The sequence below is a fragment of the Acinetobacter sp. YH12233 genome, from assembly GCF_013417725.1.
Lineage (GTDB): Bacteria > Pseudomonadota > Gammaproteobacteria > Pseudomonadales > Moraxellaceae > Acinetobacter.
Window position 1 is genome coordinate 1 of the sequence record NZ_VPDK01000006.1, and the last position, 57671, is coordinate 57671.

General features: G+C 43.4%; 49 protein-coding genes, 1 other RNA gene and 2 pseudogenes (1 of these 52 running past the window's edge). 17 read left to right on the plus strand and 35 right to left on the minus strand.

Going from position 1 to position 57671, the window contains the following annotated elements; genetic code table 11:
- A pseudogene (locus tag FTV12_RS04250) lies at window positions 1-436 on the minus strand (IS30-like element ISAba125 family transposase); the annotation flags it as partial.
- Window positions 437-513: 77 nt separating this feature from the next.
- On the opposite strand from FTV12_RS04250, the gene FTV12_RS04255 reads away from it, so the two are divergent.
- Both FTV12_RS04255 and FTV12_RS04260 read left to right on the plus strand, forming a co-directional pair.
- The gene (locus tag FTV12_RS04255) at window positions 514-690 is read left to right on the plus strand and encodes a diguanylate cyclase domain-containing protein (protein ID WP_373687220.1); all 177 of its coding nucleotides are present in this window, start codon (window positions 514-516) and stop codon (window positions 688-690) included.
- Window positions 691-834: 144 nt separating this feature from the next.
- Entirely contained in the window at window positions 835-3387 is a 2553-nt protein-coding gene (locus FTV12_RS04260; RefSeq protein ID WP_180033559.1) for an EAL domain-containing protein, read from the plus strand.
- Here the strand turns inward: FTV12_RS04260 and FTV12_RS04265 are convergent.
- The 18 genes and pseudogenes from FTV12_RS04265 to ssrA all read right to left on the minus strand — a co-directional run bounded on the left by FTV12_RS04265 (window position 3377) and on the right by ssrA (window position 23801).
- Complete coding sequence (locus FTV12_RS04265; protein WP_180033560.1) at window positions 3377-4018, minus strand: ATP-binding cassette domain-containing protein; 642 nt, start codon at window positions 4016-4018, stop codon at window positions 3377-3379. The genes FTV12_RS04260 and FTV12_RS04265 overlap by 11 nt on opposite strands.
- Window position 4019: 1 nt before the next feature.
- The gene (gene modB, locus FTV12_RS04270; RefSeq protein WP_180002452.1) at window positions 4020-4703 is read right to left on the minus strand and encodes a molybdate ABC transporter permease subunit; all 684 of its coding nucleotides are present in this window, start codon (window positions 4701-4703) and stop codon (window positions 4020-4022) included.
- 26 nt (window positions 4704-4729) lie between these two features.
- Window positions 4730-5491 (minus strand): molybdate ABC transporter substrate-binding protein, encoded by a 762-nt coding sequence (modA, locus tag FTV12_RS04275; protein ID WP_180033561.1) that lies wholly within the window; start codon window positions 5489-5491, stop codon window positions 4730-4732.
- A gap of 15 nt (window positions 5492-5506) precedes the next feature.
- Complete coding sequence (locus FTV12_RS04280; protein WP_180033562.1) at window positions 5507-6736, minus strand: molybdopterin molybdotransferase MoeA; 1230 nt, start codon at window positions 6734-6736, stop codon at window positions 5507-5509.
- Window positions 6736-7659 (minus strand): bifunctional molybdenum cofactor biosynthesis protein MoaC/MoaB, encoded by a 924-nt coding sequence (gene moaCB / locus FTV12_RS04285; RefSeq protein WP_180033563.1) that lies wholly within the window; start codon window positions 7657-7659, stop codon window positions 6736-6738. The genes FTV12_RS04280 and moaCB overlap by 1 nt, the downstream gene beginning before the upstream one ends.
- 49 nt (window positions 7660-7708) lie before the next feature.
- Entirely contained in the window at window positions 7709-8257 is a 549-nt protein-coding gene (locus FTV12_RS04290; RefSeq protein WP_180033564.1) for a molybdenum cofactor biosynthesis protein MoaE, read from the minus strand.
- Window position 8258: 1 nt separating this feature from the next.
- On the minus strand, window positions 8259-8510 hold the full coding sequence (locus FTV12_RS04295) for a MoaD/ThiS family protein (RefSeq protein ID WP_005234437.1): 252 nt from the start codon (window positions 8508-8510) through the stop codon (window positions 8259-8261).
- Window position 8511: 1 nt separating this feature from the next.
- Window positions 8512-9564, minus strand: coding sequence for a GTP 3',8-cyclase MoaA (gene moaA / locus FTV12_RS04300; RefSeq protein WP_179993154.1), 1053 nt, complete (start codon window positions 9562-9564; stop codon window positions 8512-8514).
- A gap of 135 nt (window positions 9565-9699) precedes the next feature.
- The gene (locus tag FTV12_RS04305; RefSeq protein ID WP_180031745.1) at window positions 9700-10338 is read right to left on the minus strand and encodes a molybdenum cofactor guanylyltransferase; all 639 of its coding nucleotides are present in this window, start codon (window positions 10336-10338) and stop codon (window positions 9700-9702) included.
- Complete coding sequence (locus FTV12_RS04310) at window positions 10335-13115, minus strand: nitrate reductase (protein ID WP_180033565.1); 2781 nt, start codon at window positions 13113-13115, stop codon at window positions 10335-10337. The genes FTV12_RS04305 and FTV12_RS04310 overlap by 4 nt, the downstream gene beginning before the upstream one ends.
- A gap of 280 nt (window positions 13116-13395) precedes the next feature.
- Entirely contained in the window at window positions 13396-15006 is a 1611-nt protein-coding gene (gene nirD / locus FTV12_RS04315; protein WP_180033566.1) for a nitrite reductase small subunit NirD, read from the minus strand.
- Window positions 15007-15030: 24 nt separating this feature from the next.
- Window positions 15031-17577: a nitrite reductase large subunit NirB gene (gene nirB / locus FTV12_RS04320; protein ID WP_218947814.1), complete on the minus strand. Its 2547-nt coding sequence runs from the start codon at window positions 17575-17577 to the stop codon at window positions 15031-15033.
- 40 nt (window positions 17578-17617) lie between these two features.
- Window positions 17618-18958 carry an MFS transporter gene (locus FTV12_RS04325; RefSeq protein ID WP_180033567.1) on the minus strand — a complete coding sequence of 447 codons (1341 nt, stop codon included), beginning with the start codon at window positions 18956-18958 and terminating at the stop codon, window positions 17618-17620.
- Window positions 18959-19489: 531 nt separating this feature from the next.
- A complete protein-coding gene (locus tag FTV12_RS04330) occupies window positions 19490-20191 on the minus strand; it encodes a VIT family protein (RefSeq protein ID WP_180002442.1) in 702 nt (233 codons plus the stop codon).
- Between the two features lie 329 nt (window positions 20192-20520).
- Complete coding sequence (locus FTV12_RS04335; protein WP_180033568.1) at window positions 20521-21003, minus strand: VOC family protein; 483 nt, start codon at window positions 21001-21003, stop codon at window positions 20521-20523.
- Window positions 21004-21208: 205 nt separating this feature from the next.
- Window positions 21209-22126 (minus strand): LysR family transcriptional regulator, encoded by a 918-nt coding sequence (locus FTV12_RS04340; RefSeq protein ID WP_180033569.1) that lies wholly within the window; start codon window positions 22124-22126, stop codon window positions 21209-21211.
- Window positions 22127-22400: 274 nt separating this feature from the next.
- Window positions 22401-23323, minus strand: a pseudogene (ampC, locus tag FTV12_RS04345) (class C beta-lactamase); the annotation flags it as partial.
- A 118-nt stretch (window positions 23324-23441) separates the two neighbouring features.
- Window positions 23442-23801, minus strand: a transfer-messenger RNA (tmRNA) gene (gene ssrA, locus FTV12_RS04350).
- Between the two features lie 130 nt (window positions 23802-23931).
- On the opposite strand from ssrA, the gene glpK reads away from it, so the two are divergent.
- Complete coding sequence (glpK, locus tag FTV12_RS04355) at window positions 23932-25416, plus strand: glycerol kinase GlpK (RefSeq protein WP_180033570.1); 1485 nt, start codon at window positions 23932-23934, stop codon at window positions 25414-25416.
- A gap of 49 nt (window positions 25417-25465) precedes the next feature.
- On the opposite strand, the gene FTV12_RS04360 is transcribed toward glpK, so the two are convergent.
- The 3 genes from FTV12_RS04360 to FTV12_RS04370 all read right to left on the minus strand — a co-directional run bounded on the left by FTV12_RS04360 (window position 25466) and on the right by FTV12_RS04370 (window position 28906).
- Window positions 25466-26992, minus strand: coding sequence for a DHA2 family efflux MFS transporter permease subunit (locus FTV12_RS04360; RefSeq protein WP_180033571.1), 1527 nt, complete (start codon window positions 26990-26992; stop codon window positions 25466-25468).
- Window positions 26993-26998: 6 nt separating this feature from the next.
- Window positions 26999-28144: an HlyD family efflux transporter periplasmic adaptor subunit gene (locus FTV12_RS04365; protein ID WP_180033572.1), complete on the minus strand. Its 1146-nt coding sequence runs from the start codon at window positions 28142-28144 to the stop codon at window positions 26999-27001.
- Window positions 28145-28408: 264 nt separating this feature from the next.
- Entirely contained in the window at window positions 28409-28906 is a 498-nt protein-coding gene (locus FTV12_RS04370; protein ID WP_034703122.1) for a thioesterase family protein, read from the minus strand.
- A 105-nt stretch (window positions 28907-29011) separates the two neighbouring features.
- Here FTV12_RS04370 and hemB point away from each other — a divergent pair, with 105 nt between their 5' ends.
- Window positions 29012-30025 (plus strand): porphobilinogen synthase, encoded by a 1014-nt coding sequence (gene hemB / locus FTV12_RS04375; protein WP_175966866.1) that lies wholly within the window; start codon window positions 29012-29014, stop codon window positions 30023-30025.
- Between the two features lie 20 nt (window positions 30026-30045).
- Complete coding sequence (gene thiO / locus FTV12_RS04380) at window positions 30046-31167, plus strand: glycine oxidase ThiO (protein WP_180033573.1); 1122 nt, start codon at window positions 30046-30048, stop codon at window positions 31165-31167.
- On the opposite strand, the gene FTV12_RS04385 is transcribed toward thiO, so the two are convergent.
- Together FTV12_RS04385 and FTV12_RS04390 are read right to left on the minus strand one after the other, a co-directional pair.
- Window positions 31156-32061 carry a TIGR01777 family oxidoreductase gene (locus FTV12_RS04385; protein ID WP_180033574.1) on the minus strand — a complete coding sequence of 302 codons (906 nt, stop codon included), beginning with the start codon at window positions 32059-32061 and terminating at the stop codon, window positions 31156-31158. The genes thiO and FTV12_RS04385 overlap by 12 nt on opposite strands.
- Before the next feature lie 195 nt (window positions 32062-32256).
- Window positions 32257-32703, minus strand: coding sequence for an ABZJ_00895 family protein (locus FTV12_RS04390; RefSeq protein WP_180033575.1), 447 nt, complete (start codon window positions 32701-32703; stop codon window positions 32257-32259).
- A 629-nt stretch (window positions 32704-33332) separates the two neighbouring features.
- Here FTV12_RS04390 and FTV12_RS04395 point away from each other — a divergent pair.
- From FTV12_RS04395 to FTV12_RS04405, 3 genes are read left to right on the plus strand one after another with little or no spacing between them, the layout of a single operon-like run.
- Complete coding sequence (locus FTV12_RS04395) at window positions 33333-34586, plus strand: exonuclease SbcCD subunit D C-terminal domain-containing protein (RefSeq protein WP_180033576.1); 1254 nt, start codon at window positions 33333-33335, stop codon at window positions 34584-34586.
- An 8-nt stretch (window positions 34587-34594) separates the two neighbouring features.
- Window positions 34595-38206, plus strand: coding sequence for an AAA family ATPase (locus FTV12_RS04400; protein ID WP_180033577.1), 3612 nt, complete (start codon window positions 34595-34597; stop codon window positions 38204-38206).
- Window positions 38207-38209: 3 nt separating this feature from the next.
- Window positions 38210-39316, plus strand: a complete 1107-nt coding sequence (locus FTV12_RS04405; RefSeq protein ID WP_180025670.1) for an acyltransferase family protein — start codon at window positions 38210-38212, stop codon at window positions 39314-39316.
- A gap of 31 nt (window positions 39317-39347) precedes the next feature.
- Here the strand turns inward: FTV12_RS04405 and FTV12_RS04410 are convergent, their stop codons facing one another.
- Window positions 39348-40037 carry a YggS family pyridoxal phosphate-dependent enzyme gene (locus FTV12_RS04410; RefSeq protein ID WP_180033578.1) on the minus strand — a complete coding sequence of 230 codons (690 nt, stop codon included), beginning with the start codon at window positions 40035-40037 and terminating at the stop codon, window positions 39348-39350.
- Between the two features lie 123 nt (window positions 40038-40160).
- On the opposite strand from FTV12_RS04410, the gene FTV12_RS04415 reads away from it, so the two are divergent.
- Entirely contained in the window at window positions 40161-41198 is a 1038-nt protein-coding gene (locus FTV12_RS04415; RefSeq protein WP_004783232.1) for a type IV pilus twitching motility protein PilT, read from the plus strand.
- A 27-nt stretch (window positions 41199-41225) separates the two neighbouring features.
- Window positions 41226-42347, plus strand: a complete 1122-nt coding sequence (locus FTV12_RS04420) for a PilT/PilU family type 4a pilus ATPase (RefSeq protein ID WP_004783234.1) — start codon at window positions 41226-41228, stop codon at window positions 42345-42347.
- 65 nt (window positions 42348-42412) lie between these two features.
- On the opposite strand, the gene fur is transcribed toward FTV12_RS04420, so the two are convergent.
- A complete protein-coding gene (fur, locus tag FTV12_RS04425) occupies window positions 42413-42850 on the minus strand; it encodes a ferric iron uptake transcriptional regulator (RefSeq protein WP_004783237.1) in 438 nt (145 codons plus the stop codon).
- 112 nt (window positions 42851-42962) lie between these two features.
- Here fur and FTV12_RS04430 point away from each other — a divergent pair, with 112 nt between their 5' ends.
- Window positions 42963-43361, plus strand: coding sequence for an outer membrane protein assembly factor BamE (locus tag FTV12_RS04430; RefSeq protein ID WP_004783238.1), 399 nt, complete (start codon window positions 42963-42965; stop codon window positions 43359-43361).
- A gap of 103 nt (window positions 43362-43464) precedes the next feature.
- Here FTV12_RS04430 and FTV12_RS04435 read toward each other — a convergent pair whose 3' ends face one another.
- The 9 genes from FTV12_RS04435 to FTV12_RS04475 all read right to left on the minus strand — a co-directional run bounded on the left by FTV12_RS04435 (window position 43465) and on the right by FTV12_RS04475 (window position 53003).
- Window positions 43465-43794, minus strand: coding sequence for an RnfH family protein (locus FTV12_RS04435; RefSeq protein WP_005221123.1), 330 nt, complete (start codon window positions 43792-43794; stop codon window positions 43465-43467).
- Complete coding sequence (locus FTV12_RS04440; RefSeq protein WP_180033579.1) at window positions 43794-44873, minus strand: hypothetical protein; 1080 nt, start codon at window positions 44871-44873, stop codon at window positions 43794-43796. The genes FTV12_RS04435 and FTV12_RS04440 overlap by 1 nt, the downstream gene beginning before the upstream one ends.
- A 159-nt stretch (window positions 44874-45032) precedes the next feature.
- Window positions 45033-45488: a bacteriohemerythrin gene (locus FTV12_RS04445; protein WP_004783243.1), complete on the minus strand. Its 456-nt coding sequence runs from the start codon at window positions 45486-45488 to the stop codon at window positions 45033-45035.
- 294 nt (window positions 45489-45782) lie between these two features.
- Window positions 45783-46631, minus strand: coding sequence for a class II glutamine amidotransferase (locus tag FTV12_RS04450; RefSeq protein WP_179992931.1), 849 nt, complete (start codon window positions 46629-46631; stop codon window positions 45783-45785).
- Window positions 46632-46899: 268 nt separating this feature from the next.
- A complete protein-coding gene (argB, locus tag FTV12_RS04455; protein ID WP_159123314.1) occupies window positions 46900-47808 on the minus strand; it encodes an acetylglutamate kinase in 909 nt (302 codons plus the stop codon).
- Between the two features lie 10 nt (window positions 47809-47818).
- The gene (locus FTV12_RS04460; RefSeq protein WP_180033580.1) at window positions 47819-49237 is read right to left on the minus strand and encodes a phosphomannomutase/phosphoglucomutase; all 1419 of its coding nucleotides are present in this window, start codon (window positions 49235-49237) and stop codon (window positions 47819-47821) included.
- 418 nt (window positions 49238-49655) lie between these two features.
- Window positions 49656-50108, minus strand: a complete 453-nt coding sequence (gene dut, locus FTV12_RS04465; protein ID WP_004783254.1) for a dUTP diphosphatase — start codon at window positions 50106-50108, stop codon at window positions 49656-49658.
- 65 nt (window positions 50109-50173) lie between these two features.
- Window positions 50174-52213 (minus strand): UvrD-helicase domain-containing protein, encoded by a 2040-nt coding sequence (locus FTV12_RS04470; RefSeq protein WP_180031899.1) that lies wholly within the window; start codon window positions 52211-52213, stop codon window positions 50174-50176.
- Window positions 52214-52349: 136 nt separating this feature from the next.
- Window positions 52350-53003, minus strand: a complete 654-nt coding sequence (locus FTV12_RS04475) for an OmpA family protein (RefSeq protein WP_034704448.1) — start codon at window positions 53001-53003, stop codon at window positions 52350-52352.
- Window positions 53004-53256: 253 nt separating this feature from the next.
- Between FTV12_RS04475 and FTV12_RS04480 the strand changes: the two genes are divergently transcribed.
- From FTV12_RS04480 to FTV12_RS04505, 6 genes are all read left to right on the plus strand, one after another.
- Window positions 53257-54183 (plus strand): acyltransferase, encoded by a 927-nt coding sequence (locus FTV12_RS04480; protein ID WP_180031897.1) that lies wholly within the window; start codon window positions 53257-53259, stop codon window positions 54181-54183.
- Between the two features lie 17 nt (window positions 54184-54200).
- Window positions 54201-55265, plus strand: a complete 1065-nt coding sequence (locus tag FTV12_RS04485; RefSeq protein ID WP_180031895.1) for a preprotein translocase subunit SecA — start codon at window positions 54201-54203, stop codon at window positions 55263-55265.
- Between the two features lie 157 nt (window positions 55266-55422).
- Window positions 55423-56133, plus strand: a complete 711-nt coding sequence (minC, locus tag FTV12_RS04490; protein ID WP_180002419.1) for a septum site-determining protein MinC — start codon at window positions 55423-55425, stop codon at window positions 56131-56133.
- A gap of 64 nt (window positions 56134-56197) precedes the next feature.
- The gene (minD, locus tag FTV12_RS04495; RefSeq protein ID WP_166137968.1) at window positions 56198-57010 is read left to right on the plus strand and encodes a septum site-determining protein MinD; all 813 of its coding nucleotides are present in this window, start codon (window positions 56198-56200) and stop codon (window positions 57008-57010) included.
- A 2-nt stretch (window positions 57011-57012) separates the two neighbouring features.
- On the plus strand, window positions 57013-57285 hold the full coding sequence (gene minE, locus FTV12_RS04500) for a cell division topological specificity factor MinE (RefSeq protein ID WP_004783265.1): 273 nt from the start codon (window positions 57013-57015) through the stop codon (window positions 57283-57285).
- Window positions 57286-57533: 248 nt separating this feature from the next.
- Window positions 57534-57671, plus strand: partial view of a PA4642 family protein gene (locus FTV12_RS04505; RefSeq protein WP_004783267.1) — the 5' portion only. It continues 150 nt past the right edge of the window; the window shows 138 of its 288 coding nt (coding positions 1-138); the start codon lies at window positions 57534-57536; its stop codon lies beyond the right edge, outside the window.

Consider the following 57671-nt stretch of genomic DNA (forward strand, 5'->3'; position numbering starts at 1 on the left):
TTTTAATATCCTGTAATATAGAATCTTTTTTAGGTTCACCGTTAGCTTTTCGCTTTTTATTTTCATGACGCAGACAGGATAATAAGTCTTTTTTCAACTCACCCTTTGGTAATGCTCGTATAGTTGAATAAATCGTTGTATGGCTTACATTCATTGTTTGATCCAAATCAGGAAATGTCTTTAAACGCTTTGCTATTTGCTGAGGAGACCATAAACAACGGATCGCTTCAACAATAAATCTCCAGAGAATTGAGTCGATTTTGAGTTTTCTGTGACCGCGTCTACGTCTAGCGAAGGTGTTATCAGAAGCATATTGAGCTTGATAAACGTCATTGATGCTATTTCTTTTAAGCTCACGATAGATCGTACTAGGATGTCTTTTAATGAGTTCAGCAAATTTTCTGGCTGAAAAGCCTTCTTTTCTTGACTCAAGCATTAATGCAGTACGATCTTCAAAGTTAAGATGATGGTATGACAATTTTATATACTCCATAAACCCTTTAAATTAATTAGGTGGTTTATGTCGCACTTCAAGTTTTACTCTGCCCTGTTTCACTCGGTATTGCACACTGGCCTTTAACTTCGTCTGATATCAAAGAAGTTTTAAAACAAGCAGATACGAATTTATATCAAGCCAAACATTTAGGGAGAAATCGTGTGGTAACAGGTGAAAAAAGTGCTCAGTTATAATATTTTTATACAGTTATTAAGTAGATAATTTAAATATATTATTTTGTTATTGTGTTATAGGGTTTAGATCTTTTATTCAAAAAAACAGTATAATTTCTCTAATACTTCTAGGTTTATATAGAGGTTTATACTTAAGGATACAATATGACTTCTTTTTATAATGGAGGCACCAGCCAAGAGATTTTTAATCTGATTGGTCAAGCTGCTGCCTTAGAGGATATCATAGATGCGATTACCGTATGGTTAGGGGATAAAATCCCGGATGCACTGGTATCTGTCATGTTGTATTCGGAACAGGAACAAACGCTTAATTTAATAAAAGAACCAGCCTATTTTTCCAGAGAATATGTAGAAGCTTCAAAAGATCTAAAAATCGGCCCGAATGTTGGCGCTTGTGGTGCAGCTGCATATCATCGTCGTTTAGTGGTCTGTGAGGATTTATTCAATGATCCGAACTGGGTCGCATATAAAGATCTGGTTAAACAAAATGGTTTAAGAGCCTGCTGGTCGGTACCAATTGCCAATGGGAGTGGCAAACTTTTTGGCTCTTTTGGTACTTATTATCGTTCGATTAAGTCCCCTACTCCAAATGAAATTGACCTTCTGCAATATGCGGCTTCGCTGATCGCCTTAACCTTTGAGTTGTATGAAGAACGCAAAAAACGAAATCATCTCAAAGATAAATATCAGTCATTTTTCTCTTTTCATCCCGATGCAATTTTTGAGCATAATCTGGACGGCAATATTGTAGATGCCAACCTGGCCACCAAATTTTTTAACGAAGTTGGTGTTAAATCGCATATCGGAACTAAAATTGACCATTTTATTGAACCTGAACATCGCCCTCTTGCCTTAGAAGCCTTTGAGCAGGCCAAGCATGGCTTGACTGGACATCTTGAAGTTCAGGCACATAACTCGGCAGGACAGAAATACTGGCTCGATTTAACTTTTTTGCCAATTAAAGTGAATGAGGAAATTGTCGGTATTTTTAGCGTGGCACGCGACATTACTGAACGTTATCAAAACAATGAAATGCTGCGCTTAATGAAACGTAGTGTCGATGCAAATCCGCATGGCATTATTTTAACCTCGGCAGAAAATGACCAGCCTATTGAATATGTTAATCCGGCCTTTGAGCAGATTACCGGTTATAGCCTGGAAGAACTCAAAGGAAAAAATTGCCGCATCTTGCAGGGACCTGATACTTCCGCGGAAAGCGTCCAGCAAATCAGCGAAGCCATTCAGAATAAATCTGAAATCAAGATTGTCCTGAAAAATTATCGTAAGGATGGACACTGGTTCTGGAACAAGCTAAACCTAGGTCCAGTCTTTGATGAAAATCATAAGTGCACTCATTTCATTGCCATTCAACAGGATGTGAGTCAGCATGTTGCCCAGCAAGAACTAATCGCTTATCAGGAATCACATGACCATTTAACCGGCTTTATCAACAATAAGCTGTTTGAAGAAGTGGTTCAGGAAAAACTGCATCTAGCGCAGAGTGGTTCTGCAAATCTAGTGCTTTTATATCTGGATCTGGATGATTTTGAACCTTTGAATCAAAGCCTCGGTCATGATATTGGCGATAAAATTTTAAAACTAGTGGGCAATCGTCTGAGTCAAAATCTGCAGCCTGAAGATGTGATTTCCAGATTTTCAGGGGATGAGTTTGCAATTTTATTAACTCAAATGAATGATCTCAAGCAAGTTGCTGTACGTGCCGAAGAAATCATCGCCGGATTATCTCAGCCTTTCCATGTGGATGGCTATGATATTCACCTGAGTGCAAGTATCGGTGTCGCTGATGCTGATCCCGACATCAAATGCGTTAAGCAGTTTATCAATGCAGCCAAGGATGCCATGCGTGATGCTAATGCCGAAGGGGGTAATACTTGGCACTGGTATAATTTCACGAAAGAGCCTTTACCGAAGGTAGATTATGTACAGCTTCGTCATGAACTGATGGTCGCTCTGCATGAACAGCAGTTTAAACTGTTTTATCAGCCGATTCTGGACAGTGAAACGGGCAAGGTCAAATGTCTGGAAGCTTTGATCCGCTGGCAACATCCAGAAAAAGGCTTTATTTCTCCTGCCGATTTCATTCCTTTTGCAGAAAGGACCGGGCAAATCGTCTCAATTGGCGAATGGGTACTTAGACAGGCTTGTGAGGAAGTCAAAGCCTGGAATATGCAGCATGAGACTCAAATTTCGGTTGCCGTCAATCTATCTCCTTTACAGTTTAAAAGAAGTGGATTCCTGAGCGATCTACAGCAATTATTAGCAGAAATTGAATTCCCGCATGAGCTGCTTAAACTGGAAGTGACTGAAAGTATGCTAATCGCCAGCGGTGATAAGTCCATTGAGATCTTAAAAAATGTCCGGGCTTTGGGGATTAAAGTGTCGGTGGATGACTTTGGCACTGGTTATTCGAGTTTAAGTTATTTACGTAGTCTTCCGATCGATGAGATCAAACTGGATCGTAGCTTTGTACAGCATTTACCCGGCAATCCACGAGATGAGGCCATTATTGAAGCCATGATTACCCTAGCGCATAAGCTGGATCTGGAAGTTGTTGCGGAAGGAATTGAAAACCCTGAACAGGCTGAGTGCTTAAAGTCGCATCATTGTGATTATCTGCAAGGTTTTTACTATGCAAAACCTGCCCGGCTCAATCAGCTAGAGTTAATCAGTTCCTGATTAATGTTCCCTGTTTGAGCAGTACAGTTTCAGCTTCTAAGTAAGCTAACTCTTCTAAATGATGGGTCACATAAATCATCGGTAAATTCAGCTCATCTTTCATCCGTTTTAGAAAAGGTAAAATCTGCTGTTTTAACTGTTGATCCAGTCCCGTTAAAGGTTCATCTAGTAGCAACAAATTTGGTGAAGACAATAATGCCCGACCAATAGAAACGCGCTGCGCTTCTCCACCTGATAGCTGATGGGCTTTGCGATAAATTAGAGGCTTTAATTCTAATAATTCCACGATGTCTTCAAACTGGAATTTTCGATCTGCTCTAGATACCAGTTTTTCTGCATAACATAGGTTCTGCTGCACATTCATATGTGGAAACAGCAAAGCATTCTGGAAAACTAATGCAATCTTGCGCTGATGCATTGGAATATTAATTTTCTTTTCTGTATTGATTAAATCCTGCTGATTAAACTGAATATATCCTTGGTCAGGTTTTAATAGTCCAACAATATTTTTGAGTAAAGTACTTTTTCCACTTCCAGATGTACCCACGATCCCTAACAGTTGCTGCGACATTTCCAGTTTAATATTCAACCCGAAATCGGCTTGTTGATAATGAAAATTACATTTCAACATTTCAGCCTCCTAATTTCCGTTGATAGTTTTGCAAAATAAAATAATTGGCAATTAAAGCAGTAAATGCCAAGAAAATAGACAATGTCACCAGACGCATCGCCATTTCTTCACCATTTGGTTGTTGCAGTAAGGAATAAATTGCGATGGGAATAGTGCGGGTTTCATCCGGAATATTGCCCACAAAAGTAATGGTGGCACCAAACTCACCCAGACTGCGGCTAAAACATAAGATGCTGCCAATCAGCATACCGGGAATCGCCAGAGGTAAATTGATACTCCAAAACACTTTCCACGGTGCTGCTCCCAATGAACCTGCGATATGTTCGAGTTGCTGGTTCATAAGCTGAAATGACAAACGTATCGGTTGCACCATCAGCGGAAATGCCACAATCATCGAGGCCAATACCGCCCCTTTCCAGTTAAATGCCAGTTGCAACCCGAGTGTATTGAGATATTGGCCAATCATGCCTTGATTACCAAACAGTATCAGAAGCAGATAACCCAAAACCACAGGTGGCAGCACCATCGGCAATTGCAAACATGCTTCGACCAGAAACTTAAGCCGAAATTCATATCTGGCCAAAACCCAAGCCAATGCTACTGCAAAAGGTAAACAGAATAAGGTCGCAAAGCTGGCCACCTTGGCAGACAGGTAGAGCGCACTGAGTTCTTCTGGACTTAACATCTTGCAGTTATTTCTCCAGCCATTGTCTAGGGGTTCAGCCTAAATCCATATTTTTGAAAGATGGCTTTAGCCTGCGCACTTTTTTGTATAAATTGTTCAAATTGCACTGCTTCTTTATTCTGTGCGCCTTGCCATGTCAAAGCTAAAGGATAAATAATCGGACTATGTAAATTTGCTGGGAAAGTACCGATGATTTTTACTTTTCGGCTGATCAAGGCATCAGTTTTATAGACAATCCCCACTTCACATTCACCGCGTTCGACGAAAGCCAAAGCCGAGCGTATATCATCCGTTCCAACAATTCGTCCTTTCAAGCCATTTAACCAGTTCAGTTTGGTCAGACTTTGCTTGGCATATTTTCCGGCAGGCACTGATTCCATTTGCCCGGTACATACATAACCTTTAAAGGACTGGGCAAAATTAAAACTGGACTGGGGTTTAAAATGAATATTCAGATGTTTCGGGCTGATCGCCACTAACTGATTTAACAGGATGGGATGAACTGAACTGGAATTTATAAGTTTCTTGTGTACCAGATAATTCATCCAATCCTGATCAGCTGAAAAGTATAGATCACTACTAGCTCCTGCTTCGATCTGTTTGGCTAAAGCAGAAGATGCACCAAATACGGAAATAATCTTAGTTTGTGGATGTTGGGCTTGGTAAATCCTGGAAATTTCGGTCACAGCATTATTTAGACTCGCTGCGGCGTAAACCTTCACTGTTCCTGCATGGACTGAGGAAAACATCATGGCAATGCACATGGATAAAAACAGAGATTTTTTCATGTGCATCTACCCTTATCAGTGAATAAATAAGCCTTGAACAAGATCCCCTTCTTTCAGGCTTTTTCCTGCCGGAATGCGAACCAGACAATTGGCCTGCATGAGATTGCTCAGCATATGTGATTGCTGCTTAGACAGACTTTTAACTCGTAAAACCGACTGCTCAAAGCTGGCAGACATTCTTAAAAAGCGCTCTCTGGCATTCATTTTCAGATCATGGGTGAGTACAGCATTAAACCAGTTCGGCTGAGATTTGTGTCCTTGTAAGGCATTTAATAAAGTTGCGGTGTAGATCTGCATGCCGACATACACTGCTGCGGGATTTCCCGGCAAACCCAGCAGATAACAATGTGAACTATCATTTCGCTGTAGCTGGGCAAAGAACATCGGCTTGCCCGGCTTCTGTTTTACTTTCCAGAATATCTGTTCAAAGCCTAAATCTAGTGCTACAGGCCGAATGAAATCATAATCTCCGACAGATACACCGCCTGTGGTTAAAATCAGGTCATAGCTTGCTGATAATTCTTGAATGAGATTCCGTACTGCCGCCTCAGTATCTGCAACATGAAAAATTTCAACCTGCTGCCCGGCTTGCTGAAACCAGGCTTCAATCAAGGGACCGTTGGCATCAAAGATTTTACCCGCTACAAAGTCTTCTATACTTTCAGCAACTTCATCACCTGTAATGACCACAGCCACTTTAGGATATTGAAAAACCTCAACAGTATTGATCCCCGCCATGCTTAAAGAGGCAATTGCACCGACTGACAGTTGCTGACCTTTATTGGCCAATAATTGCTCGACTGAAATTTCTTCGCCCACATCGCGAATATCGGCATGAGCGCTGAGCTGTTCCATAATTTTGATTTTGGATGAATCAATCACTTGAACAATTTCCTGACGTGCGACCGTAGTAGTCCCAAGCGGAATTTTAGCGCCAGTAAAAATCCTGACTGCCTGACCATCCTGAAGTTTCAGTTCACCCTGTTGTCCCGCCCGAATTTCACCAATCAGTTGGAATTCGCGTTCTGGTTCAATTGCAGATTGGGTACACAATGCATAACCATCTACGGCACTTTGCGAAAATAACGGTAGATTAATCCCAGAATAAATATCCTCTGCCAGATAACGATTTAAGGCCTGATTCAACTTCAATCGTTCAGTTGCTAACACTTGAGTATGCTGCAAAATTAATTCTAAAGCCTGATCTACTGTAATCAGACCATGTTCTGCTCCGCATCCAGACATTATTGATAACCACCTTGATGTGGAATATTTTTCTGCACATCAAATAAATGTACCAACGCTGGTAGTATAGCAATTAAAGACTCTTTTGCCCCTTGTCGGCTGCCCGGTAAAGTCATTATCAAACTGTTATCAATATAGCCAGCAACGCCACGACTTAAAGCCGCATACGGCGTTCGTTTCTGGCCGAAACTGCGTGAAGCTTCCATGAGTCCATGAATTTCCCGTTTCAGTAAAGGCTGTAAAGTTTCAACGGTTAAATCTTTAGGACCTAAGCCTGTTCCACCTACAGTCAGGATCAATGGATAGTCATTTTTCTGTTGATGAACCAATGCCAATAACTGTTCAGGATCATCTGGAATTACCTGATAGGCAATATTTTCAAAATTGGCTTCTTGTAATATTTCCAGGACATTTTGCCCTGCTGTATCCGGTTTTTTACCGGCAGCGACTGTATCTGAAAGCACAATGATGGATGCTGGCAAGGCTTCTTTTAAGACACGGGTAAAATGCGATTTACCGCCTTTTTTCTTTTGCAATTTACATTGATCCAGACATAAGTCTTCCGGTTCACAATGTGGTTTGAGCATGTCATAGAGGGTTAATCCAGCCAGACTAACGGCAGTCAAGGCTTCCATTTCCACACCAGTTGGACCAATAGTCTCTACTGTGGCAATAATTTCGACATGTGCATCAAACAGTTCATATTCCACATCTGCACGATAAATTGGTAAGGGATGACAAAGTGGAATCAGTTCATCGGTTCGTTTAGCCCCTAAAATCCCGGCGATGCGAGCTGTCTTTAGTGCATCACCCTTTTCCGTATTGCCATTCCGTAATAATTCAATGCAATGTGGCGGTGCATGCAGAATCCCTGTAGCTACTGCAGTCCGATAACTTTCTGCTTTCATCCCGACATTTTTCATTGCATGTTCCTATAGTTCATTTCTTCTTAAAACGTGTGTCTGTTCTGACTTATATCGGCCATTGATAGATGAATGGTGTATTCTCTTTGGCATGATGACAATGTTGATGCGTCTCATCTGAATGTTCTGAATGACGATGCGTATGAGTAATTTCTACATCTTTACGGATACAACACCCCTCAACATATTGACTGCTGCCATCCATATAAAACTCTTCTTTCCAGACTGGCACCTCATGTTTGACCCGCTCTACTGCTTCCTCACAAGCAGCAAAAGCCTCATGTCGATGTGCAGCATAAGCAATTGCAATAATGGCTTTTTCACCAATATCTAATGCCCCAATTCGATGAATCACCCGCACATAGGACACGCCGTATTTGGCCTGGATTTCCTGTTCAATCTGGCGAATCATTTTTTCTGCAACAGGTGCATAGGCCGTATATTTCAGTGCCTTGACTGCTTTACCTTCATGGTGATTGCGTACCGTTCCAATAAATACTCCAACTCCACCACATTCAGGAAAAGACTGGATCGGATCAAAACTTTCCAGATCTAAAGTAGTATCTTGAATCCTAGAAAATTGCTTGAATTCGCTCATTTCAGCCTCCTGCGACAGGTGACAACAGCACCAAAGTACTGTCAGCATTAAGAGGTGTCTGACGTGAAATGATGTCTTCACCAATGGCACAGGCACAGCGTTCAATCATGCCAAATGCATCAGGATAATCTTGTCCCACCTGATTCAAAACTTCAGATACGGTACTTTGAGATTTGCAGATAATTTCGAGATCTTGCGGTAACTGTCGCTCTACCGCACCGAAGGCTTCAATTCTGATTCTGATCTGTGACATCTTAGCCTCCTATCATGTGCATACTAATTTTGCGGCTGTTTTGATTCATACTTTGATTTTTTAAACGCTGCTCTATGGCATGAAAGCCCTGTTCTTTGTTCCAGATATATCGGGATAAAGCACCATACAAATTCAACTCACTTAGAGCGACAGATGAATTTAGTGATTTGATTTCCTTTTTAAGATTCAAGCCTTGAGGTGCAAACAGGCAGTTATAAAATTCACCTTGTGCAGTCAATCGCAAGCGGTCACAGCTGCCACAAAATGAATTGGTAATGGTTGAAATAATTCCAATCGGATGGCCATCAATCAGATACTGGCGTGCGGGTTCCGAAGCTGATTGGGCAGAATTATTAGTTTTTTGAGTGAGCGTAAATTCAGTCGCCAAAGTTTCTAAAATGTATTGTTCACTGACTACATGCTCAGTAGACCAATTGTGATCACCATCAAGTGGCATAAATTCGATAAAGCGCAAGACAATGTTTTGCTGAACTGACCAGCGCGCCAATGGCAGGATCTGATCGTCATTTATACCCTGCATCAATACGGTATTGATCTTAATCGGTAATCCAGCAACTTGTGCTGCCTGAATTCCTTCCAGCACAGGTGCTAAATCTTTTTGGGTCAGCTGTTTAAACTGATCAGCATCCAGACTGTCCAGGCTGATATTCAGGTCATCCAGTCCTGCCTGCTTTAAGGCTTGTGCATATTGTTTTAAATAATGTGCATTGGTGGTCATGGAAATGCGTTGTAGTCCCAGCTTTTTCAGCGCTTGCAGTTGTTCAACAAAATGCACTACGCCCTGACGCATTAAAGGCTCACCACCGGTAATGCGGATATACTGAATGCCATGACGCACCATAAAATCGCAAAATTGATACAGCTCTTCAAAACTGAGCAGATCGTGTTTTTTCATCCATTCCGGATGTTCAGGCATACAATAAACACATTTAAAATTACAGCGATCAGTCACTGAAATCCTTAGCTTGCGCTTGCCACGACCGAACTGATCGACAAACAAGGCATCATTTTTAAGCTGTGTCATCATATTCATGTTGAACATCCATCTTCAGGCATTGGGCGGGTTGTTGCACATATGCAGTGCGCGAAACTCAAATCGCCCAATCTTGTAATAATTAGATTTGCAATAAGTGTTCCAACTTTGTGCCAAAGGCAAAATATTCAGTTTTTAGTGCAGAAATTTGAGCTGTTGATACTGTTGCAGTTCATCCAGCGAGTTAATACTGTGAAAAAATAGCGCACGATTTTTAAAACGTGCCACTTGTGCGTGCAAATCAGCAAAACAGTGTTTAAGACTGCGCTGTTCCTGTTCAAGATGTAAGTTCAGGGTTGCCAGACTGCTGCGTTTGACCAGACAAAATGGATAAAGTGGCTTGCCGTTAATTTCCACATAGGCCACTTGAGCCAGACTATTTTTGGCTAGAGCCTGGTGTAACTTGAGCAATACTTTGGAAGGAATATAAGTTAGGTCACAAGGGACAAACAGTACATAATCCGACTGCACATGCGACCAGGCACTTTTCATGCCCATTAACGGCCCCTGAAAGCCCGGCTCATCATCTTGATAATAATGAACACTGGGAATAAGTTTCTGGTAAATGGAATAGTCGCGATGGCTGTTAATCCAGACCTGTGCAACATTCGATTTCAGCTGTTGGTGAATCTTGATCAGCTGAATCTGGTCATCGAATTTCTGCAACAGTTTGTTAATGCCATTCATGCGTCTTGCCTGTCCACCCGCCAGGATCACCAGATCAGTACGCGGATAGGCTGTTTTATTATTTTCTCTCTCGGCTCCTTTTTTCATTCTACCGTCTCCAATTGACATGTTTTAATCAGGCCACGGATTTCAGGTAAACACGAACCACAATTCCCTCCGGCTTTTAAACATGCGGTCACCTGTTTTTCATCCGTAATATTTTTAGTTTTAATGGTTTCAATGATGCGGTTTTTACCGACTTTAAAACAGCTACAGACCAGTGGACCTTCATTATTTGCCATCGACATTGGTTGTCCGGCAAGTAAGGCTTTACGGTGCATAGCACTTAAACGTTCACGTTTAAACAGACTTGCCACCCAGTCACGGTCCGGCAATAAGGCCTTCGGTGCAATATATAGGCTGGCAATCACATGACCATCCTGAAGTATCACGCTATGACTGATATGGGCGGTCTGATCTTCAAGATTCAGCCATTCAAAACTTTCATCCTGAAATGGCAATAATTCTTTTAAATGCTCAGTGGTGTAGCTAAATTTCTTCCGGTCTGCCAGTTCATAACGTACTGCCTTGCTGGTAGTGATTTTAGTCCACCACACGGTGGCTTCAATCGACGGCTGTACGATTTTTTCAAAGCCTTGACGCACATAAAATACGCCTTGCCACTGGCTATAAAATGGATGGATGATAACCGGAGTATGCTTGAATTCTGGCTCACCCGAAATAGCATCCACTACCGGATTCACCAGTTTGCCAATACGCGCATCGGATGCGACCTGATCATTCCAGTGAATGGGTGCAAAGACCTGTCCACGGCGGATATTGTCACTAATAGTCGCACGCAAGACACAATTGCCCCACTGCGATTTCACCTCAACCAATTCACCATCCTGAATCCCGTATTTTAGTGCATCATTCGGGTGAATTTCACAGTAAGGTTCGGCACGGTGCGTACTCAAATTCGCCGATAAACCGGTACGGCTCATGGTATGCCATTGGTCACGGATTCGGCCGGTATTTAAAATTAAAGGATATTCACTGGAAACCAGATTTACCGGATCAATCGCTGTGGTAGCAATAAACTTGGCTTTGCCATCCGCATGACTGAACTGACCTTGAGCAAATAACCGGGTGACAGATTTCGCATCTTGATGCTTATCCCAAACTGGCCACTGCACTGGATCCAGTTCGTCATATTCTTGTGCAGTTAAATTACTTAAGCCTTGCAAGTTGAAATAACGGAAATATGGCGTTTCAGATCGCTGACTTAAATCAGAGTTTTGCTCGGCAGATAATCGGACATGCTCCAGAAAAATGTCATGGCTATTATTAAAATCAAAACCTGTGAAACCCATCTTCTGACCCACCTGACTGATCGCCCACCAGTCCGCTTTGGCTTCACCCGGTGCATCCAAAAATGCATGCTGACGTGAAATACGACGTTCCGAATTGGTCACGGTGCCATCTTTTTCACCCCAACCTAAAGCGGGTAACAAGACATCAGCATATTGTGTGGTATCCGTGTCCTGACAGATATCAGACACCACCACGAATTTACATTTGTCCAGGGCACGTTTAACCTGATCGGCATCTGGTAAGCTGACTACCGGATTAGTTGCCATAATCCAGATCGCTTTAATCTTGCCACTTTCAACGGCTTGGAATAAATCGACTGCTTTGAGGCCAACCTGAGTCGCGATGGTTGGACTTTGCCAGAAGCTTTGTACCAACTGCTGATGTCCCGAATTTTCTAAATCCAGATGTGCAGCCAGCATATTGGCCAGACCACCGACTTCACGCCCTCCCATCGCATTTGGCTGACCGGTCATGGAAAATGGCGCTGCACCGAGTTTACCGATTTTACCGGTGAGCAAATGACAGTTAATAATACTGTTGGCTTTATTCACCCCTTGCGAAGACTGATTGACCCCCATTGAAAATAGAGTCATGACTTTTTCAGTTTGAGCGAATTTCTGATAAAAAGTTTGCAGTTTCTCGACTGCAATACCGGTACGTTGAGCAACTTCTTGAATCGGAGACTCAGCTTCACTTTGTACTAAGGCTTGCTCCAAGCCTTGTGTATGTTGAGCAATAAATTCTTGGTCTGCGTGACTATTTTTCCAGAGGTACTGCAATAAGCCATTAAACAGCGCCACATCCTGACCTGGCAGAATTGGTAGGTGTAGATCTGCTGCTTCACAGGTACTGGTAAAACGCGGATCAACCACGACCACAAACAGGTCGCGCTGTTCCTTGGCTTTCATAATGCGCTGATACAGCACTGGATGACACCAAGCGGTATTGGAACCGACCAGTACCACCATGTCAGTATGTTCGAAATCTTCGTAGCTGGCTGGAACCAAATCTTCGCCAAAAGCTCGTTTATGTGCAGCAACAGCTGAAGACATACACAGACGTGAATTGGTATCGATGTTTGCAGTACCGAGATAGCCTTTGACGAATTTGTTCACTACATAATAGTCTTCAGTCAGCAGCTGACCCGAGACATAAAAGGCAATGCTGTCACGACCATACTGGTCGATACATTGCTGAAATTTATTGGCAATGGACGAAACTGCAGTATCCCAACTCGTGTCTTCACGCTGATCTTTCCGACCCAGCATTGGCTGTAGTAGACGGGTTTCCAATCCTAAAGTATCTGCTAGATTACTGCCTTTGATGCATAACTTGCCGAAATTAGAAGGATGGTTGGCATCACCTTCAACAGTCACTTTCGGAGCTGATGTGGTCGACGTTACATGTGCAGTCACACCACAACCCACGCCACAATATGGGCACGTGGTCTGTGTGGTTTTAGTTTTTAATTCTGTGGAGCTTTCAATTTCCACAACGGGAATACTGTTCATGGATGCTCCTTAGGAGTTGAAACACAATTTAATTCTTTTCAAAAAAGGTTCATTACAACGGTGTCTTTTCAATGCAACTCATTTATTTGGATCAACCTTCGGTTCGACCTACTTTTCTTTCGGGAAAAGTAGGCAAAACCATTGTCATCCGCAAAACTCGCCCTCATCCGGCATGTATCAAAAAGGTCGCAGAAACATTCATTTTCATATTTTGTCTTGGCTCAAACAGTTGCGGATGACGTTTCCGCGGATCTTGGTTTCACCATGACAAATTGATTTTTTACCCTGCTTTCTTTAATGCAAAATCCCGACCAAACAGCAGTTTATTTCGAATCGAAGTGATCGGTGTCTGATCTGCAATCAGTTCGGCATACCAGGTACCGTCTTCCGTATCACCAAACAGCACCGCACCAATGACTTTATCCTTTTGAATAATAATGCGTTTATAGATCTGACGCTTTTCATCATTCAGTACGATATCTTCAAAATCATCTTTTGGTTCGAAGTCACCTGCAGAGAACACATCACAACCACTCACTTTCAGCTGAGTCGGAACCGTTGGCGATTTAAAGGTCAGGCTGCCATGCTCGGCCAGATGTGATGCACAAATGAACGCCTGGCCCCAAAGTGGTTCAACCAGACCAAAGGTTTGACCACGGTGCTCGATACATTCACCCATCGCATAAATACTTGGGTCAAAAGTCTGCATGGTGTCATTCACTAGCACACCACGGTTGCAACGCAAACCGGCACTTTGCGCCAATGCGATATTTGGACGAATACCAACTGCGAAGACCACCAAATCAGCTTCCAGCACGGTGCCATCTTTGAGTTTCACTTGGGTCACATGACCTTCTTCACCAATTAAGCATTCGGTATTGGCTTCAGTCAGGATGGTGATACCTTTCTGCTCAATCGCTGTTTTCAGCATCTGACTGGCTTTGCTGTCCAGCTGACGATCCATGATACGATCCATCAGATGCAATACTGTGACATTCATGCCTTGCTGTTTCAGACCGTAAGCTGCTTCCAGACCCAGTAGACCACCACCAATCACCACCGCATTTTTCTTGGTTTTGCAGTAGTCCAGCATGGTATTTACATCATAGATGTCGCGGAAGCTGAGTACACCTTTTAAGTCGCTACCTGGAATTGGCGGAACGAATGGTTTGGAACCCGTCGCCAGAATTAAACGGTCATAACTGATCACTTCGCCTTTTTCGGTATAAACCTGCTTACGCAGACGATCGATACGAACCGCTGGATCACCTGCAACCAGACGGATACCTTTGTCGGCATACCATGCATGCGGATGTAGCATGATGTCATCAATGGTTTTCTCGCCAGAAAGCACTGGCGACAGCATGATGCGGTTGTAGTTACCCCACGGCTCTTCACCAATCACAGTAATTTCATAACGGTCTGGTGCCATATCCAGCAGGTCTTGCAGACAACGCATGCCTGCCAGACCATTACCGACCAGTACCAGTTTCATTTTTTCCGGTGAAACACCGTTATTGGTGATATAGGTTTTTTGTGGCACGGGGCTAATGAACACCTTGCCATTTTCAATTTTGTTTGGAAATACCAGCAGTTTTTGATCTTTATCTTCCAGACAGCGGCCAGTCGCCAGACTGAAATGTTGCTTGTAAATTGGTGAAGCGACAACACGTTCACCTTGCAGATCACCAATGATGCCGCGTGACATCACAAATGCTTTACTAAATGGATCCTGGTTACTGAGTGCATAAACACGTTTTTCTGAACCTACACGAAAGATCGCAATTTGCTGATCTTCCACCAAAGCTGCAACGCCAGTATTTGGGGTAATGTCATCCAGTGCACACACTTCAACCCAATTCAGTTCATTCATATCTTTAAACATTGTCATATTCTTGCTCCTTTATTCTTTGAATCAGGCTTCAACTACCGGAATACGGCTGGCATTGCGTTCAGCTTCAGTTTTTGGACGGATCTGACCGCGCACTTCAGTAAATTGAACGTGCGGATCGTTTTGCTGTTCAGCCTTGGCATTAATAAAGGTTTTGAAACGTTTACGGACTTCTGGATCTTCAACTGCAGTACGCCATTCATCCTGATAAGTGCCCACCACATGCTCCATACGACGCTCGAGTTCTGTTGCCAGACCCAGTGAGTCATTGACGATGACATCTTTCAGATAATCTAAGCCGCCTTCGAGGTTGTCGCGCCATACTGAAGTACGTTGCAGACGATCAGCCGTCTGGATATAGAACATGAAGAAACGGTCGATATAGCGGACTAAAGTTTGTGTATCCAGATCTGATGCCAGCAGTTCCGCGTGGCGTGGTTTCATACCGCCGTTACCGCAGACATACAGGTTCCAGCCTTTTTCAGTAGCAATCACACCAACGTCTTTGCTTTGTGCTTCGGCACATTCACGGGTACAGCCAGACACCGCCATTTTCAGTTTGTGTGGAGAACGTAAGCCCTTATAGCGGTTTTCCAGATAGATCGCCAAGCCCACAGAATCATCTACACCATAACGGCACCAGGTGCTGCCGACACAAGATTTCACGGTACGCAGCGATTTACCGTAGGCATGACCTGATTCAAAACCGGCATTGATCAGTTTTTCCCAGATTTCTGGTAATTGATGCAGTTGCGCACCAAACATATCGACACGCTGGCCGCCAGTCAATTTGGTGTACAGACCATATTCTTTAGCAATTTGACCAATTACGATCAGACCATCTGGAGTGACTTCACCACCTGCCATACGAGGAACGACAGAGTAAGTACCATCTTTTTGAATGTTACCGAGGTAGTAGTCGTTACTGTCTTGCAGGCCGGCATGGCTTGGTTTCAGGACAAAGTCGTTCCAGCAAGATGCCAGGATGTTTGCCACTGTTGGCTTACAGATATCACAGCCCAGACCATGACCATGTTGCTGGATCAGGTCATCAAAGGTCTTGATTTCATTCACACGAACCAGGTGATACAGTTCCTGGCGTGAATAAGCAAAGTGTTCGCAGAGATGGTTATTTACTGTTACGCCTTGACGTTGTAACTCAGATTTCAGAACTTGCGTCACCAGCGGTGCACAGCCACCACAAGCTGTAGCAGCTTTGGTGCATTTTTTCAGAGCGCCTAGTGAAGTTGAACCATCGGCAATCGCTGAACAGATATCCGCTTTAGATACGTTATTACATGAACAGATCGTTGCGCTGTCTGGGAGCAGGTCTACACCGCTACCGCCTGCTTTTGCAGTCGCTTGATCAAAGCCCGGCATGATCAGGCTTTCCGGATTTTCCGGGATTTCCAGACCATTTAGCATCATTTGCAGCAGGTCGTTATATTCTTTGGCACAACCGACCAGCACTGCACCGAGCAGTTTGGTTTTTTCAGCATTAACTACGATTTTTTTGTAGATCTGCGCTGCTTCATCGGCATAGAAGTAGCTCAGTGAACCTGGTGTCATGGCATGTGCATCACCAACTGATGCAACATCAACGCCCATCAGTTTCAACTTGGTGCTCATGTCTGCGCCAGCAAATGCTGCACATTCTTCTTGTAGGACATGTTTCGCAGCAATACGTGCCATGTCATAGCCTGGTGCAACCAGACCAAAAATCTTGTTATTCCACAGCGCACATTCACCAATCGCGTAAATGTCCGGATTTGATGTCTGGCAGTAATCATTGATCACGATACCACCGCGCTCACCAATCGCCAGCCCACTTTGACGTGCTAGCTCATCACGTGGACGGATCCCTGCAGAGAACAGAATGATGTCAGTTTCCAGCTCAGCACCATCACCAAACTTCATCACGTGCTTGGCATTGACACCATCTTCAATAGACGAGGTGGCTTTTTGGGTATGGACTTTAACGCCCAGATCTTCGATTTTGCTGCGTAATACTTTACCGCCAAGATCATCAATCTGTACTGCCATTAAGCGTGGTGCGAATTCGACCACATGCGTTTCCAGATTCAGGTCACGCAGCGCTTTTGCCGCTTCCAGCCCCAGCAAACCACCACCAATCACGACACCGTTTTTGGCATTCAAGCTCGCTGCACGAATGGCATCCAGATCTTCAATAGTACGGTAAACAAAGCAATTTTCACGGTCATTACCAGGAATTGGCGGCACAAAAGCATAGGAGCCGGTAGCTAAAACCAGTTTGTCATAAGCAATCACATCGCCATGATTAGTGGTGACTGTTTTATTAACAGTATCGATTGCAGTCGCTTTGGTACTCAAACGCAGATCAATTCCATACGCATCTGCAAAGTCGTTACGGCAAAGGGTTAAATCCTTGGCTGATTTTCCAGTGAAATATTCAGTTAAATGTACACGGTCATAAGCCAGACGCGGCTCTTCTGCCAGAATAGTGATTTCAACCTCATCACCCGCATGCTCAAGCACAGATTCAATAAATTTGTGTCCTACCATGCCATGGCCAATCATTACCAGTTTCATATTCCTTCTCCTAAATTTTCTAAATCTTGTATCTTATGTTTTAAGCCAGGTTGTTTCGTTCAAGAACAGCTTCTTCATATAGCTTTTGCTCTTTGGCCTTATGCTCAACCGAGAAGCGAATCATCAGAACAAAACTTGCTGCAATCACGACCAGGCCGCCAAGTGCCATCAGACAGGTTTGAATATCCAGCATGCCTTTAAGTAAGAATCCTGCGGCGACCGCACCCACGTTACCGCCTGCACCGATAATGCCGGCCACACCACCTAAGGCATCACGGTCAATAAATGGCACCAGCGCATACGTTGCACCACATGCCATGTGGGTAAATAATGCGAAGACAGTCATGGTGATGATGGCCAGCATGGCACTGTTCATTTGCGAGAATAAAATCAGGAATAAGCCTTCCATCAAGATCATGGCAAACAGCACTTTGGTACGTCCGTCCAGGCCTTTTTTGATGGCAACTTTGTCTGAAACGATGCCACCCAGTGCACGGGCAAATAGTGCTAGCAGACCGAAGATCCCGGCCGTCATACCTGCTTCTTTTAAACCAAAGCTGAAGTTTTCTACGTAGTACATGGCTACGATGTTATGAATGAAGATTTCGATACCGAAACAGGCCGCATAAGCGCCAAATAGAATCCAGACACGGTAGTTACGTGCAGCATGCATCAGAATTGCCATGCCACCTTTTTTCTCGCTACCTACCTGGATTCCTGCTGCACGCAGTTCTTTAAAGTTGCCTTGTGGACAGTCCTGAGTGAATTTCCAGTACAATGCACCGACGATCACCATCATTAGGCCTGGAACGATCAGTGCAATTCTCCAGCCCATCGCCTGTTCAATACCGAACATCACCAACGCAGCTAGAAGTAAGGGCATCAAGGCTTGAGTTGCACCACCACCGGCATTTCCCCAACCTGCAGATGCCGCATTCGCAGTACCGACCACATTCGGCGCAAACATGATGCTGGTGTGATATTGGGTAATCACGAAACTGGCACCAATGGCACCAATCAGTAAGCGGAAAAACAGAAAGGATTCATAGCTATTCGCAGAGGCTACACCAAAGACCGGGATACTGCCGAGTACGAGTAATGCGGTATAGGTTTTCCGGGGACCATATTTGTCACATAGCGGACCGACAATCAGTCGAACCAGAATAGTGATTGCGACTGCTGCAATATTGATATTGGCGATTTGATCTTTGGTTAAGCTGAATTCACCTGCGATTACAGGCATCAGCGGTGCACAGGCGAACCAGGCAAAGAAGCAGACAAAAAACGCGAGCCAACTCATATGGAAGGCTCTCATTGCTGCGCTGCTGAAATTCAAAAGACTTATTTTTGTTGCTTTCTTTTCATATAAATTTGAAGACATCACCATCTCCTTCCAGAACTGAACGTATAGGCTTATCTGCTATGCGAATCGCTGCACACCAGATGCGATCAGAACGGACGTCATTGGCCGTCTTACAAATTTCTTTAGAGTCGTCTTTGACTCAAATTCTAATAAGCACAAAGCGTGCCAATAAAATAGTTATACGAATAAGTATTTGTATTTATATTAATTATCTAGAGGTACTTTTATATTTTTTCTAAATTATAGTGACTGAGAACCAAGCTCTTTCTTATTTTCCTGAGAATATTCATATCCAGATTTTAAAATTGCCACTTCACTGCGCCTTTTGGCACAGCTTTAGTGCAAGGAAGCATATAATCAAATTAGGTATTTTTAATTAAAGAAAAACTTGTAGTTAAAATTTAATTTTTTTAAATGAGTTAGTTACTTAAAAATCTAGATGTGTCTAATACAATTCAATGAGGAAAATTTTAATTCAAGATTATGTACTTCACTTGAATTTTGGACATATAGAGAACAATATAAATTTATTCCATATTTTTTAAATAATTACATGGTAGTAACATTAAATAGAGAGCCAATCCAGAAACTGAATAGCATGGCAACGATGCCCCAAATCATGACACGCAGTGCGCCTTTCCACATACTGCCACCGCCCGCATAACTGGCTAATGCTCCCATCATTCCCAGACTAAGCACTCCCACCAGCATGACGCCCTGATCTAGCAAATGTGAAGGCAAAACCAAAATGGATACCAATGGAAATAAAGAACCTACCGTAAATGCTGATGCTGAAGAAAATGCCGCCGTAAAGGGCCGGGCAGCTGTCTGTTCCAGAATTCCAATTTCATCACGCGCATGCGCATCCAAGGCATTATGTGCAGTAAGCTGTTTTGCCACTTCTTCGGCCAGATCAGCTTCTAAACCTCGCTTGATATAAATATTTTTTAGCTCTCTTAATTCATGTACGGGATGCAGATTTAATTCCCGCTCTTCCATGGCGAGATCATTTTTTTCAATATCCTGTTGCGACTTGACCGAGATATATTCCCCAGCTGCCATCGAGGCTGCACCAGAAATCAGGCCAGCAACACAAGCAATCAAAAGTGTTTGTGAGGAAGCACCACTGGCTGCCATCCCGACAACCAGACTGGTCACGGAAATAATTCCATCATTGGCACCAAGCACTGCGGCACGCAACCAGCCAGAACGTTGTATATAGTGTTTTTCATGATGATGGGAATGAGGCATGTCTTTCTCGTTCTTCTAGCAGATGAAATAAGATTTTAAATTTTAGTCACTTACTATTTTATCATCTTACATTAAGCCAAATATTTCAAATATGAATCTTCACCTTCAGAGATATCTTCGAGTTTCATCTACTTATTTTAAAAAAGAAAAATTATTTATTGTGAAGGCTTAAATAGATTTTAGCCAGCGGCCGCCATAAGCAACTCACTGGCTATACCTTAAAGGATGAACTTCTGATTATTATCAATGACCTCTCACTTTATATAAGTAATAAGGCCAAACGCTTAAACTAAATACATGGCATTAATCACTGATATCGAGACCATGCCTTAGCCTCGGATGGCAGCTTCAATTGCAGCGACATCAATTTTCTTCATGGTCATCATGGCATCAAAGGCTCTTTTAGCAACACCATGGTCTGAACTGTATGATGCTTTAAGTAAAGCTTTAGGGATGATTTGCCAAGATACTCCCCATTTATCCTTACACCATCCGCATTCACTTTCCTGACCACCATTATTGACGATCGCATTCCAATAGCGGTCAGTTTCTTCCTGATCCTCTGTAGCGACTTGAAATGAGAAAGATTCATTATGCTGAAATACAGGTCCTCCGTTTAAACCAATACATGGAATACCCAGTACGGTAAAGTCTACTGTGATGACATCACCTGCTTTACCAGAGGGATAATCTCCAGGTGCAAGAACGACGGCACCTACAGATGAATTTGGAAAAATTTCTGCATAAAATCGTGCGGCTTCTTCAGCATCATGATCGTACCAAAGACAGATGGTATTCTTTGCGATATTCATGATCTCACCTCTTCTTTCAGAATAGGTTTTAGACTACTTAAGAACTCTTCAATATCTCATCTATTAGTTGAGTCCTACTCTTCCCATCTTTCACCTAAAACGAGAGTAAGCCTGTTTTAGAATTGTATATTTATTGATCTAATTGACTGAAAGCGTCATCAAAAAGAATAGTTTTAAAGAGTCGAGAGGAAACCTTTATCACCACTTAATCATAATATGTGATTCTCTTTTTAGAGAATCGGTCAAGCTGCTTTAAAAATCCTTCGAAATAATCTTTCTGCTTTTCTTCAGTTCGATAACCTGCATATAAAGTCCGGCGCAGTCCATTCGGGGCTATACAATTCAAACGGCGTGAAGTCACCCAGCCTTTTTGCTCATATTCATTCACTACCCAATCTGGCAAGGCTGCAATTCCCCGACCACTGGCAACCAGTTGAATCAGCATTTGAGTCAAGTCGGTGATGCGAATCTGTTTAGGTAAAATATTCGCTGGAATAAACAGGTGTGACATGATGTCCAGACGGTGCTTGTCCACTGGATAGGTAATCAGTGTTTCTTCCGCCAATTCCTGGACGCTAATACTTTGGGAACGCACTAAAGGATGAGTATTCGATAGCACCAAACGCGACTCATACTCAAAAATCGGGAAATACTCTATGCCCTTTAGTTCAATCGGATCAGCGGTAATAAGCAGATCGAATTCCCCTGTTTGTAATAATTCATGCGGATTGGCCTCAAAGCCAGAAGCGAAATCCAAATCTACATCTGGATATTGAATACGATATTGATTCAGTAAAGGCATCAACCAGTCGAAACAGCTATGGCATTCGGAAGAAAAAATGATCCGTCCTGTCTGCCCATGCACAATGCGAATGATATCACTCTGTGCAACATGGACTTGAGGCAAAATATCATCTGCCAGCTTCAGCAAGCGCTGCCCGACATTGGAAAAACTGACCGGGCGACTACGGCGATTGACGATTTCGACTCCGAACCATTGATCCAATTCACGAAGCTGATGGGACAAAGCTGAAGGCGTGAGACAAAGATCTCCTGCTGCTGCAACCAGTGAACCATGTTCCCGTAACGCGACTAAGGTTTTTAAATGACGAAGTTCTAACATGAATGCCCTGAAACCTATCTAATCTGATTCAATCTTAATTAAATAAGCTTACCCTATTTTGAACTTTAATATTATTAAATTTCATTTTAAAATTTATAGAATGAATTTTTCTCAACCAATAAAATCTACCACTCTTATCGATACAAAATAAAAACCTCCGAAATTAGGAGGCTTTTACTTCAGTTAGAGTTTAAGACTCAACCTCTTTTCAAAAGAAGGAAACACCCTAGCTCAAAAATCATGAGACATTTCCTTCTATTCAGGCTTAATAAACTTAACTGTTTTTTATGGACTGAAAGACTTGATAGGCTGCCTTGATTCGCTCTGCATTGGGAATTTTTTTATTCATCATCATCACCAGTCCAAAATTTTCTTCTGGAATAAACAGTACATAGGTTCCAAAGCCATTGGTTGAACCAGTTTTATGAAAAACTTGTGATTTTGCCTGAACAGTATTTTGACTACTGGATTTGCTTGCATCACGACTTTTTCAGAATTACTTACCAGCAAAATATCGAGTGTCGTCGGATATGAAAAAGTCTCCCAGCCGAGTGCTTGAGTCATTTTCCCAAGTTTAAAATACCCATGATGAGTTTCCAGAAGCGCTTGTTTAATATCAGGCTTGTTTTTTTTCAGATTCAGATTGGCATCTAATAATTTCAGCATATCGGGAAGTGTAGATTTCACCCCATAAGCCTGGGCATCTAAAGCTCCCGGGTTTACCTGCACCGGATGATTGTTCTGATCATAGCCGAAAGCATAGTGAACCCTTTGTGCTTTCGGAACATTAATATAGGTATTCTTTAAATTGAGTTTTGGAAAGATCGTCTGTTCCAGCAATACGCTAAAAGGAATGTTCATTGATCTTGCACTTAACTCACCAAACAAGCCAATACTGGGATTTGAATATTGCCGATATTGGCCAGCCGGATGTTTGATCTGCCAATCTTGGAAATACTCTAAAACTTGCTGATCAGTCTGGACTCGATCTGGAAATTGCAAAGGTAAATTACCACTCGTATAAGTCGCTAATTCCAGCAAACTGACTTTGTTGATTTCTGAATTCTTTAAATCAGGCCAATACTTAGCTGGATGATCATTAAAAGAAAGCTTGCCCTGACTCTTGGCATAGCCCCCTGCAATGCCAGTAAAAATTTTACTTACAGAACCTAATTCAAAAATTGTCTGCCCTTTAAGTAATAAACTAATATTAAAAACTTTTCACCCTAAGCTCAATTTTAAGAGTTCTTAATATAAAAAAATGTGGTACATAAAAAAGCCACTTATATAAGTGGCTTTTTTATAACAAGAATTTTGGTGGAGATGGCGGGAGTTGAACCCGCGTCCGCCAACACTACGCTCGAGAATACTACATGCTTAGATATCGTCTATTGTTTTAACACCAAGAGACCCGACGAACAGGGTTCAAGGTGCGATCCTCTAGATTTGGTATAAAGCCCCGAGGCTTGACTCTATACGGACTTGTGTGCGTTCGCTTCAGTCGGGATCTCTAACCACAAGTATTCAGAGATGCGGACAAGCAGCCCTTAGGCTGCTAGAGCGTAAGTTTCGTCGTTTGCGACTATTTAAATGCAAATTTTATTTACGAGAGAAAATGCGCTCTCGGCATGCATCTATGAGTTTCATCATCGGCGTCGAAGCCAAGAACATCCCCAAAGTACAAGCTCATCATAGCATAACTGGCAAAAAATACGATGCATTTTCTACACAAATACACTTTTGAATGCGCCTGATTACATAATTGCGCTAATATTTCATAATTCAAGTCAGCATTTAAAAAAATTATGAGCTATTTATTGGCACTCGATCAGGGAACGACGTCTAGCCGTGCAATCATCTTTAATGAACACGGACAGATTCAGGCAACAGCTCAACGCGAAACCCATATTCAGACCCCACATTCTGGCTGGGTCGAACAGGATGCACAGGAAATCTGGAGCTCGCAAATTGCAGTGGTACAACAGGCGCTGGCTACTGCCCGGATTCTGGCGAAAGACATTAAAGCGATTGGCCTGACCAACCAGCGTGAAACGACTGTGGTATGGGATCGTCGTAATGGCAAACCTCTTGCGCCAGCGATTATCTGGCAGGATCGTCGTGCAACAGACTGGTGTAATTTGCTCATTCAGCAAGGCCAGATGGATCAGGTACAACGAAAAACCGGATTACGGATTGATCCCTATTTTAGTGCCGGGAAACTGGTCTGGTTATTAGAAAATATTGATGGCTTACGTACACTCGCAGAGCAAGGTCATGTGGCTTTTGGCACCATTGATAGCTGGCTGATCTGGAACCTGACTCAAGGTGCTGAGCATATTATTGAAGCGAGTAATGCTTCCCGCACCATGTTGATGAATCTGCAAACTCAACGCTGGGATGACGAACTACTCGACCTGTTTAATATCCCCGCTTCAGTTCTGCCACGAATCATCAGTTCTGATTGTCATATTGCAGATACGGCACCGGGTTTATTAGGGGCTACGATTCCTATTACCGGTATTCTAGGTGATCAGCAATCTGCCTTATTTGGCCAGTCTTGCTTCGAACCCGGTATGGCAAAAAATACCTATGGCACCGGCTGTTTTATGCTGTTCAATACCGGTCATGATATTCAGCTCAGCCAGAACAAATTACTTTCTACCCTCGCCTGGCAAGCACAGGAACAGACCAGCTATGCCCTGGAAGGCAGCGTTTTTATGGCCGGTGCAGTGGTGCAATGGCTACGTGATGGGCTTGGCATCATTCAAAAAAGCAGTGATATAGAGAAGTTGGCCTGTAAAGTTGAAGATACTGACGGCGTGGTCTTAGTTCCTGCTTTTACCGGATTGGGTGCACCGCATTGGGATAGTGAAGCCCGTGCCCTGCTTTGTGGCATGTCACGAGGAACCAATAAGGCCCATATTGCCCGCGCCGCGCTGGAATCGATTGCCTTTCAGGTCTCCGATGTATTGACTGCGATGCAATCGGATATTGCCCATCCTTTAAAAGAACTACGCGTCGATGGTGGCGCCAGCTGTAATGATATGCTGATGCAGTTTCAGGCTGACCTGCTGAATGTGCCTGTCATGCGTCCAAAAATGCTGGAATCCACCGCTTGGGGTGCAGCAGCCATGGCAGGTCTAAAGTCCGGGGTATTTTCTAATTTAAATGAAATTTCTCAATCCTGGCAGCTAGACCGGGCCTTTGAACCGAAAATGCAGTCCGATGAACGTGAAGCACATTTAGTTAAATGGCAAAATGCCTTGAAACGAGCCAAATCTGATTTATAAGCCCATAAAAAACCGCTAAATAGTTAGCGGTTTTTTATTTTGGAAAATTTTAATGTGATGGCATTCCACCCACACCCGCTTTCGGTCGTGGTGCCAACCAGACGATTAAAGCAGCAAAAACAAAGACCATCGCCAGTATTAAAAACAGATGATTAGCAGACAGCGTTAATGCTTCTTTATCGACCAGACTGGAAATATAACCCAAGGCACTGTCCGAACTCATGCCCTGTGCCATTAAGGTATTCTGAGTTTCTTCAACATTCAGTTTACCGACCAGCTCACTGCGGGCCACTTTACTGTGATCATCCCAGATCGTGACTGCAATTGAAGCCCCGATCGCTCCAGCCATGGTCCGCAAAAAGTTCATTAAGCCTGCTGCTGATGCCATTTCCTGAGGCTGGACTGAGGCCAACGCCATATTGGAGAGTGGGATGAAGAAGAATGGTACCGCAAAACCTTGCAGAATCTGTGGCCAGGCCAATGCCATAAAATCAGCATCCGTAGTCCAGAATGCCCGCATCAAAGTCACAACGGCGAGCAAGGTCAAACCGAAACTGGCCAGAATGCGCTGATCATATTTGGTCGCCATCTTCGCCACAATCGGTGACATCAACAGGCTACCAAAACCCATGGTTGCGGTTAAATAACCTGCCCAAGTGGCCGTATAACCCAGATTAATTTGCACCCACTGTGGAATCAGTACAATACTGGAAAAGAAGGCACCGAAGGCAAAGGCCAATGACAGCACAGCAAAGGTAAACCCGCGATATCGGAAGATCCGGATATCTACAATCGGATGCCGTTCGGTCAGTTCCCAAATGGTAAAGATGATTAAACCGACTATGGCAAGCACCGCCAAGGTCCCAATAAAGGAACTGCTAAACCAGTCATGTTCATGACCGAGATCTAACATTAATTGCAGCGCACCAATCCAAAGAATCAGTAAGAACAAACCACCTTTATCAATCTTCAAAGTATTGGTTTCAGTTTCTGCTGGTTTTAATAGCTTCAATGCAGCCAGACCGCAGAACAAACCCACCGGGATATTAATAAAGAAAATCCAGTGCCAAGACAGGTTATCACTAATCGTACCGCCGAGAATTGGACCGAGAATTGGACCGACAACGGTGGTCATTGCCCACATCCCCATCGCTTGGGATTGTTTTTCAGGTGGGAAAATTCGCAGTAATAAAGTCTGGCTTAGCGGCATGATTGGGCCACCGAACAACCCCTGCCCGATCCGGCAAAACACCAGCATTTCCAGACTGGTAGAAATCCCGCATAGAATCGAAAAAATGGTAAAACCCAGCAGGCAGACACCAAACAGGCGTACGCTACCAAAGCGACCCGCCAGCCATCCTGTCAAAGGTACACAGATCGCTTCTGCGACTGCATAAGACGTAATGACCCAGGTGCCTTGCGAGCTGGACACTGCCAGACTACCGGTAATATGCGGCACCGAGACATTGGCAATGGTCATGTCCAGCACGACCATGAAATTGGCTAATGCCAGCACAAAGGCTGCCAGCATCAGCTTGCCGCCAGTCAGATTCCCATATGGAACATATTTATTCATCGGGAATTACTTCTTGAAGTGGATTTCAGCTTCCATCGACAGACCCACACGTAGCGGATGCTCGGCTAGTTCTTTCGGATCCAGCTGAATACGCACTGGCAAACGCTGTACCACTTTGATCCAGTTACCCGTTGCATTCTGAGCCGGAATCAGAGCAAAAGCTGAACCTGTACCGCCAGAGAAGCCCACGACAGTACCGTGATATTTCACCGATTTACCATACAGATCAGACGTCAGTTCAGCTTTCTGCCCGACACGGACTTTTTCCAGCTGGCTTTCTTTGAAATTGGCATCAACATAGAGCTGATCTACTGGTACGACCATCATCAGCATTGTACCTGGCGCAACACGTTGACCCACCTGAATTGAACGGCGTGAAACCACCCCATCAAAAGGTGCTTTAATTACAGTACGTTCTAAGTCTAGCTCGGCCTGTTTCAGTTTGGCTTCAGCCACAAGTACATCAGGAGTCGAATTTTCATTCGCGCCTTGAATCAAGGCTTCATTCGCCGCTAAATTGCTTTGCGCTGCTTTCTGGCTGGATCTTGCTTGTGCCAGACCCGCTTCAGCAGAAGCTACGCCTGCTTTAGCAGTATCCAATGCAGATTGTGCGGTACTGAGTTCTTCTTTAGACACTGCACCGCTCGCACTGAGTTTTTCACGACGTGTATATTCATCTTGTGCTTTATGTAAGGCTGCCTGAGCTTGAGCTAGCTGAGCTTCAGCACTGCGAATTGCATCATCACTAACCCCAATCTGTGAGCTTAAAGCCCCGCTATTGGCCGCAGTCTGTTTATACTGGCGCTTGGCTTTGGTTAGTTCTGCACGTGCCTGTGCCACTGCAATTTTGGCATCACGGTCATCAATTCTGGCCAGGATATCGCCCTGTTTGACCGCTTGTGTATCATGAACCAATACTTCAGCGACCTGACCACTCACCATAGACGTAATAGAAGCCGTTTCAGCACCCACATAGGCATTTTCAGTACTGACTGAATTGTTCAGGAAGAATTTCCAAACCAGAAATAGCACCAGTGCAATCACTATAAGAATGGCAACAATACTCAGGGCCTTTTTACGTTTATTTTTTAAAGCTTGATCCGAAGTTGCATCAGATGCGTTTTCTGGCAGGGTGTCTTGTACATCTGTCATTGATTTTTTTCCTAAATCCAACAGACTTGGTCACGCAGCCACACTGACCAGCACTGACATGAATGTATAGATTCATATCCCGTTTATTGATCAATGGGTAAAATGAGAAAGCCGTATTAATTTAATTTTCATGCATTCTAATAATAAAAATTAGAAAATATGCAAAAAAATATTACTCGGAAGTTTAAAAAACTAAGCCCCTATTCCAGGAATAAGGGCTTAGCTCGGGCCCGAAGTGAGCCAGGATTGAGGAGATAAACTTAATTAATAGGCATATGAAGCAATCGCTGTAGCAATTGGCTTGTCATCATCATTGACCATGGTCATACGCATGGTACAACCCTTACGCCCCAAACGTAAGGTTTCTGCACGGGCAATAAAATATTTACCACGACCGGGCGCTAGATAATCCACGCGCATATCAACCGTCGCCAGACGTGATACCTTTTTAATCGTATCGGCAATAGTTTCCGGTTCGGCTTTCTTATACAGCTCACCCATCGCCACAATTCCGCCAATACTGTCGAGTATGGTCGCTGCAAGACCACCATGCAGAATCTGAAATGCCACATTGCCAATCATGAAATCCTGCATTTCAACATATGCTTCGATCTGACCATCGACCACTCGCATGGTCATGCCATTATGCTTAAAAAAAGGAGAGGTATTAAAAGCGTGTACCAGCTGGTTTAAGACCACTTCAATATCCACTTTTGCACCTAAATGTATATTACCTGTCCAATTTCTTTCTGTTTTAGTCATAAGTCTGCCCGAAACTACAACAATAAAAAACCGCTAATTTATGCCCAAAAAATTCAGATAGGGCTACAATAGGGGCCTAGTTTAATACTGATTACTGAGATTTTTATGACCTATACGTTCAATCGTCCCGCGTTTCCTGCAACTCGCATGCGTCGTATTCGTAAAAATGAGCATTTACGTTCTATGGTACGTGAAACCCATCTCAGTGCTGATCACTTGATTTATCCAGTATTTGTGCTGCCGGGACAAAATCAGACCCAAGACATTCCAAGTATGCCAAATGTGCAGCGCCTGTCTGCTGACTTGTTGTTAAAAAAATCAGAACGTTTGCTGGAACTGGGTGTCAATAAGCTGGCGCTGTTCCCAGTCACACCACAAGAAGATAAAAGTCTGACTGCAGAAGCCGCTTGGCATGAAGATGGCTTGGTACAGAAGACCGTTCGCCTGCTGAAAAAAGAATTACCGGAAATGGTGCTGATCACTGATGGCGCGCTAGACCCTTATACCACGCATGGCCAGGATGGCATCATTGATGAAACCGGTTACGTGCTGAATGATGAAACGGTTGAAGCACTGATCAAGCAGACTTTAAGCCATGCCGAAGCCGGTGCTGATATTGTCGCGCCAAGTGACATGATGGATGGCCGCATCGGTGCAATTCGTCAGGCCTTTGAACAGAATGGCCATATCTATACCTCTATTATGGCTTATTCAGCCAAATATGCGTCTAGTTTCTACGGTCCATTCCGTGATGCGGTTGGTTCTGCCAGCAACCTGAAAGGCGGCAATAAATACAATTACCAAATGGATTTCGGTAACCGTGCTGAAGCATTGCATGAAATTGCACTGGATATCCAGGAAGGTGCAGATATGGTCATCGTTAAACCGGGGATGCCTTATCTGGATGTGGTTCGTGAAGTCAAAGATACCTTCGGTGTACCTACTTTTATTTATCAGGTTAGTGGTGAATATGCCATGCTGGCTGCTGCGATTCAGAATGGCTGGTTATCTGATAGCGTGATTCTTGAATCCCTGATGTGCTGCCGCCGTGCCGGTGCAGATGGTATCTGGACCTACTTTGCGGAAGAAGCGGCGCTCAAACTGAAAGACATGAAATAAAATAGAAGGACCTTGGCGCAATGCATATCGCCATTATCGGAGCGGGCATCACCGGTTTGATGTCAGCTCTGGAATTGCTTGAACAGGGATGTTCTATTACGATTTTCGATCAGCAAGCGGCTGGACAGGCGGCCTCTTGGGCCGGAGGTGGTATCCTCTCCCCGATGTATCCCTGGCGTTATCCCGATGCCGTCAATGCCCTCGCCCGCCATGCCAAACCGCTGTATCAAGCCTGGAACCAGAAACTGCAACCGGTGACTGGCATTGATTTCCAGATTCACGAAACCGGTATGCTGATTTTTGATGAAACGGATTTTGAAATTGGACTGCGCTATGCCGAGCAATATCAGGATCCACAGCAACATGCCGAATATCTGAATCAGCCTCAAATCCAGCAAATCAATTCCAAAGTAGATCCGAAATTTAAACAGGCGATCTATTTTCCAGAACTTTCCAATATCCGCAATCCGCGACTGTTACAGTCCATTATCGCTTACCTTAAACAGCATCCGCGTGTCACTTGGCAAGAGCATTGCAATATTAGTCAGCTAAATATCCAGCAAGATTATGTACACAGTGTTTCCACTAAAAATGGCCTGAGCTTTAAAGCAGATCAGTTCGTCATTGCCACCGGTGCATGGTCTGCACGCTGGTCTGAACAGCTCGGTCTGGACATTCCAGTTCATCCGGTTCAAGGCCAGATGTTGCTGTTTAAAACACTAGAAAACTGGCTACCAACCATGTGCATGAACAAGGTCATGTATCTGATTCCACGTCGTGATGGTCATGTACTGTGTGGTTCCAGCATGCGTCAGGTCGGTTTTGATACTTCGCCTTCTGCTGAAATCCGTCAGGATATTTTGGAAGCCTGCCTGGAAATGGTACCGGAGCTGGCTGATTTCCCAATTGTGAAACAGTGGGCTGGTCTACGACCAAGCTCCCCGGATGGCATTCCCTATATCGGCAAAATTCCGCATCTGAACAATCTCTGGACCAATTTTGGCCAGTTCCGTAATGGCTTATGTATGGGTGCTGCTTCTGGAAAATTGCTGTCTCAGTTAATCCTGGAACAACCGACCATCGTAGATCCACAGCCTTATAGTCCGGTACAGCGTTTACAGCCGCACTCTTTAACGGTTTAAAATTTCAATCAAGGCTTCTTTCAGGGTCGGATAGCTAAATTCAAATCCGGCTTCCTGCAAAGCTTTGGGCTGGACATATTGACCATTCAGAATCAGTTGTGACTGTTCACCTAGCATCATTTTCATACTGCAAGCTGGTAACGGTAATAAAGGTTTACGCTTCAGCACCTGTGCTGCGATCCGGACAAATTGCGCCTGACTGACTTTTTCAGGTGCCACCACATTAAATACCTGTTGCTGGGTCGGCTGCTGCATCAGAAATTCGATCGCCCGCATGACATCCTGTAGATGTACCCAGGTCACCGGCTGACGCCCATGACCAATCCGGCCAAATATATTCAGCTTAATTGGCAATAACATCTGCGGAAGAATCCCGCCTCCTTGACCAAACACCACAGCAAAGCGAACAATTTTGGTGTCCTGCCCGGTATAGGACAAGGCCAGTTTTTCCCATTTCTCACACAGTTCTGACATAAAAATGGATTGTGGTGGACTTTGTTCAGTACACACCGTCTCCCAGTGTTCTTGCGGATCGATTCCATAGTAGCCGACCGCTGAAGTCGAAATAATACGTTTGGGCTTAATCTGATTTTTCTCTAGATAGTCATATAACTGCCTGGTGGTATTTAGCCGACTGTCCAGCAATTTCTTTTTGCGGGCGGCTGTCCAGCGACCCTGACCGATACTTTTACCTGCCAGATTAATCACATAGTCAATCTGATGATTTTTCAATTCTTCCAGATTATTAATCCAGTGAAAATCGGGATGCTCTTCTCGCAATTTTTTCTGCCGGGTCAGGCCGATCACGGCATAATCACGAGCCAGTAAAAATTTCACCAGATGGCTGCCAATAAAACCGCTGGCGCCTGTCATGAGGACTACAGGTTTATACATGGTTATTCTGTGCCATTATTATTGTATTGCTCAAATTATACGTCACTTATGAATCAAAATATTCGGGAAAGTGATATGGGTCGATGAATGCAAAATTGTCTCATCATGCCATACAGAAAACTTCTAATTTTCTATATAGCCTGATTTAGCATCTTGAATTTAATCTCAACGATTTTGATATAAAGAGTCGAAATCTTAGCCCAACATTTTTGCTGCCATACGCTGTGCCTGTTTGCCATAAAACCAGTAGGTCAGCAGATAAAGCGGAATCGCGATGAGCAGGAACATGATCACGACAATACTCATAAATTGGGGCTGTTGCAGATATAGTAAAAAGTCCTGCCAGGCATTCGGATTGGAACGCGTCGCAATAGCAATCCCTAGAATTAAAAATACCAGATTATAGCCCCAGTAAATCAGACTGAATCCTAAGGTGAATTTTTTACGTTCTGCTTGGGTTGGCGCCCGTTGTTCCTTTTTTAAAAATTTAAACAGTACCCAGATCATCGCCACCAGATAAGGCACAATGGTTAATACTGCACCCATGCCAGTCGGCATTAATGCCGCCACAATCCCGCAAATGCAGGTAACAATAAAGCATAGGAAGAAAAACCAGAGAAAATAGCGAGTTAGAGGCACCATTAGTAGGACTCAAGGACAATTAATCAACTAGTATAAAAAAAATTAATTTTTTTTTCATTTTATTGTCAACCTAAAGCGAGATGCTGACGTTATATAGGGTACAAGGTTCGGAAATTTGGACTGGCATCCACAAATTTTCGTTCTCTTTGCTAAAGCAATAAGTCCAGTGTTTTAGAAAATTTTGAATAGCAGCCAAAATTTTCACTATACACAAATCTTTGACCGACGATTTCATCATCACTCGAATCGTCGGTTTTTATTTTTTGGACGAACCGTTTTTAGCAATTCGCCTGCAAATTTTTATCAGCTTCTTATGCAGCATAAAATAATGATCGGCTGCATTTTTTCAAGTCTGTTTTTAGCAATTTTTATAAAAAATATTGGTTCTGCTACCCAGATGCTATGAAAAATGCCTGAAGTAAAATTTAAAATAAAAACGCTGTATTCAATACTTTATATATAAACATCATATTTTATTGATTTCATAGATATTATTCTAATATTCAAAACTACGCTGAAAATAGTTTTAATGATGTGTAGCAATGAAATAGATCAAAATATTTTTTTCAAGTAGATTTTTAGCTGGGCTTTTTTCTATAGTAGGAAGGCAAAAATAAAGGTGAGTATACATGGCAGTTCATTTTCTACATACTTCTGATTGGCATTTGGGACAGTTTTTCCATAACCATGACCGTGAATTTGAACATGCACAATTCCTGAATTGGCTCCTTGAACAAATCAAGGAAAAACAGCCACATGCCCTACTGATTGCCGGTGATATTTTTGATGTCATCAATCCCGCTTCCAGTGCCCAAAGACAGCTTTATCAATTCCTTGCCGATGCTCATGAGCTGGCACCGCATATGCAAACCCTGATGATTGCCGGCAACCATGATTCAGGTTACCGGATTGAACAGGTTCAGCCTTTACTCACTAAATTCAATGCCAAAGCGGTGGGTATTGTCGGCCGGACTGCGGACAATGGTCTTGATCTGGATCGTTTGCTGGTTCCGATTTATGACCAGCAGCAAGAGATTATTGCCTGGTGCCTAACTCTACCTTATTTGCGCAGTGCCGAAATTACCGGTATTAATGAACATACCCATAATAGCCAGAATGCCATCAGCTATCTGCACCAACAGTTGATTGCCGAAGCCAAAGCACGTAAGCAGCCACATCAGGCACTGATTCTTATGTCACATGCACATATGCAAGGCGGTGAAACTTCCGATTCGGAACGCCCCATTATTGTCGGCAATGAAGAGGCTCTCTCAACGGCGCTATTTGATGAAGTCATTGACTATGTCGCTCTGGGACATCTGCATAAACCGCAGAAAGTCGGTCAGCCGCATATCCGCTATAGTGGCTCCCCGATTCCCTTATCCTTTAGTGAGATCAACTATTCGCATCAGGTCGTTGAAGTCAGAATCGATCCTGAGCAAAATGCTGAACAGCGTTTTCAGTTTGAAGCGCTGAAAGTTCCTCGTACTGTCGAGCTGTTTAGAATCCGGGAAAATCTGGAAAATCTGCTCAGCAAAGTAAAAGCACTGCCGACTGGGGAAATTGAGCATCTGGCAGCACGACATTTTCTGGAAATTGAATACACTACCGATGCACCGCCACCGGTAGATTTACGTCAGCAGATTGAACAGGCACTGCCGCCAAATCGTTATCGTCTGCTACGCATCAGCCGGATTTATCAACGACAAGCAGAAGATCAGGCTGATAGCTCTAAAATTGACTTGGCACCTCCAACACCTGAATCACTGTTTTTCAATATCTGGGAAAAAATGGGCTATAGCCAGGATCATTCGGTGCAGCAGGATTTTCAGCAGTTACTGGTCGAAGCCCAACATGAACTTGCACAAAAACAACAAGCTTAGGATCAGCCATGAAAATTATCCGTCTGAGCCTAAATAACCTCGCCTCTCTCGCTGGTACACATCATATTGATTTTGAATCGAATCCACTGGCACATGCCGGACTGATTGCGATTACCGGAAAAACCGGTGCTGGTAAATCTACTCTGCTCGATGCCATGTGCCTGGCGCTGTATAACGAAATTCCACGTTTAAAAGGTGCCACAGGTAGTCTGAAAGATGCAGGTGGACAGGATGTCTCGATCAAGGATTCCAAAAATATTCTGCGCCGTGGTTGCGTACAGGGTTTTGCCGAGCTTGAGTTTATTGCCTTAGACCAAAAACGTTATACCGCACGTTGGGAAATTCGTCGTGCCCGGCAGAAAGTGGATGGCAATTTAAAGGTCGATCGTGCTATTACCTGTCTGGATGATCAACGCGTGTTGAATCAGAAAATTTCTGAATGCACGCCGCTGATTGAAAAACTGGTCGGCCTGAGTTTCGAGCAGTTTACCCGTGCGGTTCTATTAGCACAGTCTGAGGTTGGTGCCTTTCTAAAAGCCAAAGATAATGAACGTGCCGATTTACTCGAATATCTGACCAATTCTCAGATTTTCAGTCTGGTCAGCCAGAAAGCATTTGAAAAACATAGTGAAGTGAAACAGAAACGTGCTGACCTGGAAAAATTAATCGGTCATCTGGAACTGTTATCTGAAGAAGATATTTCTGCCTTACAGCAGCAACACACGACTTTAAAACAGGTGGTTGAGCATCTAAACCAGAGCGAAAAGGTACTGGAAAATGACCTGAAATGGCATCGTCAGCAGCATTATCTCTATACTGAAATTCAGGCTAAAAAAGAAATCTATACGGTTCAGCTGGATGCTGAACAGAAGATGGCACCGCAAAAACAGTTATTAGATCAACTGGACCAGTTTCAGCAGATCCGGGAACAGTTTGTCCAGCAACAGCAGTTTCAGAAGCAGCGTAGCCATTTACTGACTGAGCAACAAAACTTTATTACCGAATTCACATCAGTTCAACAGCAGCGTGATAGCGAACAGCACAAGTTGCAGCATATTCAGCAACAGCAACAACAGCAGCAACAAGAGTTCCAGAAGATCAAGCCTTATCTGGATCAGGGACTCAAGCTGGATCATGAAATGCTGTCGATTGGCGAGCAGTATAAGCAGCTTTTAGCCGAACAGCAGACCTATAGAACCCAGCAGATTCAGCCTGTTCAGAATCAACTGGTGCAGACTGAGCAGCATTTGCAACAAGTTCAGGTTCAGTACCATCAGATTCAAAAGCAACTAGAACAACAGAGCTTCTTAGCGGTTTTTGATGACGAGCCACAAGCAACCTTACAACGCTTACAGGATTATCAGGAACTGCATCAGAAATTCATGCGGCAGCACCCGGCACTTTTCCAATCTAGCCGGGCTGAACTGGAACAGCAGCAACAGGCTTTATCTGCCAGCTTGCAGGAACTCACTCAGCGCTATACTCATCTGGACCAGCTTGAACAGCAAATCCAACAGTTCCAGACCCAACAACAGCAACTCAGTACCCAGCATTCGAAGCTTGAAGCTTTAATGCGAACCGTACAGCAAATGGCTGGCTTAGAAACTGAAAGCCTGCAATTGAACCGCGAGTTAGAAAGCTATCATGATCGTTTAAAGCAACTAGAAACTGAGCTGGTTCAATTACAGCAACAACGTCAGGAAGCAGAACAGGCTTTCGAACAATTGCAACAAGTACTGGCTCAGCAACGTTTATTACAGGCACAAAGTGTTCAGGAATTACGTGCACAGCTGAAACCAAATGAGCCTTGTATGGTCTGTGGCAGTCATGAGCATCCTTTTGTACAGCATCAGGAACTACTAGAAAATGCTTTGCAACAGCTACATGACCAGCAGCTTGAGGAAGCTCAGAAAAAACTACAGCAACTGACTCAGACATGGCAGCAAGCACAAATCCAGCAATCTCAACTACAAACCTTAATTGAGCAACATCAGCAACGCAGCAGTCAGCTCAATACGACACTACAACAGCAGAAGATTCAGTTGAATCAGGACCTTCAGCAATTTGATTTGCTGTTGGATTTAAGCCAGAGTACAGATCATTTGCAGCAACAGCTTGGTCAGCATGTGCTTCAACTTCAACAAGAACAACAGCAGCTAGTCCAGACCCTGCAAAATCAGCAAAGTGACTGGAAACAGTGGCGTCAGCAACAGCAACAGCGGGATCAGCTACTTTTTAGCATGCAGCAGCATTCACAGCTAGAACAAATGATTCAGCCAGTTCTTCATCTACTGCCTGAGTCCTTGCAGAAATCCTGGATTACTGATGCCTCATCAAGCTGTCAGCAGCTATCTCACCAACTGCAACAACGTCAGAAACAGACTCAGGAATTCAAAACCTTAGAGACTCACATGCAAAGCTTAAATCAGCAGATTGAAAAGGCACGTGATCAGCTCAGCCTGCATCAGCAATATGATGCACAGTTACAGCAAAAGATGAATACGGCGCTGAATATGGGTAAAGCGCTACGTGAACAGCTCAACCACCTGACCCTTACCCATGCCGGACAGATTTATCCTAAGGCACAGGAATGGCGTGACCGTTTGGAGCAACAACAACAGGCGTTGGATGAACAGTTACGGGCACAGAGTCTGATGACCCAGCAGCATGATCAGCGTTTACAACAGGCTGAACTGAAAAAACAGAGTTTCATCACCCAGATTCAGCAACTAGAACAGCAGATCAAGCAATGCCAGCAATCTATTCAGGACTGGCAAAATACATATCCTGCGTTTGATGCCGAGCATATCCAGCATTGCCTGAATATTGACTTGCAACAGCATCAGCAAATTCGCCAGCAATTACAGGCACAACATCAGGTGGTTGAAAATGCCAAAACGGCTTGGGACATTCTGGAAGAACAATATCAGCATCATTTGAAATCCAAGCCTGAACTTAGCTTTGAAGAAGTTGAACTGCGCTTAAGTAGTCTGGCACAGGAAAAAGCTGAACAGGAAAATGCCTGTAATGAGGTTGCCACCAAATTAAGGATACATGCCAATAACCAATCGACCTTACAACGCTACCAGCATCAGATTGAACAGGTCAAAGCTGAAGAATATCGTTGGGGTCGGATCTATGACCTGATCGGCCATAAGGAAGGCACCAAATTCCAGAAAATCGCGCAGGAACATCACCTGGATATTCTGGTCGAATATGCCAATCAGCAATTACAGCCCCTGGCTCCGCGTTATCAGCTGTACCGGATTCCAGACAGTTTAAGTCTGGCGATTATCGATCTGGATATGAACAGCGAAGTGCGTCCTGTCCTGTCACTCTCTGGCGGTGAAACCTTCCTGGTCTCTCTGGCTCTGGCCTTGGCGATTGCCAATATGGCTTCCGGCTCAATGAAACTAGAATCGCTATTTATTGATGAAGGTTTTGGTACTTTAGACCCGGCTTCCTTACATATGGTCATGAATGCACTGGATCATTTGCAGAGTCAGGGCCGTAAAGTGGTGCTAATTTCACATGTACAGGAGATGCATGAACGGATTCCGGTTCAGATTCAGGTTAAACCGGTCGGTGCCGGTGCCAGTACCATTCAGATTATAGGTTAAAGCATGAACTCTATCCCGAACAAGCTCTCGCCCTATTTCAGCTTACAACTTGAGAGCTTACGGGGTATCAGTGCCATTGTGGTGCTATTCAGTCATAGTTTTCAGGCTTTTATCGCGCCTTTTGATCTGAGCCTATATTCCTGGGTACGTCTATTAGGCCAGGCTGCTGTGATGATCTTTTTTGTGCTCAGTGGCTATTTAATCGGGACTTCGATCCAGAACAACATCCAACAACATGAAAATTTTAATCTGCGGCAGTATATACGGCAGCGTTATCGGCGCATTTTACCGCCCTTTCTGTTTGCATCCGCTTTCAGTCTGATTCTATATGCGCTAGCACCTACATTTTTTGCTTCATATAGCCATGAGTTCCAGAACAGTTTTGGCATGATGATTCGGACTGCATATAACATTGACACTCAGGATTTTTTAGGTTCTTTATTCTTTCTAAACGGCTTTATTACACCGACGGTATCTGCCAATGCGCCGCTCTGGAGCCTGAGCTTTGAAGTCTGGTTTTATGTACTGGCCGGATTTCTGCCTTTTTTAAAAGATTCTGGAATCGCTAAAATCGGCTTTTTTATCTTGCTTCTAGGGCTTTCTCTACTGAACTATCAGTTTCTGTTTTATTTCCTGCTCTGGCTAGTTGCCTTTGCCAATTCATTCCGGCAGATCCAGCTGCGTTTTTTAAGTCGACTACAACCCATTAAATTGGGCCTATTTGGTCTGGCATTTATGATTGCCTGTGCGGATGCTTACCAGTTTCATGTCATTGAACAGGCTGACTTATATCGTGTAAATTATTTTGTGCCATTTAACCTGTGTATGGGGCTCGCCTTTGTCTGCTGGATTGTGCAGCTGCAACATCAACAAAGCCAATATCAACCAGTTTGGCCTCAGTCTGCAAATTTCTCCTATACACTTTATGTCACCCATTTTCCTTTACTGCTTTTTATTCTAGGCTGCTTTCCTGCAACGCTTGATCATGGTCTTGAGGGTGCCGTTTTATCCTTATTTATGAGCATGTGCAGCTTAATTTTCTTTGCCTGGTTCATGGCCAAATGGCTGGAACCCCAAAGAAAAAAAGCGTTATCAACTACTCTGCAATAACGCTTTCCCAAAACTCAATTGTCAGTACAAATCAGTCCGCTTTTTTAGGACGTGCGCCAAACAAGGCAGTTCCCACACGTACCATGGTAGAACCTGCTGCAATCGCCTCAGTCATGTCGGCAGACATCCCCATACTTAAAGTATCCCAGTCTTCAGGTTTTGCATGTTGGCTTTTGACCTCTTCGAACAAGGCTTTGGCATCCGCAAAGGCGTGGGTATTATCTGGCGCAGGAATCACCATCAAACCACGTAAGCGCAAATTCGGTAATTGACTGATCTGTGTCACCAGTTTTGCTACTTCCTCAGGCTGACAACCGTCCTTAGTATCCTGCCCATCAATATTGACTTGCAGGCAGATATTAAGCACAGCTTGAGAATCACTACGCTGATTAGATAAACGTTCAGCAATAATCAGGCGATCTACCCCATGCACCCAGGCAAAATTTTCTGCCAGATGTTTGGTTTTGTTGCGCTGCACATGACCGATAAAATGCCACTCAATATCCAGGTCTTTGAGTGCCGTGATTTTTTCCAGCGCTTCCTGTAAATAGTTTTCACCAAAAGTACGCTGACCAGCCTGATACATTTCTGCCAGCACAGGGCTAGGCTGGGTTTTGGAGACGGCCAGAAGTTGCACCGAATCCGGCTCACGCCCGGCCAGAGCGCAGGCGGACTGGATCTGAGCTAAAACCTGATTTCGTGACTGTTGCAGCATATTCATTGATGGGGTTCTCATTTCGTGCGGATTTTTTTCCCTTGCTCATCAACTAAGTGTTGGTTAAGCTGTGGGAAAGCCTTATTATTCTAGCAAAATAAATAACATTTTAATGAACTCGGGGACCTTATGGATATTACAGAACTGTTAGCCTTTTCTGCTAAAAATGGTGCGTCGGATTTACACTTATCAGCAGGTTTGCCACCCATGATTCGTGTGGACGGGGAAGTACGTCGCATCAACCTGCCTGCACTAGAACACAAAGAAGTACACAAACTGGTGTACGACATCATGAACGACAAGCAACGCCGTGATTATGAAGAAAATCTGGAAACTGACTTCTCTTTTGAAGTTCCAGGCGTAGCCCGTTTCCGTGTGAACGCATTTAACCAGAACCGCGGTGCAGGCGCAGTATTCCGTACCATTCCATCTAAAGTACTGACTATTGAAGATCTAGGCATGGGTCAGATCTTTAAAGATATCTGTGAATATCCACGTGGTATTGTACTGGTGACAGGACCAACCGGTTCGGGTAAATCAACGACGCTGGCGGCAATGCTGGACTATATCAATGACAACCGCTATGACCATATCCTGACAGTCGAAGATCCAATCGAATTTGTACACCAATCAAAAAAATGTCTGATCAACCAGCGTGAAGTACATCGTGATACGCATGGATTTAATGAAGCATTACGTTCTGCATTACGTGAAGACCCGGATATTATTCTGGTCGGTGAGATGCGTGACCTTGAAACCATCCGTCTGGCACTCACTGCTGCGGAAACCGGTCACTTGGTCTTCGGTACCCTGCATACCACCTCAGCGGCAAAAACCATTGACCGTGTGATTGACGTGTTCCCTGCTGAAGAAAAAGACATGGTGCGTGCCATGTTGTCAGAATCGCTGCAAGCTGTTATTTCGCAAACCCTGTTGAAGAAAAATGGGGGGGGGCGTGTGGCTGCACATGAAATCATGATCGGTATTCCAGCCATCCGTAACCTGATCCGTGAAAACAAAGTGGCACAGATGTACTCTGCGATTCAAACAGGTGCCAACTATGGCATGACCACACTGGATCAAAGCCTGAAAACGCTGGTATCGAAAGGCATTATCAGTCCGCAAGTCGCCCGTACTGCAGCAAAACAGCCTGAATCATTCTTATAAAAATAATTAATTTTTTGGGGTTTTATCATGGACTTTAACGGCTTACTCAACTACATGGTAGAGAAAAAGGCCTCGGATCTGTTCATTACAGCCGATGTTGAACCCTCTATCAAAATTAATGGTCAGATTGTACCGATTGGCTCGGTAAAATTACCGGGTGCAGCTGTGGGACAGCTACTTAACTCAATCATGACCGAGAAGCAGCGCAAGGAATTTGCGGACACACGCGAGTGTAACTTCGCCATCAGCAACCCGGACAAATCGGCACGTTTCCGTGTCAGCGCATTCCAGCAACGCGATCAGCCAGGTATGGTACTGCGTCGTATTGAAACCGTCATTCCGACTATGGATGAGCTGAAATTACCGCCTATTCTAAAAGAATTGGCAATGACCAAACGCGGTATCATTATTTTTGTGGGTGCAACCGGTACCGGTAAATCAACTTCCCTCGCCTCTTTGATTGGCTACCGTAATGAAAATTCCAAAGGTCATATCATTACCATTGAAGACCCGATCGAATTTGTGCACCAGCATAAGGGTTGTATCATTACCCAACGTGAAGTCGGTATCGATACTGACTCCTTTGAAGTCGCATTGAAAAATACCCTGCGTCAAGCACCAGACGTGATTCTGATCGGTGAGATCCGTTCTCGTGAAACCATGGACTATGCGATTGCCTTTGCGGAAACCGGTCACCTGGTTTTTGCGACCCTGCACGCCAACAACGCCAACCAGGCCATCGATCGTATCATTCACTTCTTCGAAGCCGACCGTCACAGCCAGCTGTTTATGGATCTGTCCCTGAACATGAAAGCCATTGTGGCACAGCAGCTAATTCCAACTATCGATGGTAATGGCCGCCGTGCAGCGATTGAAATCCTGATCAATTCGCCATTGATTGCGGATCTGATCCGTAAGGGCGATGTGCATGAAATCAAGGATTTGATGAAACGTTCACGTGAACTGGGCATGCAAACCTTCGACCAGGCATTATATGACCTGTATAAGGCCAAGCAGATTAGCTATAAAGATGCACTAAAACACGCCGACTCACCAAACGACCTGCGTCTGCAAATCAAACTGTCAGAAGAAGGTGGCGAGCATTTATTACGTGCGCATTCCAATATTACTTTTGATGGTCAAACCTGATCATTTTCAAAGCAAAAAAAACAGGCTTTTAATAAAGCCTGTTTTTGTTTCAACCTAAAGTCGAATTATTTCTTACGGTAAGCTTCCTGACATTCAGGCGCGTCACAATAACCGTAAAGATTAAGTGAATGTCCAGTCAATGCAAAACCAAATTTCTTCGCAACTTCGTGCTGTTCATGTTCAATCACATCATTTGTAAATTCAACGACTTTGTTGCAATTTTGACAAACCAAGTGATCATGGTGATCTTCCTGCATAATTTCAAAAACTGAATGATTATTTTCAAAATTATGACGCTCGATAATCCCTGCTGCCTCAAATTGTGTTAACACACGATACACAGTTGCAAGACCCACGTCTTCCCCTTGTTCGAGTAAAGTCTTATAAATGTCTTCAGCGCTAAGGTGATGCCGTCTAGAGTTTTCTAATAGTTCTAATATTTTAATTCGTGGAAGGGTAACTTTCAGTCCAGCTTTTCGTAAATCTTGGTTTGAAATAGGCATGTAAAAAGGTCTCTCAACAAAATCAAAGTTGGAATAGGCAACAAAGTTTAGATGCAGTATGATCTATCCTTGGATCAAATGCATCATAATTAATTTGGGATAGTGTAGCAAAATGCAAAAAATCATGCTGACGTTATTCGTCACTTCATTGCTTGTCGGCTGTTCGACATTAGGTGTGTACAAAGTTGATATTCCTCAAGGAACACCTTTAACTCAAGCACAAGCCTCTAAAATTCAGGTAGGAATGAGCCACCAACAGGTGCGTTTCCTGCTCGGTAGTCCAACAGTATCTGATCCGCTCAATCCGCTACGCTGGGACTACATCTACAACTATACCCCAGGAACCTATGCTAAAAAAGCCAAGATCCCAGCAGCCCAAGGCCAGCATCTAAAAATTTACTTTAATCAGTCTGGTATCGTAGAGCGTATTGAAGGTCTGGAAACCATTCCAGAATCTCAACCAGGTCTACCAGGTTCCAAAGAAGCGATCTTAAATGCCCCACCACTATAATCGCTTTTGCATAAAAAAACCCCTGTATGATCAGGGGTTTTTTTAATTAAATAGATTGATTTATCAAATAATCAGACCATCTGTTCAATAAAGCCACATTCCACTAATCGGAACGTTTATTTTGCTTGAAACGGTTACCTTTGGCATAACGGCCCACCGGATTCTTCTCAGCGCGTTTACGGCGGATATCCTTGGGATTAATGGTTAAAGCACGATAAATCTCTACCCGGTCCCCTGCTGCCAATGGCTGGGTATGATCCTGTAGCTTAGCGCCAAAAATACCCAGATTCAGAGGTTCAGGCAATTCCACCTGTGCACGGATTCCGCTTTGCTCAATTGCATCCAATGCAGTCATGCCGGGCTGGAAAGGTACAGCAATATGAAACTGTTGTTCCGGGGTAGCATAGGCCACCCAGATCATTGCCTCAGTCATCAGAAAAATTGTCCTAATACCGCAACAATCGCCAGAATAATTGAAACTGGCAAGACGATACGCACTGCGATACGCCAGATGTTATACACCGCTTCTGAACTGAAGTTCATCGATTTACGCAAATGACTGATTTTCATGATCCAGCCAGCAAACAAGGCATAAATCAGACTGATCACCAGTCCCCAAAGAATCAGCAGATTATTGAAAATTGGAGCAACATTTGGAATTAACCAGACCAAGGTGGCAGCGATCACAATCGCCCACTGAATGATAATATTCATTTGACGTTGCTGTAATTGCTCACGTGCCATTTGCATAAGCAAAGCAGCGGCTGCGACAATGGCTGCGATTAAAGCAAATGCAGGGATTTCAGCTTTTACTGCAAAGAAACCAAAGGCGATGATCGCTAATAGCTGCGCCACCCAAATCGGTAAGGCTGTTTTAGTCGCAACATCCTGCTGTTTTACGACAGCCAGACTTGATTGCCAATACAGCCCCATACCTAGACCACTCGCCACCAAAGCCAATACAGTGGCATTGCCCCACTCTACGAATTGGACGGGTGTTACCTGCCAAGCCGGTAATTCAGTTCCCATCACATTCGCCATGATCAAAGATGCAAGTACGCCGATCGTGGTAATCCCAACCAGAATTAAACGTGGCACCAGCGATAATACAAATGCAGCAATTGCCACCACCGCAAAAATCACTGGCTGCTGAACATCGAGATTGGCCACTGCAATCACATTAGAAGCATGATTGAGCATCGCACCCGCAAGGAATGGGATAAATACAACCGCCAGCCAGCCCACGATCCGCCAGCGCTGAGAACTATCAGCTTCACGGGTAAGGCTCGACAATGCCTGTAATGCAGTGGTTTTTGAGCGTTTCGCCAGAGCAATTTCCAGATAACAGACTGGAAGGGCCAGTATTAGCATGGTCGCTAACCACAACATCCAGAAATCAAGCTGACGGTCAATCTGAATACCTGTTATCGGTGCGAGTGTCGCAATAATAAGAAAGGATAAACAGAAAGCCATCAGAGGCGATAACCATTTTGACATAGCATTGTCCTGCATGATGTATTCCTATAAAAATCTAGCGCTATTTTGCCTTGTGAGGCGATGAAAATCAAAAACAAAAAAGCAAACCACCATGCCCGTGATTTGCTGCGCAAATTTATTATTAAGCTTTATTTTTTATTTTCCCGATTTGTCTTTATTTTAACAACAATCGAGTTATGAGAAGAAACGGGCAAACCAGTTTTTACCCTTTTTCTTTTCTTTATCTTTAATGATTCCCATCATATTTTCTTTTACCGCACCGACATAATCCGCATCATCATGCTGAATATGATTGATCAGCCATTTAGATAATACTTCATGTAATTCCGCTTCAATAGATTGGCCCAATTCAAAACGGTCACGATAAGATTCAATCTTTTTAATAAACAGGTCATGCACACGTTTATGTGGCACACGATATTTATAACCCGCTTCTTCCTGAAGTGATTCTTCAAAGGTAAAATGCGACTGGGTATAATCAATAATATTTTCTAGAATCTGTTTAATACGAGCACGATCGGTATTGGCATCAATTCCATCAATCTCATTGATATAATCGAGAATTCGTTTGTGCTGATCGTCAATCACATCGATACCAGTATTATAATCTGGAACCCATTTCATTTTCATTACGACCACCTATTGATATTAATGATTTATCGCTTGAAAAAGATCATATATCTAATTGATTTAAATAAAAATGAAGTAAATCGGTTGGTTTTCAGTTTATTTTCTACTTAATTAATGTAAATCATTGTTTATCCAATCAATTATATTTTAAACCCGACTACAAGAATAAAGTATTTTTTGATCGATTTTATATTTCATGGTTTATTTATTTTAATGATTTCACTATAAAATAAATATCAAATTCAAAAAAACAGGAGCGATGACCTGTTTTTTAATATCGAATTTTAACCAGATTTAATATAAATCTGCTTTAGTCACTCTTTTAAGCGAAGGATCCAAACGTTCTCTTTCCAGACGGGCGACATGTGTCAATTGGGAACGATATTTGGCTCCATCTCTGAACAAAATCATTTCACCTTCCTGAAATGCTGTCCATTCTTCATTCTGCGTTAGCGGCTCTGTGGTAATCACAGCGACCCGATCTTCAGGCGTGGTGACTTGGCTAAAATCAACTTCAACTTCGATATCAATCAGTTGGGCTGGCTTAAATGGATATTTACGAACCAGCCAATGCAGTTTAGTCGTTGCATAGGTAAATAAAGCCTGACCATTGGATAAACAGAAATTAAAAGTGCCATGCTCTGCAATGGATGGAGAAATCTCGGCCAACAAATCAAAAACCTGATCCAGCTTCGGTTCATCATAACCAAAATGTTTCACCAGCTGATCCAGCAAATAACAGAAAGCACGCTCACTGTCAGTATTGCCAACTGGCGTAAAACGTCCAGAAAGCTCAGGTAAAAAATCTTTTAAATCACCATTATGAGCAAAGATCCATTGTCGTCCCCATAATTCACGGCTAAACGGATGCGAATTTTCCAGATTAATTTTGCCTTGTGTCGCTTTACGGATATGTGCAATTACATTACGGGATTTGATCGGATAATTACGCACCAATTCTGCAATCGGTGATTCAACAGCTGACTGATTATCAACAAATAACCGGCAAGCCTTATCTTCAAAGAAAGCAATCCCAAAACCATCAGAATGATCTGAGGTAATCCCCGCCCGCTGAGAAAAACCTCGAAATGAAAAGGTAATATCTGTTGGTGTCGCACAATTCATTCCAAGTAGCTGGCACATAATCTTCATTCAGGTCACAGAGTGTTCTTAAGGTTATTGTGCATCACAGGCTGAACCTTTTCAAATCTCGATCATTGCAATGCTATGCGCTAAAAATGCTAATAAACTATTTTTTTATATTTAATTTAGCAAAAGGAGTTTAAGCTTCAAAACTTAGCTTAAAAATAAATACTTTAGATTTAACTTTCATATTTCTAGTGATCAAAATCTTAAAATAAAAGAAATAAAAAAGAGCCTCAAGTGAGACTCTTTGATATTCAATTTATCTTTATGGACGATGTGGATTAGAACGATTGGTAATTAAAGTTCCTACACCATGATCAGTAAAGATTTCTAACAGGCTCGCATGTGGTACGCGACCATCCACGATATGTGCACTGATCACGCCGCCTTTTACTGCGTCAAGCGCACAGCCGACTTTAGGAATCATGCCGCCATAGATCACACCCGTTTCAATCAGACGATCAACTTCCTGAGTCGTTAAACCGGTCAGCAGATTTTTATTTTCGTCGAGCACCCCCGTAATATTGGTCAGAAGAATCAGCTTTTCTGCCCCTAATGCTTCTGCCACTTTACCCGCAACCAGATCCGCATTGATATTATAGGTGTTGCCTTCTTCATCGACACCGAGCGGCGCAATCACCGGAATGAAATCACTATTGGTAAACATTTCCAGTACATCAGTTTTCACGCCAACGACTTCACCCACCATACCCAGGTCCACTTTTTGGATTGAACCGTCTTCAGCCGTTTTTTCCATTAACAGCTTTTTGGCGCGTAACAGGTTACCATCTTTACCGGTTAGGCCAATTGCACGGCCACCATGTTTGTTGATCAGGTTCACGATCGATTTGTTCACGCTACCGCCCAGAACCATCTCAACCACTTCCATGGTTGCCGGATCTGTCACACGCATACCGTCAATACGGTCAGATTCACGGCCTAGCTGTTTCAGCATAGAATCGACTTGTGGACCACCGCCGTGTACCACAATCGGGTTTAAACCGACTGTTTTTAATAAAACGATATCACGTGCAAAAGAGCTTTCTAGCTCAGGATCCGTCATCGCGTTGCCACCGTATTTTACCACCAGGGTTTTACCCGCAAAGCGTTGGATATACGGCAAAGCTTCAGTCAAAATTTGTGCTTTGTCGATGCCTGTATGCTGATTTGGCATTCGCCTCTCCTTATTGAGCATCTAAAATGTCTTGAGCGATCTGTGGATAACGGTCACGCAACATGGATACAAACAGATGTCGAATTTCATTCAGGCCTTGTGCATCATTGGCATCAAAGCGCACCGTGAAATATTCACCCGTATTGGATGCTCGAATGATGCCAAAACCATCATCAAAATCAAGACGTATCCCGTCAATTTTACTGATTTGTGCATTTAATTGCGTAGATTGCTGCTCAACAAAGTTTAAAAGCTCAGCAGGCTGCACCTGATGAGTGGAAATATATAAGTCTTCAGTTCCATGACGTTTTGGATAAGCACGCAAGGCTTCACTTAAGGTCATACCTTTCTGATCCAGATATTCCATGACCCGAAGCGCTGCATAAAGACCGTCATCATAGCCCCAGCCACGTCCGTCATTAAAAACATAATGCCCGGCATATTCACCACCAAAAATGGCCTGATGCTGGGACTGCGCCAGATATTTTCGCAGGAATGAGCTACCAGTACGAATCATCACCGGTTTTCCGCCCAGGCGTTGAACTGTATCGCGAATCAGGGTTGAACATTTAACGTCATAAACAAACTGACATGCTTTTGTGCCAGTCATACAAATTTCTGCGAATAAACAGAGAAGCTGATCAGCACTAATAATGACACCCTGCTCATCCACCAGTACCAACCGGTCCCCATCACCATCTAGGGCAATACCCAGATCCGCCTGCTGTTGCATGACAACCTGACGCAAGGTTTGTAAATGCGCTTCCTGAGAAGGATCAGGCGCATGATCCGGAAAATGCCCATTGGCTTCACAACGTAAGGCGGTAACTTCACAACCTAGTTTTTGCAGCACCAAGTTGGCACAACGTCCTGCTGAACCGTTCAGACCGTCCAGCACTACTTTAAATGGGCGCTTCAACTGAATATCTTCAAGCATTTCCTGCTGATATTGCAGACAAAATTCGGGAATAATTTGGTGAGGCAAATCATTCAAACACGATAAAGAACTATTTACATGAAGTTTTGCTTTTTGTGCGACCTGCTGAATCATCTCGGGACAAGGCGGCTCCCCTGCAATAATCCATTTAATTCCATTATCTTCTTTAGGATTATGGCTGGCCGTGACCATCACACCATTACCATCAAACTGACGCGCTGTGTAATACAACATCGGACTGGAACAACAGCCGATAATGGCAGCTTCAATAGCATAGTCCTGAAAAATACGGCGAATGGTTTCAGCAAAAGCCGGACTGCTGATGCGGGCATCATAGCCAATCGCAACCCGAGTCTGCCCCGCAGCTTGATATTGCTGAGCCAGACCATGCGCAATAGCATCAATCACACCTGTACTGAGTAAACTGACTTTACCCCGGATATCGTAGGCACGAAAAATGTGAGCCGGAAAGGGTTGATTCATGGATCCCATAAACTGTTCTTTTCACTATTGAATATAAGGAGATAAAATAATGATTAAGCAATCATCATGACTTTAAACATTTGTTTTTGTTTTAAGACTCTGTATTTTTATATGAATTGAATGTGACAATCAATTATAAAAGTATAATTATTAATCTTTTATGTATTTAATTTGTATAACTAGTAAAATAAATAAACCTGACTAAAAATGACTTCTTGCATTATTTATCATCTATTTTCTTAAATTCTGAATGATTTTATTTTCTATTTAAATGATACTAAAAATTTATTTAAATATTTTTCATTGAAATAAAATTCAAGAATAAAGTTTATTAAATAGCTCTGTCATTTTTTTATTGTTTTTATGATTAAAACTCTAAAAAAAGATGACTTAACTCAAAACATCCAAGTTAAGTCATCCTTTAATTTTAGTTTTTACCAGTATGACCGAAACCGCCCGCGCCACGCTCGGTTGCTTCAAACTCATTCACCAGATCAAATTCGGCCTGTACCACAGGGACTAATACATATTGGGCTAAACGCTCACCAGGTTCCAGGCTAAATGCCGTCTGACTGCGGTTCCATACAGAAACCATCAGCTCGCCTTGGTAATCTGAATCGATCAAGCCAACCAGGTTACCTAAAACGATCCCGTGTTTATGACCTAAACCAGAACGTGGCAAGATCAAACCAGCAAATGCTGGATCTTCAATATAAATTGCCAAACCAGTTTTTACTAAAACTGTTTGACCCGGTTCAATCACAGTCGTTTCATTGACACATGCACGAAGATCGAGTCCTGCTGAGCCAGTCGTTGCATAAGTCGGCAATGGCCATTCCTGACCTAGACGTGAATCAAGGACTTTCACCTGAACTTTCATGTATTTATTCCTGTTGTTTAATATTAAAAAATTTAAAGAATCAAAATCGTAGCGTTCTGTTACTTTTACCGTTTAATCAAGGCACGTAAATTATCCAGATAATGCTGAGCCTGCTGTTTTGGATCAATATTGCCTGCAAGTTTTTTCTTGCGGCCTAACCACTCCAGTTCATCTTCTGGCAGCTCATCCAGGAAGCGGCTTGGGGTCATCTGCTTCATCTGTCCACCCGCCTTACGCTGTTCCGCTAAGGTAATAGTCAAGCCCTGACGCGCACGAGTAATCCCCACGTACATTAGACGGCGTTCTTCCTCGACTGTTTCGGCAGCAATCGAGTTCTTATGTGGCAGAATTTCTTCTTCCAGTCCGATTAAGTAGACATAAGGGAATTCCAGACCTTTGGATGCATGCAAGGTCAGAAGGTTAACCTTATCGGTATCTTCTTCTTCCTGCTGCTGTTCCAGCATATCGAGAAGCACCATCTTACGGATGACACTTTCGATATTCTTTTCATCGACATCTTCTGCACGATTGATCAGACTTTGAATACTGCTATACAGCACTTCAATATTATCGAGCTTGGTTTTTTCCTGTGCCGGCGTCGCTGCGGATTCCTTGATATAGTCAATATAGCTGGCTTCCACCATCATCTGACGGATGATTGGTACAGGTTCATCGTCTTCCAGCAAGTTACGGGTAAAGTTATTGATAAAATCTGAAAATTCTGCCAGTTGTGTGGTCGCTTTCTTTGGGATCACCATGGTCAGACGCTGATCGCCTGCCGCTGACAGTAGAGACAGATTATTTTCCTGGGCAAACAGACCGAGTTTTTCCAGCGTCACCGGGCCAATGGCACGTTTCGGTGTGTTAATAATCCGCAGGAAAGCGCTGTCATCTTCCGGGTTAATGATCAGACGCAGGTAACTCATAATGTCCTTGATCTCTGCACGCGCAAAGAAAGACTGACCGCCAGAGAGCTTGTAAGGAATCTGCATCTGGCGCAGCTGAGTTTCCAGAATACGTGCCTGGAAATTACCACGATACAGAATCGCGTAATCTTTCCAGTTTTTACCATTCATCAGCTTATGCGTGATCAGGTCTTTCACTACGCGTTCTGCTTCATCATCATCATTACGACAAGTGATGACCCGAATCACTTCACCGTGACCTTTATCTGACCAGAGCTTTTTATCAAAGATATGCGGGTTGTTGCCAATTACGGTATTGGCAGCTTTCAGAATACGACTGGTAGAACGATAGTTCTGTTCCAGCTTGATCACTTTCAGATTCGGGAAATCCTGTTGTAACAGCGCCATATTTTCTGGCTTGGCACCACGCCAGGCATAAATCGACTGATCATCATCCCCTACCGCAGTAAACTGTCCCATGACCCCAACCAGTAATTTCACCAGAATATACTGTGCAGTGTTGGTATCCTGATATTCGTCCACCAGCAGATAACGCACGCGGTTTTGCCATTTATCGCGAACTTCCGCATTTTCCTGCAGCAGGCGCGTTGGCATCACAATCAGGTCATCAAAGTCTACAGCGTTATAGGCACGCAGATTACGCTCATAAAGTTGGTATAAATGCGCGAACTGAACATCTTCCGGGGTTTCACAAGTCGTGTGAGCCTGTTCTGGTGGAATCAGATCGTTTTTCCAGTCCGAAATCACCTTCATGGCTTTAGCAATCAGTTCTTTGCTTTCTGCACCTGAAAGATTATCGCGATGCATCAGATCCATCAGAATCCGCTTACAGTCATCGGCATCCAGAATCGAGAAATTATTTTTTAGCGGTGTGTGTTTGAGCTCTAAACGTAATAAATTTAGACCAAAAGTATGGAAGGTCGAGACTGAAAGGCCTTTGGCTTCTTCTCGGGTCAGCAATTTGGTGACACGCTCTTTCATTTCACGTGCCGCCTTGTTGGTAAAGGTCATTGCCGTAATCCGGTGAGCCGGAATCCCGCAATGCTTGACCAAGTACGCGATTTTTCTTGTAATTACCGAGGTCTTGCCTGAACCCGCTCCGGCAAGTACTAACAAGGGTCCTTGAGTATATTTCATGGCTTCAAGTTGCTTGTCATTTAACTGACTGGCGAGTGACATATGGCTTCCTCTTCTAGATTCGGCTCCGATTATAGTCATCTCATGCCCAGATGCCTAATTGAAAATTCATTTTCCTGCGTCATCTTTCAGACATAAAAAAAACCACCCGAAGGTGGTTTTTCTGCAAAATCAGTGATTACTGAACGGCATATACTGCAATTTCAACACGACGGTTTTGTTCTTTACCAGCCGCAGTTGAGTTGTCTGCGATCGGGTTCGCTGAACCAAGACCTTGTGCATTGATACGAGTACGTGCTACGCCTTGACCAGCAAGGTAGTTCGCAACAGATTGTGCACGTGCTTGAGACAATGGAATGTTGATTGAGTCATTACCAGTGCTGTCTGTATAACCAGTTACCAAGATACCGCTTTGGCTGTCTTCAGTCAGAACTTGGGCAACTTTATTCAATGTTGCATAGAAGTTTGGTTTGATGTTTGACTTGTTAGTGTCAAATGTAATCGCACCAGGCATTACCAAGTTGATTGAACCGTCTGGATTACGGTTAACGTCTACACCTGTACCGGCAGTTGCCTGACGTAATTTTTTCTCTTTATTGTCAAGATAAACACCAGCAGCACCACCTACAACTGCACCAATTGCAGCTGCACGGTTGTTTTGACGGCTAGTATTGGCATTACTTTTAGAAATACCATAACCTGCAGCAGCACCAATTACTGTACCCAAAGCTGTTTTGTCGTACTCAACACCACCCAGGTTATTGCCAGTAGTTTGACAACCTGTAAGTGCTACTGCCCCTGCTACAGCTGCTGAAATTAATAGTGCACGCATTGCATGCCTCCTTTGTAGTGTAATTTATATCTTAGGTCAGATAATGATTTAAAAATAATGGGATAACCATTGATTTTTTGTTAATAATAAATCTTTTAGTAATATTTTGTAATGTTTATGTGTAACCAATTTCCTGAATTTCATCATAGTTTCTTCATAGTTTAACGATCGGACTTTTCTATTCGCTCAACTCCCTCTATATTGTTCAAAATGTGATGAAATTTAGACGATTATTCTCTGGGACTGTTTTTATATGTCATCTAAAAGCAAGCAACAAACGACTTTAAAAAAACTTACCCGTGGCCTCACGGTGACATCCGTCATGACTGGCAGTACTTTTTTTCATGGGCCACCTGTACTGGCTTTGGGGCTGACCAAACTTTTTAAGAAATCTTCTAAGATTGATGAAACCAATATCAAGATTACCAATAGCTGGTTAAGCGTAAATAACTGGCTGATTGACAATGTCCTGAAAAATACCAAATGGCAAATCAGCATTGATGAATCTCTGGATCTGAACATGCAGGGGCGTTATTTAATGACCTGTAATCATCAGAGCTGGGTGGATACCACGGTAAACCAGTATTTCGGTTTAACACGTATGCCTCTCACCCGCTTCTTTACAAAATGGGAACTAATTTTTATTCCATTTGTAGGTCAAGCCTTTAAAATTCTGGGCTTCCCGATGATGAAACGGCATAGCAAAGAACAGATTGCCAAAAACCCTGCCCTGAAATACCGGGATATGGAAGAAGCACGTAAGGCATGTGAACAACTGGTTAGCCAGCCATTTACCTTACTGAATTATCTGGAAGGTACACGTTTTACCCCGGAAAAGCATGAACAGCAAAAATCGCCTTATAAGCATTTGTTGAAGCCTAAGGCGGGGGGTCTTGCGCTGGCACTGAATATTCTGGGAGACAAAATTGATGCACTGGTGGATATGACTATTGTTTATCCTGACGGTGTGCCAGGTTATGGAGAATTCTGGTTAGGCGAAGTCCCGCGTATTGCCGTGAACTTAAGAAAAATTGACATTCCGGATTGGGTACTCGGTGGCAATTATGAAGATGATGCAGATTACCGGGCGCGTTTCCAGCAATGGGTAGACCAGATCTGGACTGAAAAAGACCAATTAATTGAGCAAATGCAGCAGAACCTGATTTCCGCTTCTGTCTGACATTTGCCAGAGAGACTATGAAGAACGACAACCCGGACCTCGTGTCCAGCTCATTTAAATTTATTCGCAAAGGCACCTGGGGCTGGAAAATTGCACTGATTTACGACATTTTCATGATGGTTGTCATCATCATCAATTTGTTCTGTCTCTGTGCCAATGCCATTCTGATGAGCGATTTTGGGCACTGGTTGTTTGACTTCATTCGCTTGCCTGATGTCTTGCAGTTTTATAAAAGTGAATTACGTCCCTGGGTAATGATTACCGAGGGATGGTTTACCACCTTCCTGATTATTGAACTCATCGTTCGCTGGTTCATTGCCATTGTTATGCGTCACCATGCCCGCTGGTGGTTCTTTCCCTTTGTGCACTGGTATGAAATTTTATCCATCATCCCACAGCTACGTTTTCTGCGTCTGTTACGTGCAGTCGCGATTGGCTACAACCTGCATAGCCATGGATACAAAGTCATACCGGCAAGCTGGTACAGACGGGGCAATTTCTACTATAACCTGCTGATGGAAGAACTTTCGAGCCGTGTAGTATTGACGGTACTGGATGGTATTAAACGTGAACTCAGCACCAGCACATCACATAAACAATTAATTGATGATTTGATTGAACATCACCGTAAATTACTGGCTATTGCTTTGACAGATATCTTGCAAGAGTCTTTGGGCAAGGAATTACAGGCACAGCGCTTCATGATTTCAAAAAATGTCGGGCAAGTCGTCAATCAGGCCATTGAAGATACACCTGAACTCACTCAGCTTCTGCGTCTGATTCCCATTGTGGGCGGGCGACTGGAGCGACAGATCCAGAGTATTGGTCAACGTCTGGGAAAAAATATCACCCAAGGCCTGATTGATCCTTTTACACATAGCGGATCACAAGAAAACCCGACTTTTGCCATGATTTCAGATAAGATTAGCCAGATTCAGATTGAACATAATCCACATATTGATAAATTGGTTGAATCGGCTGTTTTTGAAACACTTGAAGCCATTCAAAAACAGGTCAAAGTAAAACAGTGGCAACAGATTTTAGAAGAACACGAACAAAATCAGGGCTCAATCGATAGATGAGTTTTCATTTGTGGAATCGGCTAAGATAAGTGGATTCTATTCGTATAAAAAAATAACTTGGATCGCTAGAGAATTAACGAAATTTGTTCTAGGATTTGCACTATTTACAACATTGCTTCGACATAAAACAGCAAGTCAGAAGTATTAAGGAAAAATTATGGCTGACATACGGATAAAAGGCAGAATGGTCAATGCGCTACGCATTAGCCTCGATACCAATGATCATGATGCAATCCGCCAGCAACTGAAACCAAAATTACAAGCGGCTTTTCCGCCAGGCACATTGGCGGTGATTGAAAGTTCAGTCGATCAGGAACTGATTGCCCTGATCCAGTTACTGATTGATCTCGAAGTTCAGCCTATGGCAGTGACTGAAGGGATTCTGGGGGATCAGGCTCGTGCGATTCAGTTCCCTGTTCTGCCACCAGACCGTCAGTTACAGGAAATTAAGGCGACCAAAGAACAGGTCATGGAAGTCAAATCCGAATCTGCTGCTGACGATGAAAAAGCTGATGCAGCACCGATCGTCGCGCATGTGACTTCTTATCACGATGAAATTCTGCGCACCGGCCAATGCATTGTGCAGAATCAGGGTGACATTATTATTACGGCCGGAATAAACAGTGGTTCAGAAGTGATTGCTTCAGGCAATATCCATATTTATGGCAGCGCGCGTGGCCGTGTGATTGCAGGTGCGGGTGGCAATACTGCAGCGCGTATTTTCTGTCATGCGCTGGAGGCCGAACTGATTTCTATTGCAGGTACTTACTGTGTGGCCGACGACATTCCACCGAATGTTGTGAAAAAACCCGTGCATATTTACTTGAATGATCAACAAGAGCTTGTATTTGAAGCTCTACAATTTTAATGTATAAATAAACACCAAAAACCCCATTTTATAGGGGATTTGAACCATAACAGGAGTGGATTCGGTGGCGAAAATTGTTGTCGTAACATCAGGCAAAGGTGGCGTAGGTAAGACTACAACAAGTGCATCTTTTGCAACAGGTTTAGCCCTACGTGGCCACAAAACTGTGGTAATCGATTTTGATGTAGGCTTGCGTAACCTTGATTTGATTATGGGCTGTGAACGCCGTGTAGTATATGATTTTGTAAATGTTCTCAATAACGAAGCACGATTACAACAAGCACTGATTCGCGATAAAGATATTGAAAATTTATATATTTTACCTGCTTCACAAACACGTGATAAAGATGCTTTAACTGATGAAGGCGTAGAACGTGTAATGGATGAGCTTTCACAGGAATTTGATTATATCGTGTGTGACTCACCTGCAGGTATTGAACGTGGTGCCATTTTAGCCATGTACCATGCAGATGAAGCTATCATTGTGACTAACCCTGAAATTTCTTCAGTACGTGACTCTGACCGCATCATTGGCATGTTAGATAGTAAAACTAAAAAAGTAGAACAAAACGAAGGTCGCATCCGTAAACACCTGTGTATTACCCGTTTCAATCCGGAACGTGCCGATAAACAGGAAATGTTAACGATTGACGATATTTCTAAAGATATTTTACGTGTTCCAACCTTAGGTGTTATTCCTGAGTGTCCAAGCGTTCTACAGGCATCGAATGAAGGTAAACCAGTGATTCACTTTACCGAATCTGCCGCAGGTCAGGCTTATGATGACCTTGTAGCACGTTTCCTGGGTGAAGAGCGTCCTTACCGTCATATTGAAGTAAAACCTAAGGGCTGGTTAGCACGATTATTTGGAGCGTAAACATGGCTGGATTCTGGAGTAAACTTTTTAGTAGCGAGGATAAACCATCAAGCGCACAAACCGCGAAAGACCGTTTGAAAGTCATTGTTGCTTCTGAACAGGGTTTGGGGCGCCGTTTGAGTCAGGATAAAATTGACCAGATGAAGACAGAGATCATGCAAGTGGTCAATCGCTACGTCCGCGGGGTTGATGAACAGCACATTCAGATGCAGGTACGTTCTGAAGCAAACATTGAAATGCTTGAAATGAATATCAATTTACCTGAAGAGCGATAATCTGAATTTTGATTAGTCAAGTAAATTGATTCAAGGCAAAATATGAGCCTCAACAAAGCGCCGCTTTGTTGAGACGCAAGACCAGAAGCTTGGCTTCGCGTAGACTTGATAGTAATTAGTATTTTTTTACCTCATCTCAAAACGTGAAGTGATCCTTCGAATAGACAAAGTGCATGATAAGACTTTGCCTCTTGCGAACTCATATTTTGCCTTTTTTCATGCCGAAGAATTACATCAAGGAGATTGCGATGGCATTATCTCAACCAGCGACCTTTAACGAAGAATGGTCAGATGAGCGTGTATATGCCTACCTGAATCAGCTTCCTCCTGCAGGCGTCAATGCAGATTTTCATGTACTTTATCATGCATTCAAGCATATGCGCCCT

What these genes read in the sequence shown, in the direction of transcription:
- FTV12_RS04260 (WP_180033559.1), top strand. Translation starts at nt 835, where the DNA reads ATGACTTCTTTTTATAATGGAGGCACCAGCCAAGAGATTTTTAATCTG.
- FTV12_RS04265 (WP_180033560.1), bottom strand. Translation starts at nt 4,018, where the DNA reads ATGTTGAAATGTAATTTTCATTATCAACAAGCCGATTTCGGGTTGAAT.
- modB (WP_180002452.1), bottom strand. Translation starts at nt 4,703, where the DNA reads ATGTTAAGTCCAGAAGAACTCAGTGCGCTCTACCTGTCTGCCAAGGTG.
- modA (WP_180033561.1), bottom strand. Translation starts at nt 5,491, where the DNA reads ATGAAAAAATCTCTGTTTTTATCCATGTGCATTGCCATGATGTTTTCC.
- FTV12_RS04280 (WP_180033562.1), bottom strand. Translation starts at nt 6,736, where the DNA reads ATGTCTGGATGCGGAGCAGAACATGGTCTGATTACAGTAGATCAGGCT.
- moaCB (WP_180033563.1), bottom strand. Translation starts at nt 7,659, where the DNA reads ATGAAAAATGTCGGGATGAAAGCAGAAAGTTATCGGACTGCAGTAGCT.
- FTV12_RS04290 (WP_180033564.1), bottom strand. Translation starts at nt 8,257, where the DNA reads ATGAGCGAATTCAAGCAATTTTCTAGGATTCAAGATACTACTTTAGAT.
- FTV12_RS04295 (WP_005234437.1), bottom strand. Translation starts at nt 8,510, where the DNA reads ATGTCACAGATCAGAATCAGAATTGAAGCCTTCGGTGCGGTAGAGCGA.
- moaA (WP_179993154.1), bottom strand. Translation starts at nt 9,564, where the DNA reads ATGAATATGATGACACAGCTTAAAAATGATGCCTTGTTTGTCGATCAG.
- FTV12_RS04305 (WP_180031745.1), bottom strand. Translation starts at nt 10,338, where the DNA reads ATGAAAAAAGGAGCCGAGAGAGAAAATAATAAAACAGCCTATCCGCGT.
- FTV12_RS04310 (WP_180033565.1), bottom strand. Translation starts at nt 13,115, where the DNA reads ATGAACAGTATTCCCGTTGTGGAAATTGAAAGCTCCACAGAATTAAAA.
- nirD (WP_180033566.1), bottom strand. Translation starts at nt 15,006, where the DNA reads ATGACAATGTTTAAAGATATGAATGAACTGAATTGGGTTGAAGTGTGT.
- nirB (WP_218947814.1), bottom strand. Translation starts at nt 17,577, where the DNA reads ATGAAACTGGTAATGATTGGCCATGGCATGGTAGGACACAAATTTATT.
- FTV12_RS04325 (WP_180033567.1), bottom strand. Translation starts at nt 18,958, where the DNA reads ATGTCTTCAAATTTATATGAAAAGAAAGCAACAAAAATAAGTCTTTTG.
- FTV12_RS04330 (WP_180002442.1), bottom strand. Translation starts at nt 20,191, where the DNA reads ATGCCTCATTCCCATCATCATGAAAAACACTATATACAACGTTCTGGC.
- FTV12_RS04335 (WP_180033568.1), bottom strand. Translation starts at nt 21,003, where the DNA reads ATGAATATCGCAAAGAATACCATCTGTCTTTGGTACGATCATGATGCT.
- FTV12_RS04340 (WP_180033569.1), bottom strand. Translation starts at nt 22,126, where the DNA reads ATGTTAGAACTTCGTCATTTAAAAACCTTAGTCGCGTTACGGGAACAT.
- glpK (WP_180033570.1), top strand. Translation starts at nt 23,932, where the DNA reads ATGAGCTATTTATTGGCACTCGATCAGGGAACGACGTCTAGCCGTGCA.
- FTV12_RS04360 (WP_180033571.1), bottom strand. Translation starts at nt 26,992, where the DNA reads ATGAATAAATATGTTCCATATGGGAATCTGACTGGCGGCAAGCTGATG.
- FTV12_RS04365 (WP_180033572.1), bottom strand. Translation starts at nt 28,144, where the DNA reads ATGACAGATGTACAAGACACCCTGCCAGAAAACGCATCTGATGCAACT.
- FTV12_RS04370 (WP_034703122.1), bottom strand. Translation starts at nt 28,906, where the DNA reads ATGACTAAAACAGAAAGAAATTGGACAGGTAATATACATTTAGGTGCA.
- hemB (WP_175966866.1), top strand. Translation starts at nt 29,012, where the DNA reads ATGACCTATACGTTCAATCGTCCCGCGTTTCCTGCAACTCGCATGCGT.
- thiO (WP_180033573.1), top strand. Translation starts at nt 30,046, where the DNA reads ATGCATATCGCCATTATCGGAGCGGGCATCACCGGTTTGATGTCAGCT.
- FTV12_RS04385 (WP_180033574.1), bottom strand. Translation starts at nt 32,061, where the DNA reads ATGTATAAACCTGTAGTCCTCATGACAGGCGCCAGCGGTTTTATTGGC.
- FTV12_RS04390 (WP_180033575.1), bottom strand. Translation starts at nt 32,703, where the DNA reads ATGGTGCCTCTAACTCGCTATTTTCTCTGGTTTTTCTTCCTATGCTTT.
- FTV12_RS04395 (WP_180033576.1), top strand. Translation starts at nt 33,333, where the DNA reads ATGGCAGTTCATTTTCTACATACTTCTGATTGGCATTTGGGACAGTTT.
- FTV12_RS04400 (WP_180033577.1), top strand. Translation starts at nt 34,595, where the DNA reads ATGAAAATTATCCGTCTGAGCCTAAATAACCTCGCCTCTCTCGCTGGT.
- FTV12_RS04405 (WP_180025670.1), top strand. Translation starts at nt 38,210, where the DNA reads ATGAACTCTATCCCGAACAAGCTCTCGCCCTATTTCAGCTTACAACTT.
- FTV12_RS04410 (WP_180033578.1), bottom strand. Translation starts at nt 40,037, where the DNA reads ATGAATATGCTGCAACAGTCACGAAATCAGGTTTTAGCTCAGATCCAG.
- FTV12_RS04415 (WP_004783232.1), top strand. Translation starts at nt 40,161, where the DNA reads ATGGATATTACAGAACTGTTAGCCTTTTCTGCTAAAAATGGTGCGTCG.
- FTV12_RS04420 (WP_004783234.1), top strand. Translation starts at nt 41,226, where the DNA reads ATGGACTTTAACGGCTTACTCAACTACATGGTAGAGAAAAAGGCCTCG.
- fur (WP_004783237.1), bottom strand. Translation starts at nt 42,850, where the DNA reads ATGCCTATTTCAAACCAAGATTTACGAAAAGCTGGACTGAAAGTTACC.
- FTV12_RS04430 (WP_004783238.1), top strand. Translation starts at nt 42,963, where the DNA reads ATGCAAAAAATCATGCTGACGTTATTCGTCACTTCATTGCTTGTCGGC.
- FTV12_RS04435 (WP_005221123.1), bottom strand. Translation starts at nt 43,794, where the DNA reads ATGACTGAGGCAATGATCTGGGTGGCCTATGCTACCCCGGAACAACAG.
- FTV12_RS04440 (WP_180033579.1), bottom strand. Translation starts at nt 44,873, where the DNA reads ATGCAGGACAATGCTATGTCAAAATGGTTATCGCCTCTGATGGCTTTC.
- FTV12_RS04445 (WP_004783243.1), bottom strand. Translation starts at nt 45,488, where the DNA reads ATGAAAATGAAATGGGTTCCAGATTATAATACTGGTATCGATGTGATT.
- FTV12_RS04450 (WP_179992931.1), bottom strand. Translation starts at nt 46,631, where the DNA reads ATGTGCCAGCTACTTGGAATGAATTGTGCGACACCAACAGATATTACC.
- argB (WP_159123314.1), bottom strand. Translation starts at nt 47,808, where the DNA reads ATGCCAAATCAGCATACAGGCATCGACAAAGCACAAATTTTGACTGAA.
- FTV12_RS04460 (WP_180033580.1), bottom strand. Translation starts at nt 49,237, where the DNA reads ATGGGATCCATGAATCAACCCTTTCCGGCTCACATTTTTCGTGCCTAC.
- dut (WP_004783254.1), bottom strand. Translation starts at nt 50,108, where the DNA reads ATGAAAGTTCAGGTGAAAGTCCTTGATTCACGTCTAGGTCAGGAATGG.
- FTV12_RS04470 (WP_180031899.1), bottom strand. Translation starts at nt 52,213, where the DNA reads ATGTCACTCGCCAGTCAGTTAAATGACAAGCAACTTGAAGCCATGAAA.
- FTV12_RS04475 (WP_034704448.1), bottom strand. Translation starts at nt 53,003, where the DNA reads ATGCGTGCACTATTAATTTCAGCAGCTGTAGCAGGGGCAGTAGCACTT.
- FTV12_RS04480 (WP_180031897.1), top strand. Translation starts at nt 53,257, where the DNA reads ATGTCATCTAAAAGCAAGCAACAAACGACTTTAAAAAAACTTACCCGT.
- FTV12_RS04485 (WP_180031895.1), top strand. Translation starts at nt 54,201, where the DNA reads ATGAAGAACGACAACCCGGACCTCGTGTCCAGCTCATTTAAATTTATT.
- minC (WP_180002419.1), top strand. Translation starts at nt 55,423, where the DNA reads ATGGCTGACATACGGATAAAAGGCAGAATGGTCAATGCGCTACGCATT.
- minE (WP_004783265.1), top strand. Translation starts at nt 57,013, where the DNA reads ATGGCTGGATTCTGGAGTAAACTTTTTAGTAGCGAGGATAAACCATCA.